The 56,747-nt window shown below is 66.3% G+C and carries 48 protein-coding genes and 1 other RNA gene (1 of these 49 running past the window's edge); 21 read left to right on the top strand and 28 right to left on the bottom strand.

The features are described 5' to 3' along the window. Positions 1–129 carry the final stretch of a hypothetical protein gene (locus EBS11_RS06940; protein ID WP_290601560.1) on the top strand. 291 nt of this gene lie to the left of the window's left edge, so the window shows 129 of its 420 coding nt (coding positions 292–420); its start codon lies off the left edge, out of view; it ends in the stop codon at positions 127–129. A gap of 62 nt (positions 130–191) precedes the next feature. Here the strand turns inward: EBS11_RS06940 and EBS11_RS06935 are convergent, their stop codons facing one another. Together EBS11_RS06935 and EBS11_RS06930 are read right to left on the bottom strand one after the other, a co-directional pair. Then, the gene (locus EBS11_RS06935) at positions 192–1,694 is read right to left on the bottom strand and encodes a hypothetical protein (protein WP_290601559.1); all 1,503 of its coding nucleotides are present in this window, start codon (positions 1,692–1,694) and stop codon (positions 192–194) included. Beyond that, positions 1,691–2,566, bottom strand: a complete 876-nt coding sequence (locus tag EBS11_RS06930) for a hypothetical protein (protein WP_290601557.1) — start codon at positions 2,564–2,566, stop codon at positions 1,691–1,693. Before EBS11_RS06930 ends, EBS11_RS06935 begins: the two co-directional genes overlap by 4 nt. Before the next feature lie 167 nt (positions 2,567–2,733). Here EBS11_RS06930 and EBS11_RS06925 point away from each other — a divergent pair, with 167 nt between their 5' ends. Then, complete coding sequence (locus EBS11_RS06925) at positions 2,734–3,690, top strand: hypothetical protein (protein WP_290601556.1); 957 nt, start codon at positions 2,734–2,736, stop codon at positions 3,688–3,690. Positions 3,691–3,757: 67 nt separating this feature from the next. On the opposite strand, the gene acpA is transcribed toward EBS11_RS06925, so the two are convergent. Then, positions 3,758–5,884: an acid phosphatase gene (gene acpA, locus EBS11_RS06920; RefSeq protein WP_290601554.1), complete on the bottom strand. Its 2,127-nt coding sequence runs from the start codon at positions 5,882–5,884 to the stop codon at positions 3,758–3,760. Positions 5,885–6,091: 207 nt separating this feature from the next. Here acpA and EBS11_RS06915 point away from each other — a divergent pair, with 207 nt between their 5' ends. Together EBS11_RS06915 and EBS11_RS06910 are read left to right on the top strand one after the other, a co-directional pair. Further along, positions 6,092–7,375 (top strand): cytochrome c peroxidase, encoded by a 1,284-nt coding sequence (locus EBS11_RS06915; RefSeq protein ID WP_290601553.1) that lies wholly within the window; start codon positions 6,092–6,094, stop codon positions 7,373–7,375. 139 nt (positions 7,376–7,514) lie between these two features. Then, positions 7,515–7,844, top strand: coding sequence for a hypothetical protein (locus EBS11_RS06910; protein WP_290601552.1), 330 nt, complete (start codon positions 7,515–7,517; stop codon positions 7,842–7,844). Between the two features lie 45 nt (positions 7,845–7,889). On the opposite strand, the gene EBS11_RS06905 is transcribed toward EBS11_RS06910, so the two are convergent. From EBS11_RS06905 to EBS11_RS06890, 4 genes are all read right to left on the bottom strand, one after another. Then, positions 7,890–9,953, bottom strand: coding sequence for a GGDEF domain-containing protein (locus tag EBS11_RS06905; protein WP_365954966.1), 2,064 nt, complete (start codon positions 9,951–9,953; stop codon positions 7,890–7,892). A gap of 175 nt (positions 9,954–10,128) precedes the next feature. Then, positions 10,129–11,937 carry an ABC transporter transmembrane domain-containing protein gene (locus tag EBS11_RS06900; RefSeq protein ID WP_290601551.1) on the bottom strand — a complete coding sequence of 603 codons (1,809 nt, stop codon included), beginning with the start codon at positions 11,935–11,937 and terminating at the stop codon, positions 10,129–10,131. Then, positions 11,927–13,678, bottom strand: a complete 1,752-nt coding sequence (locus EBS11_RS06895; RefSeq protein WP_290601550.1) for an ABC transporter transmembrane domain-containing protein — start codon at positions 13,676–13,678, stop codon at positions 11,927–11,929. The genes EBS11_RS06900 and EBS11_RS06895 overlap by 11 nt, the downstream gene beginning before the upstream one ends. 166 nt (positions 13,679–13,844) lie before the next feature. Continuing rightward, positions 13,845–14,717 carry a phasin family protein gene (locus EBS11_RS06890; protein WP_290601548.1) on the bottom strand — a complete coding sequence of 291 codons (873 nt, stop codon included), beginning with the start codon at positions 14,715–14,717 and terminating at the stop codon, positions 13,845–13,847. 384 nt (positions 14,718–15,101) lie between these two features. Between EBS11_RS06890 and EBS11_RS06885 the strand changes: the two genes are divergently transcribed. The 6 genes from EBS11_RS06885 to EBS11_RS06860 all read left to right on the top strand — a co-directional run bounded on the left by EBS11_RS06885 (position 15,102) and on the right by EBS11_RS06860 (position 22,953). Beyond that, positions 15,102–16,376, top strand: coding sequence for an amidohydrolase family protein (locus EBS11_RS06885; RefSeq protein WP_290601546.1), 1,275 nt, complete (start codon positions 15,102–15,104; stop codon positions 16,374–16,376). Between the two features lie 86 nt (positions 16,377–16,462). Then, a complete protein-coding gene (locus EBS11_RS06880; protein WP_290601544.1) occupies positions 16,463–16,981 on the top strand; it encodes an N-acetyltransferase in 519 nt (172 codons plus the stop codon). Next, a complete protein-coding gene (locus EBS11_RS06875) occupies positions 16,978–17,511 on the top strand; it encodes a GNAT family N-acetyltransferase (protein ID WP_290601543.1) in 534 nt (177 codons plus the stop codon). The genes EBS11_RS06880 and EBS11_RS06875 overlap by 4 nt, the downstream gene beginning before the upstream one ends. Positions 17,512–17,645: 134 nt before the next feature. Then, positions 17,646–19,121 carry a xylulokinase gene (gene xylB / locus EBS11_RS06870; protein ID WP_290601541.1) on the top strand — a complete coding sequence of 492 codons (1,476 nt, stop codon included), beginning with the start codon at positions 17,646–17,648 and terminating at the stop codon, positions 19,119–19,121. Between the two features lie 226 nt (positions 19,122–19,347). Next, complete coding sequence (locus tag EBS11_RS06865; protein ID WP_290601539.1) at positions 19,348–20,976, top strand: methyl-accepting chemotaxis protein; 1,629 nt, start codon at positions 19,348–19,350, stop codon at positions 20,974–20,976. A gap of 168 nt (positions 20,977–21,144) precedes the next feature. Further along, positions 21,145–22,953 carry an EAL domain-containing protein gene (locus tag EBS11_RS06860; protein WP_290601537.1) on the top strand — a complete coding sequence of 603 codons (1,809 nt, stop codon included), beginning with the start codon at positions 21,145–21,147 and terminating at the stop codon, positions 22,951–22,953. On the opposite strand, the gene EBS11_RS06855 is transcribed toward EBS11_RS06860, so the two are convergent. From EBS11_RS06855 to EBS11_RS06820, 8 genes are all read right to left on the bottom strand, one after another. After that, positions 22,940–23,308, bottom strand: coding sequence for a DUF3325 domain-containing protein (locus EBS11_RS06855; RefSeq protein WP_290601683.1), 369 nt, complete (start codon positions 23,306–23,308; stop codon positions 22,940–22,942). The genes EBS11_RS06860 and EBS11_RS06855 overlap by 14 nt on opposite strands. Continuing rightward, positions 23,308–24,936: a PepSY-associated TM helix domain-containing protein gene (locus EBS11_RS06850; RefSeq protein ID WP_290601536.1), complete on the bottom strand. Its 1,629-nt coding sequence runs from the start codon at positions 24,934–24,936 to the stop codon at positions 23,308–23,310. Before EBS11_RS06850 ends, EBS11_RS06855 begins: the two co-directional genes overlap by 1 nt. Beyond that, positions 24,933–25,280 (bottom strand): DUF3649 domain-containing protein, encoded by a 348-nt coding sequence (locus EBS11_RS06845; RefSeq protein ID WP_290601534.1) that lies wholly within the window; start codon positions 25,278–25,280, stop codon positions 24,933–24,935. The genes EBS11_RS06850 and EBS11_RS06845 overlap by 4 nt, the downstream gene beginning before the upstream one ends. Positions 25,281–25,282: 2 nt before the next feature. Next, a complete protein-coding gene (locus tag EBS11_RS06840) occupies positions 25,283–26,029 on the bottom strand; it encodes a DUF4198 domain-containing protein (RefSeq protein ID WP_290601533.1) in 747 nt (248 codons plus the stop codon). Between the two features lie 76 nt (positions 26,030–26,105). Next, a complete protein-coding gene (locus tag EBS11_RS06835; RefSeq protein WP_290601532.1) occupies positions 26,106–28,364 on the bottom strand; it encodes a TonB-dependent siderophore receptor in 2,259 nt (752 codons plus the stop codon). Positions 28,365–28,658: 294 nt separating this feature from the next. Then, the gene (locus EBS11_RS06830) at positions 28,659–31,082 is read right to left on the bottom strand and encodes a TonB-dependent receptor (protein WP_290601530.1); all 2,424 of its coding nucleotides are present in this window, start codon (positions 31,080–31,082) and stop codon (positions 28,659–28,661) included. Between the two features lie 85 nt (positions 31,083–31,167). Then, a complete protein-coding gene (locus EBS11_RS06825) occupies positions 31,168–32,265 on the bottom strand; it encodes a FecR domain-containing protein (RefSeq protein ID WP_290601528.1) in 1,098 nt (365 codons plus the stop codon). A gap of 8 nt (positions 32,266–32,273) precedes the next feature. Beyond that, positions 32,274–32,783 carry a sigma-70 family RNA polymerase sigma factor gene (locus tag EBS11_RS06820; protein ID WP_290601526.1) on the bottom strand — a complete coding sequence of 170 codons (510 nt, stop codon included), beginning with the start codon at positions 32,781–32,783 and terminating at the stop codon, positions 32,274–32,276. Between the two features lie 182 nt (positions 32,784–32,965). On the opposite strand from EBS11_RS06820, the gene EBS11_RS06815 reads away from it, so the two are divergent. Next, complete coding sequence (locus EBS11_RS06815; RefSeq protein ID WP_290601524.1) at positions 32,966–34,597, top strand: alpha-D-glucose phosphate-specific phosphoglucomutase; 1,632 nt, start codon at positions 32,966–32,968, stop codon at positions 34,595–34,597. 53 nt (positions 34,598–34,650) lie between these two features. On the opposite strand, the gene EBS11_RS06810 is transcribed toward EBS11_RS06815, so the two are convergent. Further along, a complete protein-coding gene (locus EBS11_RS06810) occupies positions 34,651–36,183 on the bottom strand; it encodes an oligopeptide:H+ symporter (protein ID WP_290601522.1) in 1,533 nt (510 codons plus the stop codon). Between the two features lie 117 nt (positions 36,184–36,300). After that, on the bottom strand, positions 36,301–36,858 hold the full coding sequence (locus EBS11_RS06805) for a GNAT family N-acetyltransferase (RefSeq protein ID WP_290601520.1): 558 nt from the start codon (positions 36,856–36,858) through the stop codon (positions 36,301–36,303). A 100-nt stretch (positions 36,859–36,958) separates the two neighbouring features. Here EBS11_RS06805 and EBS11_RS06800 point away from each other — a divergent pair, with 100 nt between their 5' ends. After that, positions 36,959–37,489 (top strand): PadR family transcriptional regulator, encoded by a 531-nt coding sequence (locus tag EBS11_RS06800; RefSeq protein WP_290601518.1) that lies wholly within the window; start codon positions 36,959–36,961, stop codon positions 37,487–37,489. Further along, entirely contained in the window at positions 37,486–38,730 is a 1,245-nt protein-coding gene (locus EBS11_RS06795) for an MFS transporter (protein ID WP_290601515.1), read from the top strand. Before EBS11_RS06800 ends, EBS11_RS06795 begins: the two co-directional genes overlap by 4 nt. Before the next feature lie 5 nt (positions 38,731–38,735). Here EBS11_RS06795 and EBS11_RS06790 read toward each other — a convergent pair whose 3' ends face one another. The 3 genes from EBS11_RS06790 to groES form a co-directional block, all read right to left on the bottom strand. After that, positions 38,736–39,251 carry a hypothetical protein gene (locus EBS11_RS06790; protein WP_290601513.1) on the bottom strand — a complete coding sequence of 172 codons (516 nt, stop codon included), beginning with the start codon at positions 39,249–39,251 and terminating at the stop codon, positions 38,736–38,738. A 185-nt stretch (positions 39,252–39,436) separates the two neighbouring features. After that, positions 39,437–41,086, bottom strand: a complete 1,650-nt coding sequence (gene groL, locus EBS11_RS06785; protein WP_290601511.1) for a chaperonin GroEL — start codon at positions 41,084–41,086, stop codon at positions 39,437–39,439. A gap of 50 nt (positions 41,087–41,136) precedes the next feature. Further along, the gene (gene groES / locus EBS11_RS06780) at positions 41,137–41,427 is read right to left on the bottom strand and encodes a co-chaperone GroES (RefSeq protein ID WP_010400979.1); all 291 of its coding nucleotides are present in this window, start codon (positions 41,425–41,427) and stop codon (positions 41,137–41,139) included. Between the two features lie 526 nt (positions 41,428–41,953). Here groES and EBS11_RS06775 point away from each other — a divergent pair. The 5 genes from EBS11_RS06775 to EBS11_RS06755 all read left to right on the top strand — a co-directional run bounded on the left by EBS11_RS06775 (position 41,954) and on the right by EBS11_RS06755 (position 44,362). After that, positions 41,954–42,700 carry a hypothetical protein gene (locus EBS11_RS06775; protein ID WP_290601499.1) on the top strand — a complete coding sequence of 249 codons (747 nt, stop codon included), beginning with the start codon at positions 41,954–41,956 and terminating at the stop codon, positions 42,698–42,700. Between the two features lie 156 nt (positions 42,701–42,856). Beyond that, positions 42,857–43,120 carry a DUF904 domain-containing protein gene (locus tag EBS11_RS06770; RefSeq protein ID WP_290601682.1) on the top strand — a complete coding sequence of 88 codons (264 nt, stop codon included), beginning with the start codon at positions 42,857–42,859 and terminating at the stop codon, positions 43,118–43,120. Continuing rightward, the gene (locus EBS11_RS06765; RefSeq protein ID WP_071322260.1) at positions 43,120–43,431 is read left to right on the top strand and encodes a cell division protein ZapA; all 312 of its coding nucleotides are present in this window, start codon (positions 43,120–43,122) and stop codon (positions 43,429–43,431) included. The genes EBS11_RS06770 and EBS11_RS06765 overlap by 1 nt, the downstream gene beginning before the upstream one ends. 201 nt (positions 43,432–43,632) lie before the next feature. Continuing rightward, a non-coding RNA gene (gene ssrS / locus EBS11_RS06760) (6S RNA) lies at positions 43,633–43,810 on the top strand. Between the two features lie 87 nt (positions 43,811–43,897). Continuing rightward, entirely contained in the window at positions 43,898–44,362 is a 465-nt protein-coding gene (locus EBS11_RS06755; protein WP_290601496.1) for an EVE domain-containing protein, read from the top strand. A gap of 7 nt (positions 44,363–44,369) precedes the next feature. Here the strand turns inward: EBS11_RS06755 and lgt are convergent, their stop codons facing one another. Together lgt and EBS11_RS06745 are read right to left on the bottom strand one after the other, a co-directional pair. Further along, entirely contained in the window at positions 44,370–45,194 is an 825-nt protein-coding gene (lgt, locus tag EBS11_RS06750; RefSeq protein WP_290601494.1) for a prolipoprotein diacylglyceryl transferase, read from the bottom strand. Between the two features lie 79 nt (positions 45,195–45,273). After that, on the bottom strand, positions 45,274–46,185 hold the full coding sequence (locus EBS11_RS06745; RefSeq protein WP_290601492.1) for a LysR family transcriptional regulator: 912 nt from the start codon (positions 46,183–46,185) through the stop codon (positions 45,274–45,276). A 174-nt stretch (positions 46,186–46,359) separates the two neighbouring features. Between EBS11_RS06745 and ilvD the strand changes: the two genes are divergently transcribed. Both ilvD and EBS11_RS06735 read left to right on the top strand, forming a co-directional pair. Further along, on the top strand, positions 46,360–48,225 hold the full coding sequence (gene ilvD, locus EBS11_RS06740) for a dihydroxy-acid dehydratase (RefSeq protein WP_290601491.1): 1,866 nt from the start codon (positions 46,360–46,362) through the stop codon (positions 48,223–48,225). 223 nt (positions 48,226–48,448) lie between these two features. Then, positions 48,449–48,760, top strand: a complete 312-nt coding sequence (locus tag EBS11_RS06735; protein WP_290601489.1) for a c-type cytochrome — start codon at positions 48,449–48,451, stop codon at positions 48,758–48,760. A gap of 29 nt (positions 48,761–48,789) precedes the next feature. Here EBS11_RS06735 and EBS11_RS06730 read toward each other — a convergent pair whose 3' ends face one another. Continuing rightward, a complete protein-coding gene (locus EBS11_RS06730; RefSeq protein WP_290601488.1) occupies positions 48,790–49,824 on the bottom strand; it encodes an NAD-dependent epimerase/dehydratase family protein in 1,035 nt (344 codons plus the stop codon). 88 nt (positions 49,825–49,912) lie between these two features. On the opposite strand from EBS11_RS06730, the gene EBS11_RS06725 reads away from it, so the two are divergent. After that, positions 49,913–50,815 (top strand): LysR family transcriptional regulator, encoded by a 903-nt coding sequence (locus EBS11_RS06725; protein WP_290601487.1) that lies wholly within the window; start codon positions 49,913–49,915, stop codon positions 50,813–50,815. Here EBS11_RS06725 and EBS11_RS06720 read toward each other — a convergent pair. From EBS11_RS06720 to folD, 5 genes are all read right to left on the bottom strand, one after another. Then, entirely contained in the window at positions 50,808–51,950 is a 1,143-nt protein-coding gene (locus EBS11_RS06720) for a branched-chain amino acid ABC transporter substrate-binding protein (RefSeq protein WP_290601486.1), read from the bottom strand. The two genes, EBS11_RS06725 and EBS11_RS06720, sit on opposite strands and share 8 nt — an antisense overlap. A 330-nt stretch (positions 51,951–52,280) precedes the next feature. Beyond that, positions 52,281–52,661, bottom strand: coding sequence for a hypothetical protein (locus EBS11_RS06715; RefSeq protein WP_290601484.1), 381 nt, complete (start codon positions 52,659–52,661; stop codon positions 52,281–52,283). Next, positions 52,658–53,095: a DNA polymerase III subunit chi gene (locus tag EBS11_RS06710; RefSeq protein WP_290601483.1), complete on the bottom strand. Its 438-nt coding sequence runs from the start codon at positions 53,093–53,095 to the stop codon at positions 52,658–52,660. The genes EBS11_RS06715 and EBS11_RS06710 overlap by 4 nt, the downstream gene beginning before the upstream one ends. An 8-nt stretch (positions 53,096–53,103) precedes the next feature. Continuing rightward, complete coding sequence (locus EBS11_RS06705; protein ID WP_290601680.1) at positions 53,104–55,173, bottom strand: M3 family metallopeptidase; 2,070 nt, start codon at positions 55,171–55,173, stop codon at positions 53,104–53,106. Positions 55,174–55,308: 135 nt separating this feature from the next. Next, positions 55,309–56,154, bottom strand: coding sequence for a bifunctional methylenetetrahydrofolate dehydrogenase/methenyltetrahydrofolate cyclohydrolase FolD (gene folD, locus EBS11_RS06700; RefSeq protein ID WP_290601482.1), 846 nt, complete (start codon positions 56,152–56,154; stop codon positions 55,309–55,311). Positions 56,155–56,747 lie beyond the last annotated feature (593 nt).

Genomic DNA, 56,747 nt, shown 5'->3' with positions numbered 1-56,747 from the left:
GGCATCACCATCCGCCGCATGGAAAGCCTGCAGCGCTGGCTCGCGTATTCGGACGCCATGGCGACGTGCCCGGAAACGGACATCATCCCGCGCACGGTCATGGCGAAACCCGACAGCGTCAAAGTCTAAAGCGGCCGGCATAGCCTCCGGGGCGTCGTTGCCTGCCCCGCGCCCGCGCCAGCTCCCCTGCCTTACACGACGATGATGTTCGCCTGCGCCTTGAGCGGGCAGGGCAGGGTATCGTCGAAGGTGATCTCGATGGCGCTGGCGACGAACATGCCGCCGATATGCTGGGCGGCGATTTCCGGCGGCGTGCCCGGCTTGGTCAGGTTGACGTCCTGCGCGAAGACGAACACGCGCCAGGTGCCATAGACTTCTTGGTCGAATTGCAGCAGGGTGCGGTACGCCAGTTTCAAGTCCAGGCTGGCAGCGTAGACGCCGTCGTTGGCGCCGGGATCGAAGCCGAGGCCATCGTCCGTCAGCTGTTCCACGAAGAACAGGCCCTGCGGCGCCTGGAACAGCACGAAGGCATACAGCTCCGTGCCGCGGAAGACGTCGCCATTGTCGCGCTTGAAACTGGCGCGCAGCCACAGGGGTTCGAACGCCTGCACCACGGGCGGGCTGTCCGTTTCCACGGGACCGGCCACGTGGACATTGACCTGCGTCTCGCTCACGGCGTGCTGGTAGCTGGCGCCCGTGGTAAAGCGCTCATACTGCCAGCTGATGTCGGCCGTGTAGGGCAGGCCCGCATTCGGCGCTTCGGGCAAGACCCACTTCGCCACCACGCGCTCGGCCAGGGTCAGCTCGCCGGCGGCCGGCGGTGTGGCTTCCTGGCCACGCCAGAACGGATCGGCTATATCGGAGCAGGCGGCGACGATGGCGCCCGAGGCGATGGCCGACGCCACGCCCGCCACCGTGAATTCCGGCTTGCCCGAGGCGGCGCCCTTGGGCGTGCAGCAGTGCACGCTGGGGTCCGTTTCCTCGAAGGTGCCGCCGACGCTGAAGCTGGCCTTGCCTGCGCCGAGCGCGGCGGCAATGATGGCTACCAGCGCGGCGACGATGGCGATGATAATGGCGAGTATCTTCCACCACGGGTCGGAAAACGGCAGCTCGCCATGCGGCCCCGCATAGGCCGGATTCGGCGTCCAGACGAGGGTCATGCCGGTGGGCACGACGGGCCCGAAATCGGGCGGGCAGCGGCATTCCTTTCCGTCGCCGCCCGTGCTGCCCCAGCGCTTGCCGGGCAGGTGGCCCTGCGGCTTGGACAGCTCCAGCGTGCCTTCCTCGACCGTGCAGGTATAGGTATTGGTCGTGTTGTCAAAGCGCGTCTGCGAGACGAAGATCTGCTGGATCGAGCGGCGCGGCGTGTAGCCGTCGGCCTTGGCGACGAAGCTGACCAGGCGCTTGCCGGGCGTGGCGTGCTGGAAGTCGGCATCCCACATGACCAGCATGGCCGCGCCGGCCGGCACGCTGGCAAAGAAAAAGGTGCGCGCCACGGGCGCGATGCCCGGGTCGCCCACGCTTTCCAGGTACACCGTGACGTTCGTCAGCGGGCTGCTGGACATGTTCGTGACGTGGGCGGCGATGCGCAAGCCATAGATGGCATTGTCGAAGATGCCGTCCGGCAGCATGATATTGGTGACGGGCTCGATCGCGAATGGCCGCGTCAGCACCTGCATGGGCGTGTCGCTCATGATGCTTGCTCCTCTTGGCTGTCCTGACCGGCATGGCGCTGTCCGCCCTGCTCGACGACCAGGTAAGTGATGCCGCCCGTGACCTTGCCGTCCTGCGTTTCCAGCACGCGCAGCAGCGCGTATTCGCCTTCGGGCAGCACCGCGGGGCGCAGGTTCAGGTACACGGGCACGGCCTGGCCGCGCGGCACGTCCAGTTCCAGTTTCTGCGCGTCCGGCGCCTCGCCGTTGCAATGGGGCGTCAGCGCCAGGCCCGCCTTCACCAGTCCCGCCTTGGCCGGGCGCAGCTTGCCCAGGCCCAGGGTGGCCAGCAGGCGTGCCGGCACGTCGCCGCCATATTCGAGGTGCAGCGCCACCTTCCTGGCCTGGCGCGGCAGGGCAGCCACCCGGATGGCCAGCAGCTGCGCGCGGCGCGCGGCCAGCACCACGGTGACATTGCGCTGGGCGATCTGGTCGTGCTGCGTGGGCTGGAACAGGAAGCCGTTCGGCAAGGGATCGGGCAGCGGGTTGATGTCGCCGGCGCCGTGCGCCACGGCCAGCAGGCATTCGTGGCCGCCGTTGACGATGACGGGCACCCAGGGAACCAGGCACAGCACTTCCTGCGTGGCGCCTGGCGGCAGGTCGGCAAACGCGGAGCCGATCTGCGTGGCGGCGCCGACGGCGATCTGGCCGGAAGGATCGGCCCAGTAGAAATCCACGCGCACGCCGTTCGACGCGCTGTTGCCCGTGTTGTGCACGCGGCCCCACAGGTAATTGCTGGTGCCGGCGATGGGCGCACCGGGCGCGCCATTCGGATCATTGCCCGGCACGACCCAGATATCGGCACTGTCCCACCACCAGGGATTGCCGTCTTCGATGATCAGGTGGGCTGGCATGGCGATCTCCTTGTGGTGGCCTGTGCTTGTAGCTTAGGCCGTGGCGGCGCCGGCCTCTTGATCAGCATCAAGTCCACGGATGACTGTGCGGGCGCGCCGTGGCGGTGCTTGCGTGGGGTAATATTGCGGCAGAACGCAGCAGGGTAAATCCAGGAAAAGGTTGGAACGTGTCTGAAAAAGTGAATGAAGTTTGCATCCGTGCCGCTTGCGGCCGGAGCTTGCCGCTGCGCGTGGTGCATTGCCCGTTTTGCGGCACGCGCCAGGCGGGGGCGGCGCCTGTTTTGACGAAGGTGGCGGTGCCGGCCCCGGTGATGCCGGACCCCGTGCCGCCGCCGCCGCGCATGCCGCCGCCGCTGCCCGTCCATGTTCCCGCGCCCGCGCCGCAGGCCGCAGCGGCTGCCGTGCCGCCTCCCGTGCCGGCGCCGTCCGTGCCGCCGGCCGCCCCGGCGGCCGCGCCAGCCAAGGCGCCGCCCGCGAAGCCGGCGGCCAGGGGTTCGGTGCCGCCGCCGCGCCCGCCCGTGCGCCTGCGCACGTGGATCGCGGCGGCCGTGGCGCTGGCGGGCATCTGGTTTGTCAACAAGCCGTCCGACAAGCCGGCCAGCGTGGCCGAGCAGGTGGCGGCGGCCACGGCCCTGGCGGCCCAGTGCGACCTGGACGGGGCGCGCAGCGCGCTGGCCGTGCTGAAAAGCGCCAAGGCGCCGGCGGCGCAGCTGAAACGCTTGCAAGCGAGCATCACGACTGCCGCCACCACGTGCGAGAAGAAACAGCGGCGCGAGGAGGCGTGGACGACGGCGCAGGCAGCCGTCCGGCAGGCGCTCGATGCGGGCAAGCCGGACGTCGCTGCCACGCGCCTGGCCGCCCATGTGAAGCGCTGGGGCGAGGATGCGGACAGCCTGGAACTCGATGCCACGGTGAAAGTGGCGCTGGCCAGCGCCCAGCTCGACGCGGCCGACGCCTGCCTGGCGAAAGGCGACCGGGTCTGCCTGGAAAACAGCCTGATCGCCGCGGAGCGCTACAAGCGCCCGGAACTGGCGGCGCGCACGCAGGCGCTGCGCACGGCCTTGTCGCAACTGCTCGAACGCTCGCTGCTGGACGCGGCCCCGGGACCGGGGCCGGGCCAGTAACGGCCGCATGCAAAACGCCCGCCGCGGCCAGGCCGGGCGGGCGTCGTGACGCCGTCGGAAGCGGCGCTTACTCTTGCGGTACCAGGGCGAGAGCGGCGCTGAAGTCGCCCATCGGCTTGCCGCCGTTGGCCACCAGCGCCTTGTCGCGCGTGGTCAGGCCGTCGAGCACGGGCAGCGAGAAGCGGTGCGTGATGGCGCGCAGGATCGAGGCCGAATCGTATTGCGTATGATCAACCAAGCCCTTTTTCACGTACGGCGAGACGAGGATGGCCGGCACGCGCGTGCCCGGACCCCAGCGGTCGCCCTTCGGCGGCGCGGCGTGGTCGTAGAAGCCGCCGTTTTCATCGTAGGTGACGATGACCAGCATGTTCTTCCACTGCGGGCTCTTTTTCAGCTGGGCGATGACGCTGGCGATGTGCGCGTCGCCATCGGCCACGCTGGCATAGCCGGCGTGCTGGTTCAAATTACCCTGCGGCTTGTAGAAGGCCACGGGCGGCAGCTTGCCGGCGCTGGCGTCGGCCAGGAACTGGCTGTCGAAGTCGCGCAGGTGGGCGGCGCGGTAGGCGGGCGCCTTCACCGGGTCCATGTTGGCAAAGTAATTGAATGGCTGGTGGTGGAACTGGAAGTTCGGCGGGCTGGGGAAGCTGCTGCCGCGCGCGCTGGCCGTGGCCAGGGCCGTCGTGTCCTTCCAGGCGCCCGCATACCAGGCCCAGTCGATGTTCTTGCCTGACAGCAAGTCGCCGATGTTCGTCTGCGTCTGCTGCGGCAGGGTGGTAGCCTTGCTCGTGTCCGCATACAGCTTGCTGCTGTCGCCCGAGGCCGGGGCGTTGCTGCTCGGCTGGAACGGCGGCTGCATGGTGTTCACGGCGTAGAACATGCCCGTGCTGTCGGCCGGCGTCAGCGCGCCGTCGTTGGCGTAGCCGGGCGCGCCGTTCAGCACCGTGGCTGGCGCCGTGGCGGATGGCGTCAGGCGCACGAAGTTGCCCTTGGCATCGACGTCGATCTTGGCGATGGAACCCTTGGCCACCGAGGTGTCGGCGTTCGGGTAGGTGGGCGCGCAGGCGCAGATCAGGTACTGGTGCGTGAGGAAGGAGCCGCCGAAGGCGCCGATGAACAGGTTGTCGGCCAGCGCGTACTGCTTGGCGATGTCCCACAGCTGCATCTTGCTGCCGTCGTAATAGCCCATGGTCAGGCCGCCCGCGTCGGAATACGCCGCGAACTTGTCGTTGGCGCCGCCGTTGATCTGCATCTGGTTGTTGTAGAAGCGGTGCACCAGGTCGCGCGTGATGACCGATTGCGGCATGTACAGGGGGCTGTTGACGTCGTCGATCTGGAACGGCTTGTTCGGCAGGTTGGCCGACTGCGCCTGCGTGATGACGGTGCTCTGGCCGGCTGCCGCCATGCCGCCCCAGGTGGGCGGCAGCACGGGCAGGGTGCTGCCGTCGATATCCTTCTGCGCCACGTAGGAGGCGGTCGAGGTGGGATTGACGCCCGGCACGCCGTTCGCGCCGGGGAACAGGCCGTACAGGTTGTCGAAACCGCGGTTTTCCGCGTAGATGACGACGATGGTCTGGATGTTGTTCAGCGCCAGGGAGCTGTTCAGGGCGGCCAGGGCATCGGCCGGTGCCGCCTGGGCGCTGGCGCTGGCGATCAGCGCCGTCACGCTGGCGTTTTCCGCCTTCAGTTTCGCCAGCTCGTCGCCGCTGGCCTTGTTGAAGTCCGATGCCAGGCCCGCTTCGGACACGCCCAGGCGCGCGGCCAGCTTGCTGCTGGCGGCGGCAAAGTCGCCGCCATTGCCTTCCATGACCTGCACCAGTTCCGTCGACAGGGCGCTGACGAATGCGCCATGTCCGGCGGGGGCGCGCAGCAGCAGTTTTTGCGTGACCTTGGTGCCCGCGTCGCCGATGGCTTCATGGCGGATGGCGTCCGTGCCGACGGTGACGAGCACCGGGCCCTGGCCTTCCAGGCTGTAGCTGCCGTCGGCGGCCGTGCGCACGGTGGCGAAGGCGCTGTCGCAGGTCAGCTTGGCGCTGCTGCTTTCCACGCAGACCTGGGCGTTTTCATAGTAGCTGCCGATCACCTGCCCGTTGATGTGCGGCGTGACGGCGTAGTCGCTGCCGCAGGCGGCCAGGCCCAGCGACAGCAGCAAGGGGAGGGGACGCAAGGCGGGACGCAATGCGATTGTGGCGTGCAAGTTCATGTTCATGCCTTCTGGGTGGAAAACGTCGCATGCTAGGCACCGAATATGTCCGCTGCGTGACATGTCAGCCCCTGTTACATGACGTAATGTACGGTTTTGATACATGATTTTTCGCAGGGTTTTGTCATGCAGCGGTCACATGCCGCTGCTACGCTGCCCGACCATGTTCCCTCGCCGCGCCCCTTTCCCATGATGAAACCGATGCCTTTCCTGCTGCTGGCGGCGTGCGCCGGCCTGCTGGCCGCCTGCCAGCCCGCGCCGCAGCAGGAGGCCCGCGCAGCCTCCGCGCCCGCCTATCTGTCCGGCGCGTATGCGCCCACCCTGCAGCGCCAGCCATCCGTGGCGCAGATGACGGCCATGGGACGGGCCATGTTCTTCGAACCCAGCCTGTCCGTCTCGGGCAAGCTGGCGTGCGCCAGCTGCCACAGTCCCGATCACGCCTACGGCCCGCCGAACGGCCTGGCGGTGCAGCTGGGCGGCCCCGAATTGAAGGATGCGGGCACGCGCGCGGCGCCCTCGCTGCGCTACCTCCAGAATGCGCCCGCCTTCACCGAGCACTATCACGACGATGACGGCGACGACAGCGTCGACGCGGGACCGACGGGCGGGCGCAACTGGGATGGCCGCGCGCAGTCGGGCCATGAACAGGCGCTGGCGCCCCTGCTGTCGCCGCGCGAGATGGGCAACCGCGACGCGGCGGCCGTGGTGGCCAAGCTGAAGGCCGGTCCGCTGGCGGCGCAGTTCCGCCAGACCTATGGCGCGGATATCTTCGAGCAGCCGGGCCAGGCGCTGCGCTGGGCGCTCATGTCGCTGGAGGTGTTCCAGGAAAGCCCCGCCGATTTCTATCCCTACACGAGCAAGTACGACGCCTTCCTGCGCAAGCAGGCCAGCTTGAGCCCGCAGGAAGCGCGCGGCCTGGCCCTGTTCAACGATGAAAACAAGGGCAATTGCGCCTCCTGCCATATCAGCCGGATCACGCCGGGCGGCGCCTTCCCGCAGTTTACGGACTACGGCTTGATCAATATCGGCGTGCCGCGCAATGGCAAGCTGCCGGCCAATGCGGACCCCGCGTACTTCGACATGGGACTGTGCGGCCCGGACCGCACCGATTTGACGGCGCACAAGGAGTATTGCGGCAGCTTCAAGACGCCATCCCTGCGCAACGTGGCGCTGCGCAAGGTGTTTTTCCATAACGGCAGCTTCACCAGCCTGGAGCAGGTGCTGCGTTTTTACGTGCAGCGCGATACGGCGCCACAAAAATGGTATCCGAAGGACAAGAACGGCAAGGTGCGCAAATATGACGACCTGCCGCCGGGACTGGAAGCGAACGTGAACGTGGAAGCGCCATTCGACCGCCAGCCGGGCCAGGCGCCGGCGCTGAACGAGCGGGAAATCGCCGACGTGATTGTTTTCCTGCGCACCCTGACGGATGGCTACCAGGCGCCAGGGACCGTGCAGGGCAAGGCGCAGGGCAAGACTGGCTAAAAAGATATCAAGATACCATTGCTTACAAATACGCTACAAAAGCCCGATTTTATGTGCGTTAGCGAACGCTCGAAAATTTTATCCAGGTGTATATTGCGAACTGATCTGTGTCTTTTGATAACAATGAAAGGGAATAATCATGAAAGTAAGCAAAAATTGGATGACCGTGTGCGCCGCCGGGATGATCGTCGTGGCCCTGGCCGCCTGCCAGAAGAAGGAAGACGTTGCTGCCGGTCCAGCCGAGCAAGCGGGCCAGCAAATCGATGCCGCCGCCGCCAAGGCGCAGGCCGACATCAAGGCCGCTGCTGAAAAAGCCGATGCCGCCGTGAGCAGCGCCGCTGCCGATACGGGCGCCAAGATGGACCAGGTCGCTGCTGATGCAGACAAGAAAATGACCGAAGCGGCCGATGCCGTGGGCAAGAAAGTGGAAAAAGCGGGCGAAAAGATCCAGGACGCCGCACACAAGTAAGCAGGTGACTGGCCGGCCCCGCCGGCCTGTCCCGGACGGCCGCCGTCACGTGACGGCCGCCGCTCCATAGCCACCGCTGTTCCCCGCCTGGCGGCCCTGCGCCACCGTTCCCGCGCCGCCCGTGCCGTCCGTTGCTCCCAATACCACGCTCAAGTCGACGTAGCCGTCGCGCCACGCCCGTTCCAGGTCCTGTTCCACCGCTTCGAGCGTCGTGCGTTCCACGTGCTGGAAGCCGCGCAAGCCATAGGCCCGGTTGCGTCCGTGCGACTTGGCCAGGTACAGCGCCATGTCGATCAGGTTGACGCTGCGCTCCCAGCTGAGCGGCTGGCCCAGCGGCGCCAGCGGGTAGGGCGCGAATCCTACGGACACGTGCACGCGTATGGCCTGGCCCTGGTACTCGATCACTTGCGCGCCCACGCCGTCCAGGATGCGCCGCGCGATATCGTCGAGGCCGTCGCGCGCCACCGCAGGCAGGAAGGCGAGGAATTCCTCGCCGCCCCAGCGCACGATCATGTCCGTTTCGCGCAGCACGTCGTGCAGCGTTTCGGCGATGGTGGTGAGCACCAGGTCGCCTGCCGCATGGCCGTGGCGGTCGTTGATGTGCTTGAAATGGTCGACGTCGAGCAGGAACAGGGCGCTGACCACGTCGCTGCCCGCATAGGCTTGCTGGGGCTTGCCCGCCTGGCTGCGCATGAATTCCTGGAAATGGCGGCGGTTGTACAGGGCCGTCAGCGGATCGCGCGAGCTCTGGCGCTTGAGTTCCTGGTTCTTCACCTTCAGCTGCACGTTGGCGTGGCGCACCTTGCGGTACAGCAAGCCGACGATGGCGGAACCCATGGCCAGTACCAGGGCCAGCAGCCACCAGACGCGCTGCTGCAGGCGCCGGTTGTCGATTTCCGTGCTCTTCAGCTGGTTCTCGCGGCTGAGCAGTTCGATCTGGCGCTGTTTCTTTTCCGCCTCATATTTTTCTTGTAATTCGTACACGGCTTTTTGCCGCTGCTTCTCGAACAGCTGGTTGGAAATGCCCCGTTCGCGGTGGTACGCCGTCACGGCGCCGCGCATGTCGCCCGCCTTTTCCAGGGCCATGCCGTATTCCAGCAGCACGGCCTGCATGTCCGGCTGGTTGGCCGTGCGTTCGTAGTAGGCCAGGCCCGTGGCCACGCTTTGCTTGCCTTCCTGCAGGCGGCCCTGGCCGATCAGGGCCTGGCCGATGTTCAGGCGCGCCGTCGCCTCCACCTGCTCGTTGCTGAGCAGGCGCGCGGCCGTGATGGCTTCATTGGCGTAGCGCAAGGTCCGCGCGTAATCGCCTTCCTTCAGGTAGCTGTCCGACAGGTTGACGAGGGTGGTCGCCACCATGCCCTTCGCGCCCAGCTGGCGTTCCAGCGCCAGGGCCGCCAGCAGGGCGCGCTGGCCCCGCTGCGGCTGCTGCGCGTCGAGCGCCAGCCCGTATTCCGTGTTCTTCGCCTGCGCCATGCGTCCCGGCGAGTCCAGGGTGGCGGAGACGGCCAGCAACTCATCGAGGACCTGGAAACCCTTGTCGTATTCGCGCATTTGCGTGTACAGCAGGGTGAGGGCGTTCAGGGCGGGGGCCAGGCTGGCGGGGGAATTGCTCTGGCGCGCCAGGTCGACGGCTGCCTGCAGCTTGGCCAGCGCAAACGGGAAGTTGCCTTCCTCGGCCCACGACTGCCCCGCGCTGATGGTGGCCTGCACGCGCACGGGCAGGTCGTCCGTGCGGTTGGCGATGCGCTCCGCTTCAAAGGCCAGCAGGTGCGAGGCGCGGCGCTCGTTCATGGCAAAGGTGATGTAGGCCTTGCTGAGCATGCCCTTGGCCAGCGCCACGTCGTTATGGTTCTGGCGGGCGTAAGCGATCACTTCCTCGGCCAGCTGCATGGCGATGTCGTTCTGCCCCAGGCGCATGCGGGCATTGCTGAGTTGGGTCAGGAATTCCGTGCGCACGGGCAGGGGCGCGCTGCGCGCCTGCGCTTCCACCTCCTGCAGGCGCAGCAGGGCGCGTTCCGGCACGAAGCGGCCATCCTCGCGCACGGCATCGATCTGTTGCAGCAGAGACAGCTCCCCGGCGCCGGCAACAGGCGGCAGCAGGCACGCCAATGCCAGCAGCCAGTGTGCCTTCCGCCATGATGCCCGTTTCTCTCTGCCTGCCAACTTCCCGCTCCCGCAATGACCCTGCTTGTCTGCAAAGATTATATTCTGTTGCAATCAAGAAATATCATGCGCACTGCAGAAATCTCCGAAAGTGCACACTACGGGCATTGACAAAACGGCATTACTGCGCCAGCTGCTGCAGCAGGTACAGGCGCTGGTACAGGCCGCCGTCGATCTGCATCAGGTCCTCGTGCGGTCCCGCTTCCGTGATGCGGCCATGGTTGAGCACGATGATCGTGTCCGCGTCGCGGATGGTCGACAGGCGGTGCGCGATGGCGATGATGGTCACCTTGCCGCGCAATTCATTGAGCGCCGTCTGCACGATCTGCTCCGTCTGGCTATCGATGCGCGACGTCGCTTCGTCGAGCAGCAGGATGCGCGGCTGGCCGGCCAGCGCGCGGGCAATGGCGATCAGCTGCTTCTGCCCCGACGACAGGCGCGAGCCGCCTTCGCCCAGCGGCGTGTCGTAGCCGTGTTCCAGCGCGGCGATGAAGTCGTGCGCATGCGCGGCGCGCGCCGCCGTCTCGATCTGCGCCTGCGTGTAGCCGCGGCCCATGTCGATGTTGTCGCGCGCCGAGGCGGCCAGCAGGAAGGGGTCTTGCGGCACCAGGCCCACGTCGGCGCGGAAATGCTCGTTGTCGATGCTGTCGAGCGCGACGCCATTGATGGCGATGCGGCCCTGCGTGACGGGATAAAAGCGCAGCAGCAGGGAGAGCAGGGTCGACTTGCCGCTGCCCGTGTGGCCGACGATGCCGAAGAAGGCGCCCTGGGGAATGGTCAGCGACAGGTCGTGCAGCACGGGCTGGTTTTCCACGTAGGCGAAGGTCAGGTGAGAAATATCCACGGCAGGCACGTCGATGCCCGCCTGTGCCTGCCGCAGGGCCGGTGTTTCCCTGCCCTGCGCATGTTCCAGCGCCTGCGCTTCGTCCAGCAGGGCCGAGACGCGGGCCGTCGCCACCACCGACTGCTGCAGCTGGCTGAACTGCATGGTGATCTGGATCAATGGTTCGATCACGCGCGCGATGTAGCTGATGAACGCATACAGCACGCCCACTTCCACGGCGCCCATCTCGCGCCGGCCGAAGCTGAAGATGACGACGGCCAGCAGCACGATGTTGAGCATGTCGAGCGCGGGGCGCAGCAGCCAGGCGTTGGCGCGCAATTCCTGCATGCGCGCCGTGTAGTGGTCCTGGTTGATGCCCGTGAAACGGGCGCCGAAGCGCTTTTCCGCGTTGTTCGCCTGCAGCACGCTCATGCCGCCGATCGATTCGGCGATCTGCCCGTTGATTTCGCTGCGCAGGGCGCGCGCGCGCGTGACGGCCGGCGCGCTCCAGCGCTGGTACAGGAAGACGATGACCAGCACGGCCGGCAGCAGGGCCAGCACGATCAGCATCAGCCGCCAGTCGAGGAAGGCCATGGCGGCCATGGTGCCGACGAGGACGATGGAGCTGTCGAGGATGACGAACAGCACCTGCACGTACAGCGATTTGACGGCTTCCGTGTCGTTCGTGACGCGGCTGACCAGCTGGCCCGTGATGGCGCGGTCGAAGAAGGCCATGGGCAGGCGCAGCACGTGCTGGTAGACGGTTTCGCGCAGGCGCTGCACCGAGCGCATGGCCAGGCCGGACAGGCGCACCAGCTGCAGGTAGCGCAGGCCGGACGCGACCCAGCCCGTCAGCAGGCAGCCGCCCAGCAGCAATGACATGCGCGTCCAGTCCAGGTGGCGCGGCAGCAGGTGCTGGTCGATCAGGGCCTTGCCCAGGATCGGCCCCGTCACTTCCAGGCCGGCGGCGATGATCAGCCAGAACGTGGCCCAGTACAGGTGGCGCAGGTCGGGCGCGGCGGCGCGGCGCAGCAGGCCGATGGCTTGCACGGCCTGGCGGCGCACGGATTGCGTGGCGGTGGCGGCTTGGTCGTTCTTAGATGGCATCGAGGCTGGCCTCCAGTTGTTGATAGCGCCACTGGCTGGCGTACCAGCCGTCGCGCTGCATCAGGGTCTCGTGGTCGCCCGTTTCCGTCACGTGGCCATCGCGCAGCACCAGGATCAGGTCGGCATTCACGACGGCGCTCAGGCGGTGGCTGGCGATGATGGCGCTGCGCTCGGGGCGGCGCGCGCGCAGTTCTTCCAGGTGCTGCAGGATGCGCGTTTCCGTGCCCGTGTCGACGGCCGACAGCGCGTCGTCGAGCAGCAGCAGGCCGTTGTCGGCCAGCAGGGCCCGGGCGATGGCCACGCGCTGGCGCTGGCCGCCGGACAGGGTGATGCCCTTTTCGCCCACGTGCGTCTGGTAGCCGTCGGGGAATTGCAGGATGTCCGCATGGATGTCGGCCAGCTGCGCCGCCCGTTCCACTTCCTCGCGCGTGGCGCCGGGGCGGGCCAGGGCGATATTGTCGGCGATGGTGGCGGAAAACAGGAACGATTCCTGCGGCACCCAGCTGATGGCCGCGCGCAGCGCATGCAGGGTGTAGGCGTCGAGCGGCTGGCCGTTCCACGTGGCCGTGCCCGATTGCGGCGTCACCTGGCGCAGCAGCACGCGCAGCAGGGTCGACTTGCCGCTGCCCGTCGGCCCCACCAGGCCCAGGGTCTGGCCCGGCAGCAGGCGCAGCGAGATGCCGGACAGCGCGGGCGCCGTCTGGCCCGCATACGCAAAGCCGATGTCCGTCAGCTGCAGGGGGCCGGGCGTCAGCGTGGCGATGGTGCCGTGGTCGTCGATGGCCAGGGGCGCGTCGAGCATGGGCTGCAGGCGCTGCCAGGCGGCGCGGCCCCGCTCGATCAGCGAGAGTACCCAGCCGGCGGCGAACATGGGCCAGATCAGCTGGCCCAGGTACATGGAAAAGCTCGTCAGCGCGCCGATGGTCAGCTGGTCCTGCCACACGAGGTAGCCGCCCAGTCCCAGGGTCAGCGCCGTGGCGGCCGTCAGGGTCAGGCCGACGGCCGGTTCGTACGCCGCTTCCCAGCGCTGCGCCGTCAGGCTGGCGTTGGCCGCGTGGCCGGCCAGGGTGGAAAACTGCTTGCTGCTGCGCTCTTCCAGGCCCAGCGCGCGCAGGGTGCGCACGCCCGACAGCGATTCCTGCACATGGTCGTTCAGCGCCGCAAAGCGTTTTAAGGAGTCCGTCGACGCCGTGTGGATATGGCTGGAGATGCGCCAGAAGGCCAGTCCCATCAGGGGGAAGGGCAAGAGGGCGATGCAGGCCAGGCGCCAGTCCACGCCCAGCAGCATGATGCCCAGCACCATCAGCAAGGTCAATGTGCCGTCGAAGCCGGCCAGCATGGCTTCGCCGGCGGCCATTTCGATGGCGTCGATGTCGTTCGTCGCCAGCGCCATCAGGTCGCCCGTGCGCTGGTTCTGGTAGAACGACGCGCCCTGCTGCGACATGCGCGTGTAGAAGCGCGTGCGCAGCATCACGCCCAGCTGGTAGGCGGCCTTGAACAGGGTGATGCGCCAGCCCACGCGCAGGAAGTAGATGACGACGCCGACGGCGAGCAGGGTCAGCAGCTCCAGCCACAGTTCGGAGGCCGTCATGCGGTGCGCGGCAAGCGCGTCGATGATGGCGCCCACGCGGCGCGGGATCCAGACGGTCAATGTTGCCACGCCCGTCAGCATGACGGCGGCGGCGGCATACGCCGGCCAATGCTGACGCACGAAGCCGGCGATGAGCCTCGATAAACTCATGGTTACCTTTTTGTTTTTTGTAATGGGGTGTCGCGGGGCGGAAGGAGGGGCACGCGCACGGAAAGTACGCGTAGGATACAACAAGGCAGGAAAGCGCGCTGCGGACGGGCACGCAAAAAACGGGCCGTAGCCCGTTGTTTTGCTGCCTGGACGTGCGGCGCGGCGCTTACTTGCGGCCGCTGCCCTTGCCGCCGCCCAGCATGTCGAGCTGTTTCGATGGCGTGCCCTTGGCTGCCGGCTTGGCTGCCGGCGCGGCGGCTGGCTTGACTGCGGCCTTGGCCACGGACTTGCTGGCGGTGCTGGCCGGTTTGGCCACCGTCTTGCTCGCGGGGAAAGACTTGGCGGCGGGCTTGGCGGGTGCCGCTGCCGGTGCGGCGGCTTTCGCCGGCGCTGGCGCGGGCTTGGCTGCTTCCGCTTTCGCCGCCGGCTTGCTTTCCACCGCTTTCGCGGCGGGCTTGTCGGCGGCCCGGGCGGGAGCTGCTGGAGCAGGCGCAGGGGCAGGCGCGGCCTTGGCGGCAGGCTTGGCCGCCTCCTCGGCCTTGGCTGGCGCAGGCTTGACGGCGGCAGGGGCCGAGGCGGCGATCGGCAGCGTGGCGGCCAGCGGCAGCGGTGCCGCCGGCGCGGCAGCCGGCTGGGCCACTGGCGCGACGATGGACAGCGCAGGCTTGGCGACGGCCGGGGTAGCGGCAGGGGCGGCGGGAGCGGCCGCCTCCAGGCGGGCCTTGGCCGAGGCCAGCAATTCAGCCTGGGTGCTCGAGGCGATGCCGAACAGCTGGCGGCTGTAGGCCAGCACGCTCTCGATATTGGGCTGGGCCTGGCTGGTGCTGTAGCTGAGGAAGTCGCGCGGGTCCTGCGTCGCCAGCAGTTGCTGCGCCGTTTCCGCCGTGTGCGACAGGGCGGCCTTGCCGGCATTCAGGTTCAGGGCGATGATTTTTTCGGCGCTTTCAAAGACCTTGCTGGTCAGGCTACTGAAAATCTGCAGCTGGTTTTCCAGTTGCGATTTCGCGGCGCTGGAAAATTGTTCAGGAATTGGAAACATATTTACTCCTTTATACGGATTAAAATGCTGGCAAAACGCTCTGCAAAATCCCGAAAACCAGAGTTGGCCGCGTTTTGTAAAGTAGGTAGCGCGCTGAATAGCCGATGATAGCCTGATTATGATGCAACGCAATATGAATATTCTAGCGGTGATTCGAGTTGGTTGAAAGTTATTTTTCTCGAGGGCGTGCCCCCTGTGGCTGCTGTATTCATCAGCCTGCCGCTGTCTGCACGATGTTTGCGCGCGCGCAAGGCATGGATGGCGATTCTATGGCTATGCAATTGCCAGTCGCTATATTCTTGCACTGCAGCAAAGGCGCGGCACGGGGAAATCGCCGCTGGAACCTGTCCGTTCGGTCACCATTCACCACTTAGGAGTGTTTTCATGGACCTGGTCATCCGCAATGCCAGCCTGCCCGACGGCCGCCGCGCCATCGATATCGCCATCGCCGGCGGGCGCATCGCTGCCGTCGGCCCCGCCTTGCCCGTGACGGGCGCGCAGGAGATCGATGCGGACGGCGACCTCGTCACGCCGCCGTTCGTCGACGCGCACTTCCACATGGATGCCACGCTCAGCTACGGCTTGCCGCGCGTGAATGCCTCCGGTACCTTGCTCGAAGGCATCGCCCTGTGGGGCGAGCTGAAGCCGCAGCTGACGCAGCAGGCGCTGATCGAGCGCGCCCTGCAGTATTGCGACTGGGCCGTGGCGCGCGGCTTGCTGGCCATCCGCTCGCACGTGGATATCTGCGACCCGCGCCTGCTGGCCGTCGAAGCGCTGCTCGACGTGAAACGCCAGGTGGCGCCCTACCTCGACCTGCAACTGGTGGCCTTTCCCCAGGACGGCATCCTGCGCAGTCCCGGCGCCTTCGACAATCTGCAGCGCGCGATCGTCATGGGCGTCGACGTGGTGGGCGGCATCCCGCACTTCGAGCGCACCATGGCCGATGGCGCGGAATCCGTGCGCCTGCTGTGCGAATTCGCCTGCGAGCGGGGCCTGATGGTGGACATGCATTGCGACGAATCGGACGACCCGCTGTCGCGCCACATCGAAACCCTGGCGTTTCACGCGCAGCGCCTCGGCATGCAGGGCAGGGTGACGGGATCGCACCTGACCTCCATGCATTCGATGGACAATTATTATGTGAGCAAGCTGCTGCCCCTGATCCGCGAGGCGGGCGTGGCGGCCATTGCCAATCCGCTCATCAACATCACCCTGCAGGGGCGCCACGACACGTATCCGAAGCGGCGCGGCATGACGCGCGTGCCCGAGATGCTGGCCGCCGGCATCCCCGTCGCCTTTGGCCACGACTGCGTGATGGACCCGTGGTACAGCCTGGGTTCGGGCGACATGCTGGAAGTGGCGCACATGGGACTGCACGTGGCGCAGATGACGGGCCAGCAAGCCATGCACGACTGCTTCCTGGCCGTCACCGAGACGCCGGCGCGCATCCTGGGCCTGGACGGCTACGGCATCGCGCCCGGCTGCCATGCGGACCTGCTGCTCCTCGATTGCGGCAGCACCGTGGAAGCGCTGCGCCTGCGCGCGGCGCGGCGCCTGGTGCTGCGGCGCGGGAAGATCGTCAGCGAGGCGCCGCGCGCGCAATCGCGCCTGCACCTGCCGGGCCGCCCCGGCAGCGTGGATTTCCGCCTGGGGCGTTGACGCCGCCGCGCCGGCGCGCGTGCGCGGCTGGACGGCCCTGTCCAAATCACTGACAATCAGCGTAACTTGTTTGCCGGAGCTTTACCTTGAAAGAAATTGACATCCGCCCCGCGCGGGAATCCGACTTTGACGCCATGTGGCCGATCTTCCATACGCTGGTCGCCGCCGGCGACACCTACACCTTCCCTGCCGACGCCACGCGCGAAGACTGCCGCGCCTACTGGTTCGGCCCCGGCGTGCAGAGCTTTGTCGCCACGATGGGCGCGGAGCGCCTGCTGGGCATGTACAAGCTGGTGGCGAACCAGCCTGGCCATGGATCGCACGTGGCCAATGCCTCGTTCATGGTCGATCCCGCCGCGCAGGGCGTGGGCGTGGGCCGCATGCTGGGCGTGCACTGCATGGAGGAGGCGCGCCGTGCGGGCTTCCTGGCGATGCAGTTCAACTTCGTCGTCAGCACCAACCTGGCCGCCGTCACCCTGTGGAAGAAGCTCGGTTTCAGCGTGGTCGCTACCCTGCCGCTGGCCTACCGCCACGCGCAGCTGGGCTATGTGGACGCCTACGTGATGTACCAGCTGCTCAGCGATCCGATGCAGTGGCCCGCATGAGCGCCGCCGTCACCATCTGCGAGACGCCGCGCCTGCGCCTGCGCACCGTCACGCCCGACGACGCGGCCTTCTACCTGGAACTGGTCAACGACCCGTCGTGGATCGTCAACATCGGCCAGCGCAATCTGCACACCGTGGAGGCGGCCCGCGCGGCGCTGGAAACGGGCCCCATGGCGCAGTTCCGCGAGCATGGCTATTCCCTGTACATCATCGAGCGCCGCAGCGACGGCGCGCCCGTGGGCATGGGCGGCCTGGTGCGCCGCGACAGCCTGCCCGGCCCCGATATCGGCTATGCCCTGCGTCCCGCCCACTGGGGCCAGGGCTATGCCTACGAGGCGGCCGCCGCCATCGTGCAGCATGCGCAGCACGGGCTGCGCCTGCGCACCCTGTACGGCATCACCTCGCAGCAGAACCAGGCCTCGATCAAGCTGCTCAACAAGCTGGGCCTGCGCTTCGAGCGCTTCACGCGCCGGCTGCCGGACGGCAAGGAGACAAATGTCTACCGGCGCGACTTCCGCCAGCATGGCTGAAGGCGCTGGCTGGCGCGTATCGTGAAAACCGGGAAAAGTATGGAGAAATGCGCGCCCGGCCCGGCGCGCGCCGATTACCATGCAGGCTGTCCGCCGCGCCAGCCTGTGCGGCCACCTTTTTGCGGGGAAGCAGCGTGACTTATCTCGGTATCGATATCGGCACGTCGGAAGTCAAGGCCATCCTGACGGACGACGCGCAAACCATCCTCGCCAGCAGCGGCGTGAGCCTGCGCGTGGCCAGCCCCCATGCCGGCTGGTCGGAGCAGGACCCCGAAGACTGGTGGCGGGCCACCCTGGCAGTCATCGCGGCGCTGCGCAGCGCCCAGCCGCAGGCGTTTTCCGGCTTGCGCGGCATCGCGTTGTCGGGCCAGATGCATGGCGCCACCCTGCTCGACGCGCAGCAGCGCGTGCTGCGCCCGGCCATCCTGTGGAACGATACGCGCGCGGCGGCCGAATGCGCGGAACTCGAGGCGCTGGAACCCGCGTCGCGCGCCATCACGGGCAACCAGGCCATGCCGGGCTTCACGGCGCCCAAGCTGCTGTGGCTGAAAAAACATGAACCGTCGCTGTTCCGCGCCACGGCCAAGGTGCTGCTGCCCAAGGATTACGTGGCCCTGCGCCTGACGGGCGAGCATGTCTCCGACATGTCCGACGCTTCCGGCACCCTGTGGCTGGACGTGGCCAGGCGCGACTGGTCCGAACGCATGCTGGCGGCCACCGGCCTCACGCGCGAGCACATGCCGCGCCTGGTGGAGGGCAGCGCCGCCGCCGCGCAGGTACGCCCGGCCCTGTGCCGGGAATGGGGCATCGCGCACGCGGTGCTGCTGGCCGGCGGCGCGGGCGACAACGCGGCCGCCGCCGTGGGTCTGGGCGTGGTGGAGCCGGGCGCCGGCCTGCTGTCGCTGGGCACGTCCGGCGTGCTGTTCGCGGGCAGCGACGGCTTTGCGCCCAATCCGGGCCAGGGCGTGCACGCGTTCTGCCATTGCCTGCCCGGGCGCTGGCACCAGATGAGCGTGATCCTCAGCGCCGCGTCCAGCCTCGCCTGGGTGGCGCAGCTGACGCAGTCGCCCGACATCGGCGCCCTCGTGGCGCTGGCCGAAGGCGTCGAGGCGCGCACGGCGCCCATCTTTTTGCCGTATTTGAGCGGCGAGCGCACGCCGCACAACGACGCCACGGCGCGCGGCGTGTTCTTCGGCCTTTCGACGGAGCACGGGCGCGCGGAGCTGGCCTACAGCGTGATGGAGGGCGTCGCCTTTGCCATGGCCGACGGCAATGCGGCCCTGCGCAGCGCCGGCACGCGGCTGCAGGAAGCGTCGTTCGTCGGCGGCGGCTCGCGCAGCCGCTTCTGGGCGCAGCTGTGCGCGGATGCCTCGGGCTTGCACGTGCTGCGCCACGACCACGGCGTGGCCGGCGGCACCCTGGGCGCGGCGCGCCTGGCGCAGATGGCGGTGACGGGCCTGCCGCCCGCGCAGGTGTGCACGCGTCCGGCCGTGCAGGAAACCGTCGCGCCACGGGCCGGCACCGTGCTGGACGAGCGCCTGGCACGCTACCGGCGCCTGTATCCGCTGCTGCGCGAGGAATTTGCCGGCGCGGCTGGGGCGGCGCGCTAGCGCTGCCGGCAAGATTGCCGGCCCGACCATGCTGCCCGTGCGGCAATATGGCCAGACAGTTAAGTTTTCCGTGTAATTTGTTGTTTCTATGCTGAAAGTGTTTCTCTAAGATAAGTGCCGCTTGGTTTTTCACGGGGCGCGCCCCATGATTCCGCCATTGGGTGAGAATTGGATAGTTTTGGCGCCACCTTTGTTGCCATCCTGTTCTTGCCGCCGGGAGAAACACATGCAACTCGCGAATCTGAAAATCTCCGTCCGCCTGGGTCTGTTGGGCGCCTTCTTCTTCCTTGCGCTGGTCTTCGTCGGCGTGCGCGGCTGGAGCGCGCTCGACGCCGCCAGCGCGCGCAGCGCCGATGCCATGCAGCGCTCCGTGGCCCTGACGGAAGCCGTCGACGCGGCGCGCAGCGCGCAGGTGGAATTCAAGATCCAGGTGCAGGAGTGGAAAAACATCCTGCTGCGCGGCGGCGATGCGGCTGCCTTCCAGCGCTACCGCGAAGCGTTCGTCGCCAGCGGCGCGCAGACGCGCAAGGAATTGACAAGCCTGCAGGCGATGATGGCCGCGCTGGGCCTGGACACGGCGCCCGTGGCGCAGGCCGTGCAGGCGCACGATGCGCTGGGCGTGAGCTACCTGGCGGCGCTGCAAAAGTATGATGGCGCGCGCGCCGACAGCGCCCAGGCCGTCGATGCGCTGGTCAAGGGCATGGACCGCGAACCGACGCGCCAGATCGACGCCATCGTCGCCACCATCGGCAAGCAGTCGCACGCCCTGATGGCGCAGATGAAGGAGCAGGACGCGGCAGCGCACCGCAGCGCCAGCATCGCCATGCTGGCCACCGTGCTGGTGACGCTGGTGGTGGGCTCGGTCACCGTCTGGTGGCTGGTCCGCAGTATCACCGTGCCGCTGGGCGCGGCCGTCGGCATCGCCCAGCAGGTGGCGGCGGGCGACCTGCGCGCCGTGGTGGCCGACGGCAGCCGCGACGAGATCGGCGACCTGCTGCGCGCCCTGAAAGCCATGAGCGGCAACCTGGCCGCCATCGTGGGGCGCGTGCGCGCCGGCACGGATGCCATCGCCACGGCGTCCGGGGAAATCGCCAGCGGCAACATGGACCTGTCCTCGCGCACGGAGGAGCAGGCCAGTTCGCTGGAAGAGACGGCCGCCTCGATGATCGAGCTGACCTCCACCGTGCGGCAGAATAACGACAACGCGGACCAGGCGCGCCAGCTGGCCGGCGGCGCGTCCGAGGTGGCGCAGCGCGGTGGCGAAGCCGTGGCGCAGGTGGTGCAGACCATGAGCCATATCAATGCCTCGTCGAAGCGCATCGTCGACATCATCGCCGTCATCGACGGCATCGCCTTCCAGACGAATATCCTGGCCCTGAACGCGGCCGTGGAAGCGGCGCGCGCGGGCGAGCAGGGACGCGGCTTCGCCGTCGTCGCCAGCGAGGTGCGCAACCTGGCGCACCGCTCCAGCGCAGCGGCCATGGAAATCAAGCAGCTGATCGGCGAATCCGTGCGCACGGTGGAAGAGGGCAGCGTGCTGGCCGGCCAGGCGGGGCGCACGATGGAGGAAGTGGTGGGCAGCGTGCAGCGCGTGAATGCCATCATCGGCGAGATCGCCGTGGCCAGCGTGGAACAGCGCGACGGCATTGAGCAGATCAGCATCGCCATCAGCCAGATGGATGGCGTGACGCAGCAGAACGCGGCCCTGGTGGAGCAGGCCGCCGCTGCCGCCGACGCCCTGCAGCAGCAGGCGGCCAGCCTGGCCGACGCCGTCAGCATCTTCAAGCTGCATGGCACGCCCGGCACGGGGGCGCCGGCCGGCGCCGTCCTGGCCCGGACCCTGTCTCTGACCTGACGCGGACCTGCCCCGCGCCGCTTGATGCCAGTCAAGCGGCGTCCGATCAGGCAAAAAAACGGCCCGAATTCTTATACTATTTCCTTTCCGCATGGATCTGCGCCCGGCCGCATGGCGCGCGTTGCAAAGGAAAACCATGTACCGTATCCTCCGCCTGCCGGGTGACGCATGACGGCGCTGCTGCTGGCGCTGTGCCTGTGCCTGTCCGTGGTGCTCAGCGTGCTGCTGGCGTGCCAGTGGCAGGCGGCGCGCGCGTGGCGCATGCGCCATGCGACGGGCGTGGTGCGGCAGGCGGCGCAGGCGCAGGTCATGGCCGATACGCTGGCGCTGCTGCACGCGCTGCCGGCGGCCGTCATCGGCACCGACCGGGATGGCGTGGTGGAATACCTCAATCCCCGCGCCAGCGCCATGGGCGGCCTGCTGGCCGACGACGGCCTGGGCCAGCCCGTGACGCAGCTGCTGCCCCTGTTCCACGACGGCACGCCCATCGATGCGGCGCGCCAGGTGCGCGACTGCGTGGCGCAGCAGGAAGTGCTGGAAGTGGCGCGCGGCGCCGTGCTGCTGCGCCACCTCGACGGCAAGCGCATCGACGTGCAGTACAGCTGCGCGCCGCTGGCGCAGGGCGGCGCGGTGCTGCTGCTGCACGACGTGTCGGCCCGTCGGCGCGCCGAGCAGCAGCTGGAATTCATCGCCCACCACGACGGCTTGACGGGCTTGCCCAACCGGCTGCATTTCCAGATCCGCTTCGAGCACGGCATCGCGTATGCGCGCCGCCACCAGGGCTTGCTGGCGGTGCTGTTCGTCGACATCGACCGCTTCAAGTCCATCAACGACAGCCTGGGACACGACGTGGGCGACCAGGTGCTGACGGAGTTCGCGCGCCGGGTGCAGCAGTGCGTGCGCAAGGTCGACACGGTGGCGCGCCAGGGCGGCGACGAATTCATCATCCTGCTGACGGAACTGCGCACGGCGCAGGATGCCGAGCGGGTGGCCGAGAAGATCGTCTGCGCCATCGCCGCCCCCTTCGTCATCGGCGAATACAGCCTGGCGGTGGCGGCCAGCGTGGGCGTGGCCCTGTATCCGGACGACGACGACGACGTCAATGCGCTGATCGAAAAGGCCGACCTGGCCATGTATGCAGCCAAGCGCCATGCCCCCGGCACCTGCCAGCGCTACGCGCCGCGCATGCAGACGCAGTCGTACTCGCGCACCATCCTCGAGACGGCCCTGCGCCATGCGCTCGAGCGCAACGAGTTCGTGCTGTACTACCAGCCGCGTGTGGACCTGCGGACGCGCAGCATCACGGGCGTGAAGGCGCTGCTGCGCTGGAAGCATCCGGAACTGGGCCTGATGATGCCGCTCGACTTTTTACCGGTACTGGAGGAAAGCGCCCTGATCCTGCCGGTGGGCGCCTGGGTGCTGGCCACGGCCGTGGAGCAGGCGCGCAGCTGGATCGCGCAGGGCCAGCCGCTGACCGTCTCCGTCAGCCTGTCGGCGCGCCAGTTCTACCAGCGCGACATCGTGCGCAATTTTGCCGCCGCGCTGGAGGCGGCCGGCGTGCCCGGCCGCTGCATCGAACTGGAAATCGCCGCCGCCATCCTCATCGACCGCAACCAGAACTGCGAACTGATCATGCGCCAGTTCCGCCAGCTGGGCATCGCCATCGCCATCAGCGATTTCGGCACGGGCGACGCGTCGCTGAACTATCTGAAGCGCTTTCCCACGGATGCGGTGAAGATCGAGAAATGCTTCGTCGATGACCTGGGCAAGCCGGGCGGCGACGGCGCCATGGTGCGCGCCATCGTGGCCATGGCGCACACGCTGGGACTGCGTACCGTCGCCGGCGGCGTGGAAAACGGCGAGCAGCTGGAACTGCTGGCCGAGATGGGCTGCGACGAGGCGTTCGGCTATTTCCTGGGCCGCGCCATGGCGCCCGAGGGCGTCGAGGCGCTGCTCAAGTCGGCTAGCCCGGCCTGAGCGACAGCACGGCCAGCACGACGGCGGCCAGCACGGCCGCGCCGCCGGTGACGCGCGCCAGGCGCATGGCCTGGTGCGGCGCATAGGGCAGCAGCCAGATGAGCAGCAAGCCGCAGCCCGTCAGGCTGCCGACCCAGTAGACGAGGCCATAGCCGCCGCCGGCGAGGTGCATGGCCCAGGCCAGGGCCGCCGCCAGCGCCAGCGACCCCGTCCACTGCAGGCGGCGACGCAGGGGCGCGGGCGGTTCGGCGCCGCGTCCGTGCAGGTCGGCGTAGTGGCGGTCCATGGCCAGGCACAGCGCGGACAGGCCCGCATAGCACAGGGCGAAGACGAGGAAATTCGACAGCAGCTCCATCACGCGGCCTCCATCGTCGCCGGCGCCGGCTTGGCGGCGGGTGCGGCCTTGGCCGCTTTCACGGGCAGCGGTTTCAATTTGAACGCCGCATACGCGAGGCCCAGGCCCAGCACCAGCACCACCAGGTCGAAGGCGGCCACCGCCACTGGGCCGCGGCCCAGGAACAGGGTCACGCCCAGGTGCGATGCGGTGGTGAAGACGTTCAGCACGGGCAGGGACGCCAGCATGAACGCGCCGACGCCCAGCTGCATGCGCCACATGGCGCGCGACGGGCGCAGCTGGGCGATGATGGCGGCCAGCGCCCAGGCGCCGAAGAAGCAGGCGATTTCCTCCTTCGGCCGGTCTTCCATCGTCACAGACAGCAGGCGGTTGGCCCAGAAATAGGCGCCGAAGGCGATCGGGATGCCGGCGATGGCGCCGATGTTGAGCGCTTCCACCAGGCGCAGGCCGAAGCTGGGACGCTTGCCGGCGGCCAGCGCCTTGGCTTGCTTCTGGCGCGTCTTGACGGCCCACAGCAGGGCGCCCGTGGCCACCATGGCGCAGCCGGCCAGGCCGGACAGGAAGAACAGGGCGCGCAGCAGCGGCCCGCCGAAGCGGGCGATGTGCAGGCCGTACATCACGCCATGCGTGGCGGCTGCGCCGGGCAGCGCTTCGCCATCGGTGGCCAGCAGCTTGCCCGTGACGCCATCGAATTCCATCGACGGCTGCTTCGACGAGATGTCGCGCCCGGCCGCGCGCGACAGGGTCACGCTGGCGTTGGCGTCGCCCGGATGACTCACGGAGATGCGCTCGACCTTGCCGTCGCCCCAGTGCTGCTCCGCCTGGCGCACGAGGGGGGCGAGGGGCGTCAGGGGCGCGGCCACGCCGGCCGCCTTGCGCTCGTCCGAGCGGCCCGGGAAGGCTTCGGCGAAGAAGGCATCCTGGTCGCCCTTGTAGGCGGCCGTGGCGCCGGACGGCATGTACAGGAACATCAGCGTGACGAGGCCCGTGTAGGTGATCATCATGTGGTAGGGCAGGGCCAGCACGGCCGTCACGTTGTGCGCGTCCAGCCACGAGCGCTGGCCCTTCTTCGGCCGGAAGGTGAACAGGTCCTTGAAGATGCGCTTGTGCGTGACGATGCCGCTGATGATGGAGACGAACATGAACATGGCGCAGAAGCCCACGATCCAGCGACCCCAGATGGCGGACATGTAGTGCAGGTCGAAATGCAGGCGATAGAGGAATTCGCCGCCCCGCGTGTCGCGCGGCTTGGACAGCACTTCGCCCGTGGCGGGGTCGGCCGCCTCGCTATGGAAATTGCCGCGGCGCCCGCGCTTCTTTTCGCCCGGCTGCGCGGGCTTGCTCCAGCCGAGCTGCAGCGAGGGATTGCGCTCGCCGGGCAGACTGATGAACCAGCGCGTGGCGCCCTCGGCACGTGCTTCCATGGCCGTTTGCGCGACCGTGGCCGCAGCCTCCGTCGTCACCTGGCTGGCGGCGGCGCCATGCAGTTCGGGCTGCATCCACAGGGTGATTTCATTGCGGTAGTAGCTGGCCGTGCCGGCGCAAAACACCAGCAGCAGGATCCAGCAGACGAGCAGCCCGGACCAGGTGTGCAGCCATGCCATGGACTGGCGAAAACCTTCTTTCATGCGAGACTCCAGGATAGTGCGTCCATCCAGTGCAGGATGGCGGCGATGACGGCGGCGGGGATCGCGAGACCCAGCCAGGCGCGCAGGGCGCTGCCGGTGGCGAAGACCCACATCACCACGCAGGTGTAGATGGCAAACGACAGCAGGGTGGCCGTCATGACGGCTTCGGAACGGGCCATGGGCAGGCTCACCGACAGCAACATGGTGACGAGTGCGGCCAGCACGTAGCCGCCGACGATGGCGGCCACGCTGCGCGAGGCCACGCCGAGGCGGTACACGGCATTGGCGGACAGGCGCAGGCGCGGCGCTTTTTCAGCGGTATCAGGATGGGCAGGCGCTGGCATGGTCAGTCGTGGTCCTTGCTTGGCGGCAGGGCCGGGCCGGCCGGCAGCGGCGCCACGCCCTGCGGCTGCACCAGGCTCACGGTGGTCACGTACATGGCCTTGTCATAGTGTTCGGCGCCGCGCTGGCCGGCCGTCCTGTCCGTGTGCTGCACTTCCAGCACATACGTGCCTTGCCACGGCAGCGGGAAGCTGACCAGGCCTTGCGCATCGCTCCACGCTTCCTTGCCCCAGCCCGACTGCACCACGGCGTTGACCTTGGCATCGGCCAGCGGCTTGCCACGGTAGCTGACCTGGAACTGGCCCGGTTTACCCGTCGGCACCAGGTCCAGCGCCAGCGCGGGCGTTTGCGCCGTGGCGTCGGCGATCAGGCGCGCGGCGGGGATCCACACGGTGCGCGTGGCCTTGCCATCCTTGTTCTCTTCCCACGACGGGTAGGCGTTTTCCTCGACGACGATGCTTTCGCCGGGCGCCACCTTGCCGTTCAGGACAAAGGCGCCGGCCGTCTTGCGCGCCTGCAGGGGCTTGCTGCCGGACGGCGCAAGCCACGTCGCGCTCTGGATGCGGAACTTGTCCAGCAGGCCGGGCGACGCTTCGCGCAGGTTGTCGCCGAATTCGCCGAAGTACACGCTGGCCGCCTGGCCGTCCTGCTGCAGCCAGATCTGGTGCGCGCCGGCGGTGCCGCACACGGTAGCCGCGCCCAGCAGGGCGGCGGCGAGGGCGCCGAGGCGCGCGATGGAAGTGAGGTGCATGGTGTATCCCTTGTGTTTTTTTGTGTCAAACAGTCAAAACGGCCGCGCTGCCGAAGAAGGCGGCCGGCACGGTGCATCAGTGCTGGTAACGCAGGTTCAGCGCCACGCTGCGCGGTTCGCCGTAGTAGCCGCCGTTATAGAAACCCACGCGGCGGAAATACGTCTTGTCGAACAGGTTGTTGACATTCAGGCTGGCCGACAGTTTCGGGCTGATCTGGTAGCGCGCCATCAGGTTGGCCAGCGCGTAGCTGCCCTGGCTGACCCGCGTCTTCGTCTTGTTCGGCAGGGTGGCCGTCGTCCAGATCTCGTTCTGCCAGTTCACGCCGCCGCCGACGGTGAGGTCTTGCAGCGCCCCCGGCAGACGGTAGGTGGTCGAGACGCGCAGCATGTTGCTCGGCTGGATGGTGTTGGTCAGCACGCCCTTGCCCGTTTTCGAGGTGCTGTGGGTAAAGCCGCCGAACAGCTGCCAGCCCGCCAGCGGGCTGCCCGACACTTCCGCTTCGTAGCCGCGGCTTTTCGTGCCCTTGCCCGTCGAGACATACGGGCGGCTGCCGTCGGGCAGCAAGAAGGTCAGCGGCACGGAGGGATCTTCCTCGCCCAGGTTGTCCTGTCTGGCTTCATATGCGGCGAACGAGGCGTTGACGGCGCCATCGAGGAATTCGCTCTTCACGCCCGCTTCCACGTTGCTGCCCGTGATCGGGTCGAGGAAGGCGTTGTTCTTGTCCTTCAGGTTCTGCGGCTTGAACAGGTCCGTGTAGCTGGCGTATAGCGAGGTGCTTTTGCTCAGGTCCAGCACCACGCCCGCATACGGCGTGACCACATCGTCCGTCTTGTAGGCCGAGCTGCGCTTCACGAAGGCGCCTTTAGTGTCGTAGCGGTCGTTATACGTTTCCCACTGCGAGACGCGCGCGCCGGCCAGCACCTTCAGCTTGTCCGTGACGTTGATGCGTGTGGCGATGAAGGCGCCCGACTGCTTGGTGGTGGCGACGTCGCGCGCGCCCGTGCGCAGCATGGCCGGCTCGGGCACGTCGCCCGTCCAGTGGCGGAAGTCGGGAATGGTGGTGGCGAAGGGCAGCGGGTCCTCGAACTGCGTTTCATTTGTCGTGCCCGTGCGCTTCCAGCCGTTGGCGCCCAGCACCAGGTCGTGCTGGCGGCCGAACAGGGGGAAGGTGCCGTTGGCCGACAGGTCGAAGTTGTCCTGCTTTTCATCGTAGGGGAAGGCGCTGCTCCACACGGCCAGGCCCGAGCCGTCGCGGTTCGGATAGCCGCTGCCGCCGTAGAACAGCTTGCCGTTCGAGGAGCTGTCCAGGCGGCCATACGCGGCCTTGACCTTCCAGTCGTTGGCGAAGCGGTGTTCGAGGTAGACGTATTTGTTCTCGAACGCGCGTTCCCAGCTGCTCCACCTGGCCGCCATGTTGAACGAGCGGGGCATGTGGGCCAGGGTGCCGTCCGAGAAGAACAGGGGCGTCGTGCCCCAGCTCGTGCCTTTCGGCGTGTTCTTCTGGTAGTCGATGCCGGCCGTCAGCAGGGTATCCGGCGTCAGGTCCGCTTCGACGATGACGGCGCCCACCAGCTTGCGCTCCTGGTACAGGTCGAGGTGGGAATGGCGGTTCTGGCCCACCACGACGACGCGCCCGCGGATGCTGCCGTCCGCATTCAGCGGCGCGCTGACGTCGCCTTCGAGGCGGACCTTGCTCCAGGAGCCGACGGTCAGGCCGGCCGCGGCGGAAAATTCCTTGCCCGGGCGCTTGTGCAGCATGTTGATGGTGGCCGACGGGTCGCCATTGCCGCTGACCAGGCCCGTGGCGCCGCGCACGATTTCGATGCGGTCATAGATGGCCGTGTCGAACAGCGCATTGCTGCCCGAATTGACGGCCACGCCGTCGATCTGGTAATTGCCGATGGAAAAACCGCGCGCGGAGAAATTGGTGCGTTCGCTGTCGTTTTCCTGCACCGTCACGCCCGTCGACTGCACCAGCACTTCGGCCAGGCTGTTCAAGCCCATGTCGTCCATGCGCTGGCGCGTCACCACGGAAATCGATTGCGGCGTCTCGCGCATCGACAGGCCCATGCGCGTGGCCGTGGCCATTTCCCTGGTGGTGTAGGAACCCGTGTTTTCCGTCGATGCCTTGTCTTGCTGGCCCAGCACCTTGATCTCGCTCAAGGTGGCGACCTCGGGATTGGCCGGGGCGTCGGCGGCCAGGGCAGCGCCGGCGCCCAGCGCCGTCGCCAGCAGGGCCGAGCGGACGGCGGCGGCCAGCGGCCGCACGCGCCATGCGGGGAAGGCGGGGGAAAGCGTGGCGGCAGTGCCGGCCAGCGAACGTGTTCGTGCCATGAAGCATCCTTCTTCTCGTGTGCCCGCCGTCGTGCGACAGGCTTTCTATGGGTGTGGGGAGCTTGCTTGGCGTGCTTGCCTGGCTGGCGCAGCGTGTCATTCAGCCGCGCACGGGCCGGGACGGCGTGCAGACTTGGGAAGGTCTAAATGTGAATGAGAACTATTCTTATTATAGTGCGAGGTTGTGAGACATGCAAGAGTGCTGTGCCGGGCAGGGATGCGCTGCGGCTGTAAGCGGGCACGGCCGCCGCAAGCATGCGGCGGCCGTGGCGCGGGCAGCTGCCGGGAAGGCGCTTACAGGGACGGCGTGTAGCGCAGGGAGAGGATGATGTTGCGCGGCTCGCCGAAGTAATTGCCGCGACGCAGCTCGCCCGTGGCGGCCCAGTAGGTCTTGTCCGTCAGGTTGGCGATGCTGAGGCTGGCGCTCCAGTTGCGGTTGAAGATGTACGCGGCGCGCGCATCCCACACGGTGCGTCCGCCGTTGCGGAAGCTCACGTCCGGGTTGTCGTCCGCCTGGTACAGATAGCCGCTTTGCGCCGAGACGCCGCCGCCGATGGTCCAGTGGTTCCACGCGCCGGGCAGGCGGTAGCTGGTCGACACGCGCAGCATGTGCCTGGGCGTGACGGTGGGCGGGGTCTCGCCCGCTTCGCCGCGCGCGATGTTGTAGGTGTAGCCGGACGACAGCTGCCAGCCCGGCAACACTTCGCCGCTGGCGTCCGCGTCGATGCCCGTGCTGCGCAGCGGGCGGCCATTGCGGTAGCAGCTGCCCGTCACGTCCCACTTCAGGCAGTCGTCGTTGCTGGCCTCGTCGTAGATGGCCGTGTCGCGCTTGTTGATGCGGAAGGCGGCCAGCGCCACGTTCAGGCGGCCGTCGTACAGCTCGCCCTTCACGCCCGCTTCATAGGTGTCGCCCACGACGGGTTTCAAGGGCTGTCCGCCCACGGTGTAGTACAGGCTCTGCGGCTGGAAGATGCTGGCGTAGCTGCCGTACACGGACCACTGTCGGCCCAGGTCCTGCACCAGGCCCGCATACGGCGTGAATTCGCCGCTTTCCTTGTAGCGGCTGACGGGGTCGGTGGGCAGCCTGCCCGTGGTCTGCTTGTCGAACCAGCTCAGGCGGCCGCCCAGCAGCAGGTGCAGCGCCGGATGGAGTTCCCAGCGCGTGCTGGCGTAGGCGCCGTAACGCTGTTCGTTCAGCTGCGGCAGCGTATCCCAGGCCGGATGCGCGGGACGGGGGAGCAGGGCATTGTCGGGCCGGAAGACGTCGAAGGGCAGGCCGGGCGAGGTCGAGGCCGCGTGGTCGTCCGTGAGGGCGCGCGAGGCATTCAGTCCCAGCAGCACTTCATGCCTGCCGCCCCAGGCGCCGAAGCTGCCGCCTACGCTGGCGTCGATGCCCGTGGTGACGATGTCCTGCTTGCGGTAGTTGACCGTGTACAGGCGCGCGCCCTGCTGCGTGGCTGGATTGATGCTGCCGCGCACGATGGCCGCCTGCTGGTCGAAATTGCCATAGGTGCGGTTGAGGGCGACCCTGGCCTTCCAGTCGTCCCCGAAGCGGTGTTCGAGATCGGCGAACAGCTCGCCGATGGTGGCGTCGTGGCGGTTCCAGTCCTGCGCCAGCGACGTCGAGCGGCGGATCGGCAAGGTGGCGCCATTGCTGTAGCGGGGCAGGCCGAACAGCCAGTAGCCATCCGTCACCGTATGCTGGCGCCGCGCGCCCGCGCGCACGGTGGTGGCGGCGTCCAGGTCCGCCTCGACGATGCCGTAGAACAGGGGCATGCGGCTGTGCGCGGCATCATAAAAGTAGCCGCGGTCTTCGTAGGCCACGAGGGCGCGGCCGCGCACGCTGCCGGCTGCATTCAGGGGCGTGCCCGCGTCGAGCTCCACGCGGCGCTGGCTCCAGCTGCCCACGGTGGCGGTGACATCAGCATGGGCTTCCGCGCGGGGGCGCTTGCGCACCAGGTTGGCCACGCCGCCCGGCGTGCCGGCGCCGACGATCAGGCCGGCCGAGCCGCGCAGGATTTCCACGCGGTCATACACGGCCATGTCGGGGATCAGCCAGCCCGTGGCGTTGTCGGAGATGCCGGGCATGCCGTCGATCAGGTAGGACAGGGCGTTGCCGCGCGCGAGGAATTCGTGCGAGCCGAAGCTGCGGTTCATGCGCGTCAGGCCCGTGCTCTGTTCCAGCACCTGGTCCAGGGTGAACAAATTCTTGTCATCCATCTGCTGGCGCGTGACGACGGACACGGATTGCGGCGTGTCGCGCAGTGAACGTTCCACACCCGCCAGTGTCACGGCGGGCGTCGTGTAGGCGCCCGTGCCATCGCTGGTGGCCGTGCGCTCGCCACTGGCCGTCACGGTGATTTCCGACAGGGTCGCCGTGTCGCCCGTGGCCCTGGGCGCCGGCTTGATGATCACGGCATTGCCATCGATGGATGCCTGCAGGCCGCTGCCGGCCAGCAGGCGCTCCAGGCCGTCGCGCACGCTCAGGGTGCCGCTGACGGCGGGCGCCGTCTTGCCGGCCACGAGGTCGGGAGCGAACAGCAGTTGCAGATTGGCTTGCCGCGCCAGTTCATTCAGGGCCTGGCCCAGCGGCTGGGCGGCGATGGCCAGTTTGATCGGGGGCAAGACTTGTGCCTGCGCCACGGTGGCCGTGCCCAGGGCCAGCATGGCGGCCAGGACGAGAGGGGCGGGTGTCAGCTTGAAGCGGGGGGACCACATGGTGCGTTTCTCCAGGTTAATTTGTTGTCGATTAACGTGGTAGACGCGCCCAGGGATCAAACCCTCACCTGCGCATGCGATATTTTTATTTATTTTGTTGCAGTTGCATGGCCGGCCCCTGCGCGGGGGCCTTGGACGCCATGCGGATGGTGCTGACGGCACCATCGCGCACGACGTGCACGGGCAGCAGCTGCGGCAGGGCGGCGGCGAAGCGGTCCAGCTGGGCCAGGCTGAAGCTGCCGCCGATGCGCAGGCGCGCCACGGCCGGATCGCGCACGACGAGGCCTGTGTCGCCATAGCGCTCGAATTCGGCCAGCGCCGCGCCCAGGGGCACGTTGTCGAAGGTGACCCGGCCTGCGCGCCAGGGCGCCACGCTGCCCGGGGCCAGGCTGGCGACGGGGGACAGGCGGCCGCCGGCGTCGCTGCTGACGCCCTGGCCGGCCTGCAGGTCGACCCGGTCCTGCGCCGCGCCCGCCACGCGCACGTGGCCATGCTGCACGGCCACGCGCAGCTGGCCGTCGTACGCCAGGGTGTTGCGCACGGAAAATTGCGTGCCCACCACCGTCACCGTCAGGGGGCCGCTCCGCACGTCGAAGGGCTGGCCCTGCTGCGATTGCACCTGGAACAGCGCCTCGCCGTGCGCCAGGCGCACTTCGCGGCGCTGGCGGTACAGGGTGACGTGCAATTGCGTGGATGTGTCGAGCTGCACCGTGCTGCCGTCGGGCAGCGACACGGCCAGGCGCTGGCCCCGCTGCGTCGCATACGCCTGGCTGAACACGGGTTGCTGCCACCACTGGTAGCCGCCCGCGCCCACGCCGAGCAGCAGCATGGCGGCCGCCGCATATGGCAGCAGGGAGCGCAGAAACGGGCGGCGGGGCGCTTGTGCTGGCGCTGGCGCCGCCTGCGGCACGGCCCAGCGCGCGGCGACGTGCGGGGGAATCCGGCGCGCCACGCGGTGCGCGTCCTGCAGTTGCGCATACGCGCGCGCGTGCGCCGCATCGGCCGCCATCCAGGCGGCAAAATCGGCTTGCTGCCCCGCATCGAGGTTGTCGCGCCGGCTGAACCAGGTGGCGGCCGCCAGCGCCACGGCATCTTGCGCGTCGGCAAAGGCGGTGTGTTCGCGCAAGTCCGCCTTTTCCTGGGCGGAGGGGCCGAAATCGTGGCGGGGCGGGCGGCTGTTCATGGGCGCCATTATGTGGCTTCCCGCAGGGAATGCAACTGCGCCTGGCAACTGAGCATGCCGCGCGCGATATGCTTTTCCACCATGCTCACGGAAATGCCCATGCGCGCGGCGATCTGCGCGTGCGGCAATTCTTCGAACACGTGCAGCACGAAGGCGTCGCGGCAGCGGGGCGGCAGGGCGTCGATGGCGGCCACGCAGGCTTGCCAGTCCTGGCTGTTTTCCAGTGCCTGTTCCGGCTCCAGGTGCTGCGGCGCGGCCGGATGCGCGGCTTCGGGCAGGGCGTCGAGCGCGTCGTGCTGGCGCAGGGCGGCGCGGCGGTGTTTGTCGATCATCAGGTTGCGCGCCGTGTGGTACAGCAGCGCGCGCGGCTCGCGCACGGCCTGTTCGCCCGGTGCCGAACGGGCCTGCACGCCGAGCACGCGCGCGTAGCTTTCCTGCACCAGGTCCAGGGCAGTCTCGCGGTTGCGCAAGCCGCGCCAGCAGAAATTGAGCAGTTCTTGGTAGTAACGTGCAACCACGGCGTCCGATGTCTTGAGGTAGGTGTCGCCAGCTCGGCCACATATGAGAATGATTCTCATTATATGATATGACGGGCCGCTGTGGGCCGGCACCTTAAGCGGTTTACCGCACCGTGGCAGGGGGACAACGCTTTGTCCCCCCGGCGGCATGCGTTACCATGAGGGGTTAATGTGGAGGCAACATGGCTATTCAAATAATCAACACGGCGCCGATTGCCGGCCAGCAGCCTGGTACTTCCGGTCTGCGCAAGAAGGTGGGCGTGTTCAGCGAACCGCAGTACCTGGAAAATTTCGTGCAGAGCGTCTTTGACACCGTGGGCGACTGCCGCGGCCAGACCCTGGTGCTGGGCGGCGATGGGCGCTATTACAACCGCGCGGCGATCCAGACGGTGCTGCGCATGGCGGCCGCGCACGGCTACGCGCGCGTGCTGCTGGGGCAGGGCGGCATCCTGTCGACGCCGGCCGTCAGCTGCGTGATCCGCAAGCATGGCGCCAGCGGCGGCATCATCCTGTCGGCCAGCCATAACCCGGGCGGACCCGATGGCGATTTCGGCATCAAGTACAACATCGCCAATGGCGGCCCGGCGCCGGAAAAGGTCACCGAGGCCATGTTTGCGCGCACGCAAGCCATCAGCGAATACCGCATCAGCGACGCGGCCGACATCGACTTGGACACCCTGGGAGCCGTGCGCATCGAGCAGATGACGGTCGAAGTCATCGACTCCGTGGCCGACTATGCGGAACTGATGCAGCAGCTGTTCGATTTCGACGCCATCCGCGCCCTGTTCGCGGGCGGCCTGCGCCTCTGCTTCGACGGCATGCACGCCGTCTCCGGCCCGTACGCGACGGCCATCCTGGAAGGCATGCTGGGCGCCCCGAAGGGCAGCGTCATCAACGGCGTGCCCCTGGAAGACTTCGGCGGCGGCCATCCCGACCCGAACCCCGTCAATGCGCAGGAATTGATCGCCATCATGGCTGCCGATGATGCGCCGGACTTCGGCGCCGCCTCGGACGGCGACGGCGACCGCAACATGATCGTCGGGCGCCGCTTCGACGTCACGCCATCGGACAGCCTGGCCATCCTGGCCGCCAACGCCGGCGTGGCGCCCGGCTACCGTGGGGGCCTGAAGGGCATCGCCCGTTCCATGCCCACCTCGGGCGCGGCCGACCGGGTCGCCAGCGCGCTGGGCATCCCGTGCTACGAGACACCGACGGGCTGGAAATTCTTCGGCACCCTGCTCGACGCGGACATGGCTACGCTGTGCGGCGAAGAGAGCTACGGCACGGGTTCGAACCACGTGCGCGAAAAGGATGGCGTATGGGCCGTGCTGTTCTGGCTCAACCTGCTGGCGGCGAAAAAACAATCGGTGGAAGACATCGTGCGCGCCCACTGGGCCACGTACGGGCGCAACTACTATTCGCGCCACGATTACGAGGACATCGACAGCGCCGCCGCGGCGCAGCTGATGGCGGACGTGCGGGGCCAGCTGGCCGGCCTGCCGGGCCGGCAGTTCGACGGCTACACGGTGGCGCTGGCCGACGATTTCAGCTACACGGACCCCGTCGACGGTTCCGTGGCGACGCAGCAGGGCATCCGCATCATCATGACGGACGGCGCGCGCATCGTGCTGCGCCTGTCCGGCACGGGCACGCAGGGCGCCACCCTGCGCCTGTACCTGGAGCGCTACGAAGCCGACCCGGCCCGGCACGCCATCCCGACCCAGGAAGCGCTGGCGGGACTGATCGGCGTGGCGGAAACGGTGGCGCAGATACGCGAGCGCACGGGGCGCGACGCGCCGAGCGTGACGACGTAAAAAAAGGGCGCCCTCGGGCGCCCTTTTTGCGTCAGATCAAACCGGCATCACGCTTATGCCGGCACGGCCGTCTTGCGGTAGTTGTCGACCATCTTGTAGCGCTTCGCATACAGGCCGAAGGCCAGCATGGCGACGGCGGCGAAGGCGGCGAAGAAGAACATCTGGAAGGCCGTCACGCTGATGCCGCTCTCGGCGATCTTGCCGATCACGCCTTCGTTCATGACGCTGCGGTTGACGATCAGCACCCACAGGTTGCCCACCGTGGTCGACAGGTTCCAGAAGCTCATGATGGCGCCCTTCATCGAGACGGGCGCCTGGCTGTACGCAAACTCCAGGCCCGTGGCCGAGACCAGCACTTCGCCGAAGGTCAGCAGGGCGTACGGCAGGATCTGCCACATGATGGAGACGGCATTGCCGCTGTCGAGCGCCAGCTGCAGCAGGCCGATGACGATCCACGCCAGCGAGGAAAAGCCGATGCCGGCCGTCATGCGGCGCAGGGCCGTCGCTTCCAGGCCGAAGCGGTTCAGCATCGGGTACAGCACCAGGTTGTTGAACGGGATCAGCAGCATCACCAGCATCGGGTTCAGCGCCTGCATCTGCGCCGGCAGGAACCAGCTCGGTTTTTCCATGGTGTTGGCCTGCACGATCCACGTCGAGGCCTTCTGGTCGAACAGCGAGAAGAAGGGCGTGACGAGGGCGAAGATGACGAGGATGCGCAGCACGGCGCGCACGCCTTCGACGGCTTCGTCCGGGTGGATGCCGCGCGCGCGTTCCAGCTGCATGGCCGTGCCGATGCTGCCGAAGGCCAGCAGCAGGACCAGCGCCGTACACGCGGAAATCACGAAGCCCCATTCGGGAATGCTGTAGAACGCATACAGAGCGCCGATCACGCCGACATAGGCCACGTACAGGCCGGGACGCGAGCCGCCGTCGACACGGGCCAGCAGGGCCGTGCGGGCCACGCGGGTGAACGAATCGGGATTCGGCGGCGCCGGCGGCACGTGCACGTATTTCTTGGCGCCCATCCAGAAGACGATGGTGGCGGCCAGCATCATGACGCCGGGGATGCCGAAGGCGATGGATGGGCCGTAGTCGCGCAGGAACATCGGCATCAGCAGCGAAGCGAAGAAGGAGCCGAAGTTGATGATCCAGTAGAACAGGTCGAAGACCAGCTTGGCCTTGTGCTTGTTGGTCTGGTCGAACTGGTCGCCGACGAAGGAGGCCACCAAGGGCTTGATGCCGCCGGAGCCGAAGGCGATCAGGAACAGGCCGAAATAGAAGCCGTTGACGCTGTTTTCAAAGATGGCCAGGCAGGCATGGCCGGCGCAATACACGAGGCTGAGCCAGAAGATGGTGTTGTACTTGCCAAAGAAGCGGTCGGCCAGCCAGCCGCCCAGCAGCGGGAAGAAATACACGCCGATGACGAAGGTGTGGAACACGTGCTTGGCTTCGCCCGTGCGCTGGTCGATCGGGATCATCAGCAGCAGGGTGCTGATGAGGAAAGGCGTCAGGATATTGCGCATGCCATAAAAGCTGAAGCGTTCGCAGCCTTCGTTGGCGATGATGTACGGTATTTGCCGGGGCATTTTACCCGTGGCGGTGTGTGTCTCGGCCGATGACATTGGCTCTCCCCAAGTATTTTTTGTAAGCCGCGATGCTAAGGCCTGTTGCGCTTGCTTGCAACAGAAAAAACGGTCCCCTGGCTATTTCGCAAGGACTTGTAAGGTATTGATTTTCATAAAGACATCATTTCGTGGTCCTGCGATGGCAGGGCGCGGCAAGGTCAGTTGCAGTTGCAGCAGGCCGCCGGACGCGGCCTCGCCGGCCAGCACGAAACCGCAGCCCAGGTACAGGGACAGCGCGGCATGGTTGTCCGGCGCCACGGCGAGCCGCACGCGGGCCAGCTCGGGGATGGCGCAGGCGTGCGCGATGGCCGCCTGCACCAGTTGCCGCCCCGTGCCATGGCCGCGCGCGGACGGCGCCACGTACACGCCCCACAGGCTGGCCTTGTCGTGCACGACGGCGATCGCTTCGCGGCGCAGGCCGGCGATGCCGGTCAGTCGCGCTCCATCGAAAGTGCCAAATATTATTTGGTGCGGACCGGCCCGCAGGCGCTGGGCCATCTGTGTCAGGGGCACGGCGCTTTCCGCCGCATGCGTGGTGCAGAATGCCGCCGGCAGTTCGGCGATGCCGGCCAGGCGCAGGGCGCGGTAGGCGGCAGCGTCGTCGGGGGCGAGGGGGCGGATGGTCGTGGCGGGCATGCTGGCGAGTATCGGGCTTCGATGCCGGAAAGTAAACCTTGCATTGGGCCGGTTTCAATCATAAGATATATCTTATTGCGATATATCTTAAGGAGTCATCATGCTTTCCCTCCTGCACGGCGCGCGCCCGGTGCGCGCGGCAGCCCACGCCCAGGGCGATACGCCTGGCTCGCCCGGCACCCGCGGACCCAAAATGTTCGACGCGGGCACCTTGCGCTACCTGGTGCTGCAACTGATCGCCGACAAGCCGCGCCATGGCTATGACATCATCAAGTCCATCGGCCAGCGCGCCGGCGGCGCGTACGCGCCCAGTCCCGGCGCCATCTATCCGCTGATGCACGGCCTCGTGGGGCAGGGCTACGTGGCCGTCAGCCTCGACGGCACGAAGAAGCTGCACAGCATCACGCCCGAGGGCCTGGCCTTCCTAGACGCGAACCGCGCCTACGTCGATGCCATCGCCGCCAGGGTGGGCACGCCGGGGGAGGCGAGCGACGACCTGCGCCAGCTCATGCACGAGCTGAAGGCCGTGGTGATCGCGCGCGGGCGCGCGGGCGAGCCGGACGCCGTCCGCCTGGACGCCATCCGCGCCATCCTGCGCCAGGCGCGCGCCGACATCGAGGCGCTGGCATGACGCCCCTGCCAGCAGCGGCGCCCATGCTGACGCCGGCGCGCGAAAGGGCGATGCTGTGGCTGCTTGCGCTTACGCAATTTACCGTCATCATGGATTTCATGGTGATGATGCCGCTGGCGCCGCAGCTGATGCAGGCGTTCGGCATCGGCCCGGCCGCCGTTTCCGGCGCCGTTTCCGCGTATGCGTGGTGCGCGGGCCTGTCCGGCCTGCTGGCGGCCACGTATGTCGACCGCTTCGACCGCAAGAAGCTGCTGCTGACCATGTTCTGCCTGTTCACCCTGTCGAACCTGGCGTGCGCGCTGGCGCCGAACTTCCACGTGCTGCTGTGGTCGCGCGCCTTTGCCGGGCTGACGGGCGGGGTGCTGGGCGCCATCGTCATGGCCATCATCGGCGACGTGATTCCCGCCGAGCGGCGCGGCGCGGCCACCGGCGTCGTCATGACCTCGTTTGCCATGGCGGCCGTGGGCGGCGTGCCCATCGGCGTGGTGATGGCCGCGCATTTCGGCTGGGCCTCGCCGTTCTACCTGCTGGTGCTGCTGTCCTTCCTGATCTGGTTCGGCGCGGCGCGCGTGCTGCCCTCGCTGACGGCGCATATGGGCGCCGCTGCCACGCCGCTGCGCCAGGCGCTGCCGAACCTGCTGGCCCTGTTCCGGGAGCGGCGTCACCTGGATGCCTTCATCTTGTCGGTGGTGAACATGACGGCGGGCATGCTGCTGATCCCCTTCATTTCACCCGTGCTGGTGGGCAATATGGGCCTGGCGCCGGCCGACGTGACCTGGGTCTACCTGGCGGGCGGCTGCGCCACCCTGTTTACGGCCAGGCGCATCGGTCGCTGGGCGGACCGCGCCGGCAAGCGGCAGGTGTATCGCTGGGTGGCCCTCGCGTCCATCGTGCCCATGCTGCTGGTCACGCACCTGCCCCAGCTGCCGCTGTGGGCGCTGATGCTGGCGTTTTCCCTGTTCATGGTGCTCGTGTCGGGCCGCACCATCCCGCTGCAGGCGCTGCTGACGACGATACCGGAGCCGCGCAAGCGGGGCGCTTTCCTCAGCGCCAATTCGGCCCTGCAAAGCCTGGGCAATGGCCTGGGCGCGTGGCTCGGCGGACTGACCCTGCAGACGGACGCGGCTGGCCATATCAGCGGCTTCGGCATGAATGGCTGGCTGGCGGCGGGCTTGTCCCTGCTGACGGTGTGGTGGGTGGCGCGCGTGCGCGGCGCGGCGCCGCAGGGGGCGCCGGCGTAGGGGAGTTACTGCGTGGCGATGCGCTGCATGGGGGCGCTGTCCTGGCGCCAGCGCTCCAGGCTCAGCAGTTCGCCGCTGACGACGTCGTCGACGAGGATGCGCTTGCCGTCGGGCGAGACGATGAAGCTTTCCCAGCGGTGGGCCGCGTCCGGCGTGCTTTCAAAAAAGCTCAGCTGATAGTAGGCGGCGCCATCGACGAGGCGCGTCTCCGGCGTCGTTTCCATCACGGCGCCATGCGCCCGTCCGCCCGAGGCTTTTTCGATGTGCGCCGACCAGGCCTTGATCTCCGGCAAAGCCATCAGTGCATCGACGGCGCGCGCGCTGGCTGCCTCGGCGGCCGTGCTGCTGCTCGCCGCCGGGGCGCTGCCGCCGTGCCGCGCGGGCTGCTGATACAGGTAGAAGGCGCCGAGCCCGGCGGCCAGCAAGCCGGCCAGGATGCCGGCGACGATGGCGGTTTTGGAGGAAGAGGCGCGTGGCGGCATGGTATGGGGTGTTTCGGAAGGGTGGACGATGGCGGCCATGCTAAAGCAAAACGGGCAGGCGGGCAATCGTTGGAATTGCTGAAAAGAAAGACGAAAAAAAGCCACCTTCCGTGGAAGGTGGCTTTCGGGGCCGCCGGGGAGGCGCTGGCAGCTTTTGGCCTGCCAGCCCTGTCCCGGCGTATGCGGCCAGGTGCGCCGTCGCCTGCGCGACCGGCCGCAGGACATTACATCATGCCGTCCATGCCGCCCATGCCGCCCATACCACCCATGCCGCCGCCCATGCCGCCGGCTGCCTTGTCGTCAGCGATTTCGCAGACCATGCAGTCGGTCGTCAGCATCAGCGAAGCGATCGAAGCGGCGTTTTGCAGCGCCGAACGGGTCACTTTGGCTGGGTCCAGAACGCCCATTTCCACCATGTCGCCATAGGTGCCGTTGGCAGCGTTGTAGCCGTAGTTGCCCGTGCCAGCCAGGACGGCTGCCACGACGACCGACGCTTCTTCGCCGGCGTTTTGCACGATCATGCGCAGTGGCTCTTCCATGGCGCGCAGGACGATCTTGATACCGGCGTCCTGGTCAGGGTTGTCGCCCTTGATCGCGATGTTGGCGCGTGCGCGCAGCAGGGCTACGCCGCCGCCTGGCACGATGCCTTCTTCCACGGCAGCGCGGGTAGCGTGCAGTGCATCTTCAACGCGGGCTTTTTTCTCTTTCATTTCGACTTCGGTGGCTGCGCCAACCTTGATCACGGCAACGCCGCCAGCCAGTTTGGCCACGCGCTCTTGCAGTTTTTCACGGTCGTAGTCCGAGGTCGCTTCTTCGATCTGTACGCGCACTTGTTTCACGCGTGCTTCGATCGAGGCAGCTTCGCCAGCGCCATCGATGACGATGGTGTTTTCCTTGCCCACTTCGATGCGTTTTGCCTGGCCCAGTTCGGCCAGGGTCACTTTTTCCAGGGTCAGGCCGACTTCTTCAGCGATCACCTGGCCGCCCGTCAGGACAGCGATGTCTTCCAGCATGGCTTTGCGGCGGTCGCCGAAGCCTGGTGCTTTCACTGCGCAGGTTTTCAGGATGCCGCGGATGTTGTTCACCACCAGGGTCGCCAGCGCTTCGCCTTCGATGTCTTCGGCGATGATCAGCAGTGGACGGCCAGCTTTCGCGACTTGTTCCAGTACCGGCAGCAGGTCACGGATGTTCGAGATTTTCTTGTCGCACAGCAGCACGAATGGGCTGTCCAGAACGGCAACTTGCTTCTCTTGGTTGTTGATGAAGTAAGGCGACAGGTAGCCGCGGTCGAACTGCATGCCTTCCACGATGTCCAGCTCGTCGTTCAGCGACTTGCCGTCTTCCACGGTGATCACGCCTTCTTTGCCGACTTTTTCCATCGCTTCAGCGATGCGCTCGCCGATCGAGTAGTCCGAGTTCGCCGAGATCGCGCCAACCTGGGCGATTTCCTTGGTGGTGGTGCAAGGGCGGGCGATTTTCGCCAGTTCTTCCACGGTGGCGGCAACGGCCTTGTCGATACCGCGCTTCAGGTCCATCGGGTTCATGCCGGCGGCAACGAACTTCATGCCTTCGCGCACGATGGCTTGTGCCAGCACGGTCGCGGTGGTGGTGCCGTCGCCGGCGTTGTCGCTGGTGCGGGAAGCAACTTCCTTGACCATTTGCGCGCCCATGTTCATGAGCTTGTCTTTGAGTTCAACTTCTTTCGCTACCGATACACCATCCTTGGTGACGGTAGGGGCGCCGAACGAGCGCTCCAGCACCACGTTGCGGCCTTTCGGGCCCAGGGTGACTTTGACTGCGTTGGCGAGGATATTGACGCCTTCGACCATCTTGGCGCGCGCTGCGTCGCCGAATACTACTTCTTTAGCTGCCATGTTCAATTCTCCAGAAATTTCGGAATGAGTTATCTAAAACGTGGAAACAATTACTTGACGACGATCGCCATGATGTCTTCTTCGCGCATGACCAGCAGCTCATCGCCGTCAACTTTGACGGTTTGGCCGGCGTACTTGCCGAACAGGACGCGGTCGCCCACTTTGACATCCAGAGGACGGACTTTGCCGTCGTCGAGAATCTTGCCATTGCCTACGGCAAGGACTTCGCCTTGATCCGGTTTTTCAGCAGCTGCATCAGGAATGATGAGGCCGGACGCAGTTTTGGTTTCCTGGTCGAGGCGTTTGACGATGACGCGATCGTTCAATGGGCGCAGATTCATACAAAACTCCTTAAAGTTCAATGGATAAGTGTTGCTGAATGAAGACATGCCTGGCACAGCGCCACGCGTGCTTTCAATGGCCGCCGTTGAAAACGGCCCGCAACGGTCAAGCAAACCCCCGGTCATCGTGCGCCCGCTGGCGCCAGGCAGTGGTGCATCGCGGCGTCGCCCGCCGCGTAGCGTTCCCTGCTGTTGCCTGACAAGCACCATCATTTCCTGAGGATTGCTACGAAAGAGTTTGTTAGCACTCTCTACTAACGAGTGCTAATTATAGGGACGGTAGGGGGCAACTTCAAGGGCTTATTCGAAGGGAACATAAGCTTGGAAGAACTGTGCAGCCTGCATTCGCACAAGGTTTGCGCTGGGACAAGCCTTATCCCCGGGCGTCAGCAGTAAACCTGACTCTAGCATGCTTGCCGGGCGGGGGCTGTTCCTGTACGCGCAGGAAACAGAGTTTCGCTATGGAATTTGATAAGATGATTGCAATTGCATATCAAACATCGCCTTATCCGTCAGAAAGAACGCCATGCCTTCCCTGTTCCAAGTTCCCGCGCCACGCCTGCTGGCCGCCTGTGCCCTCGGCTTCGCCCTGCTGGGCAATGCCGCCGCGCAAAGCCCCACCATCGCCGACGCGATCACGGTCGCGGCCCTGACGCCGCTGGAAAAGGACATGCTGCTGAACGAGCTGTTTAACGACCTCAACAAGGACGATGACGACCAGGAAGCGCACGTGTGGGACAACGGCGGCGACAGCGGCGTGCTGGTGAAGGTCACGTATAACTTCAGCAATTCCGGCATGACGGAGCACAGCCTGAAGGCGCACGTGTGCCGCGACCTGAAATTCGTCGTCACGGCGGCCGGTAAAACGCAGGACCTGAGCCGGCGCACCTGCTCGCAGAGCAGCGGCAAATGGGATGTGCAGGGCAAGGACCCGGCGCCCGTCGCGTATCCGCCCTTCCTGTCCGACGTCACCATCGCCAGGCTCAATGCCAAGGAAAAACAAGCCTTGCTGACGGCGGCCGTGCGCACCCTGAAGGATGAAGAGGACGGCAAGAGCCGCCAGTGGAGCAACAAGGGACTGGGCAATGCGGTGCCGCTGGCAGTGCGCCTGACGCCCTCGGGGACGGACGCCAAGCCTGGCAGCTACCGCCAGACTTGCCGCGACTTGACGATGGTGCTTGAAGGCAAGGGCGGACAGCAGACGCTGACGCGCCGTTCTTGCGAAAACCGCTATGGCGGACTGGATATCGAACCCGATTACGTCGACGAGTAAAACGCTGCCATCGCGGCGCTGGCAGATGCGCGCACTTGGCGAAAAGCGCCGGAAAAAGTGTGTATTGTCCGCCAACTGCCCTGCATTGATGTAAATATGTGTGACAGCGGCGTGATTCGATTGACGCCCATGGAGCGTCCGCCCTATAGTGGCGGGATGATTTCCGAATTCAACGAATTATCCGACAAAATAGGCCTGCTGGCCGAAATGACCCATGCGCTGCGTCGTGAAAACGCGCAATTGCGCAAGGACAATGCCGCGCTGTCCGCCGACAATGCGCAGTACGTGCAGCGCATGCGCGAGGCGCAGGAGCGGGTGGAAGCCTTGCTGGAAAAAATCCCGGAACTGGTGCAGGCTGGCCTGGAGCAAGCCGCCTCGGAAGCCGGTGCCTACAGTGCCGAGAACGGGAAGGAAGCGTAATGCCGCGTGTCGATGTCAATATCATGGGCCAGGCCTACAGCATGGTGTGCCGCGATGGCGAAGAGCGCGCGCTGCGCGAAGCGGCGATCTATCTCGACAGCAAGATGAAAGCCATCCGCGACGCGGGCAAGGTCAAGGGCAATGACCGCATCGCCGTGCTGGCCGCCCTGGGCGTGGCGGCAGAGTTTCTCTCCGTGAAGTCGCCGCAAGGGCCGCTGTCGGAATTGACCATCCTGGAAGTGAAGCAGAAAATCTCGGCCATGCACACTGTCCTGGACAGCGCATTGACGCCCCAGGAAAACCTTTTTTAAACACCGAATCAAACCTGCTGCGCGTCGCGCATTGCGGCCTGCGATGCTCGCTGCCTCGGCGGCCCCGTGCTAGCACAGCTGCGCTTCTTAGCCACAATTCATCGCCGCTCGCTACGGTTTTATTCGGTGTTATTAATTGGATTTTAAGCGGGCACGGTACGATTTGTCTTTGCGATGCGCGGACTAAGGAGTAAACTTGCGTCTACCCTGCGGTGTTCGCGATTGCCATATATTCCTTGAACCATTTATGCGCATCGGTTGCGAATTTTGTTTGATGGGAGTGAGCGTCGCTCGTTCGACGAACCCGAAATTGAACTAACGTGACCACCTTGAACCGTTTGGTTCGGGATGCCGGCATAGCGGCACAGGCGGGGCCCAATTTGCAGTACAAAAAACGGTTGCAGCATCAGCATGCGCAGCCGTTTTTTTACGCCTGTCGCTTTGACTATCTGACCTGGGGAATGCAATGACACAGTACTGGCTGATGAAATCGGAACCCGATGAAGTGAGCATCGACGACCTGATGGCGGCGCCACGGCACACCCTGCCGTGGTTTGGCGTGCGCAACTACCAGGCGCGCAACTTCATGCGCGATGGCATGCAGGTGGGCGACGGCGTGCTGTTCTACCACTCCAGCTGCCCGCAGCCGGGCGTGGCGGGCGTGGCCGAAGTGGCCAGCACGGCCTATCCCGATCACAGCCAGTTTGAAGAGGGGGGAAAGTATTTCGACCCGAAGGCCACGCCGGAGCAGCCGCGCTGGATCAGCGTCGACGTGCGTGGCGTGAAGAAGACGGCGCTGCTGCCCCTGTCCGAGATGCGCCAGATGCCGGAACTGGAAGACATGCTGCTGCTCAAGAAGGGCAGCCGCCTGTCCATCACGCCGGTGACTCCGGCGCAATGGAAAGTGATTACAAGCAAACTGCTCGGTTGATCGCCTTTCAGGCCGCGCGTGCCTTGGTGGGCGGCGTGCCCATCACCTGGCTCCTGTACGCCCACACGAGCAGCACGATGGCGCCCACGATCATCGGCAGGGACAGCATCTGGCCCGACGTGATCGGCACGCCCAGCCACACGACTTCCCAGTCCGGCGTGCGGAAGTATTCCGTGAAGAAGCGCGCGCAGCCGTACAACAGGGTGAACATGGCGCCCACGGCCATGCGGGGGCGCTGCTTGCGCGCATACAGCCACAGGATGATGAATACCAAAATGCCGTCGACCAGCATCTGGTAGATGGGCGACGGGTGCACGGGATACGGGATGCCCGGCCATTGCATGGCCCACGGCAGGGTGTCCGGGGCGATGCGGCCCGGCAGTTCGGCATTGATGAAGTTGCCCAGGCGGCCGGCCGCGTAGCCGAGCGGCACCAGCGGCGCGATGAAGTCGAGCACGTCGAACAGGTTGCGGCCCGCCTTGCGGCTCCACAGATACATGGCGAGGATGACGCCCAGGAAACCGCCATGGAAGGACATGCCGCCATGCCAGACCATGAAGATTTCCAGCGGATTGTGCATGAAATACTCGGGGCGGTAGAACAGCACTTCGCCCAGGCGTCCGCCGATCACCACGCCCAGCATGCCGTAGAACAGCATGTCGTCGAGATCCTCCTTCTGCCAGCCCAGCCGGGCGATATGCGGCTGCTTGATGCGCACCCGGCCCAGGATAATGAACAGGGCGAAGGCCAGCACGTACATCAGGCCGTACCAGTGCACGGCGAGCGGGCCGATCTGGATGGCTATCGGATTGGGCATCGGGTGTATCAGCATGGAGTTTCTTTCTTTATTTAAAGCCAAGGTTGCGTAGTATGGGGGCGCCAGCGCTTTTTTGCCTTAGCGGCCACTTAATTTATTGACCGGCATCGCTTATCTGCTGGCGCAGCAGCGCCAGAAAGCCTTGCAGCACGGCCGACGGATTGTCGCGGCGCCAGGCCAGGCCCGTTTCCACCAGCGGCGTGGCGTCCTGCAGCGGCCTGTATTCTACGCCGGGACGCATCAGGTTCGATACCGATTGTGGCACAAGCGCGATGCCCATGCCAGCCGAGACGAGGCTGACGATGGTCTGCATCTGGATGGCTTCCTGGCCGATCTGCGGCGTGATGCCGGCCGCGCGGAAGACGCCGAGGATGGCGTCGTGCAGGGCGGGCGAGATGGCGCGCGGGAAGAGGATCAGGGGCAGGGGCGGCACGTCGCGCAGGCGCACGGGTCCCGGCGCCGTCAATATGTCCAGGCCGGACGGCGCGGCCAGCACCAGCGGTTCGGCCAGCACGGGCAGGTAATCGAGGTCGCCCTTCGCCTTCTCGGGCAGGGGCGGGATCAGCAGGCCCGCGTCCGTGCGCCCGGCCAGCAGTTCGTCCAGCTGCAGGTCGGACGTGGCTTCCTGCAGCACGATCTGCACCTGCGGATAGGCGGCGCGGTAGGCGCGCAGCAGGGGCGGCAGCACGCTGTAGTCGGCCGACGAGACAAAGGCCAGGCTCAGACGCCCGGCGGCGCCCTGGGCGGCCCGCTGCACCAGGGCCGGCAGCTCCTGCGCCTGGGCCAGCAGCCGGCGCGCCTCGGGCAGCAGGGCGCTGCCGGCCGGCGTCAGCTGCACTTCGCGCCGCGTGCGCAGGAACAGGGGCGCGCCCAGCAGCTCTTCCAGGGCCATGATGGTCTGCGACAGGGGCGGCTGCGTCATGTGCAGGCGCGCGGCGGCGCGGCCGAAGTGCAGTTCCTCGGCCACGGTGACGAAATAGCGCAGCTGGCGCAATTCAAGATGCATAGGCGTTTCCATGTTGATCGACTGCTGTGATATGAAAAATGAATCACAGGCACGTGCATCATATATTTGACAGTGGCGCGCGCGCAAGGCAATCTGGCGTACCCCCACTGCATGCAGGGTTTTACTGCCGCCCCGCGCAGCCAGGCATCATTCATTTCTCGGAAGGTCCCCATCATGCCGCAATACCGCTCCCGCACCACCACCCACGGCCGCAACATGGCTGGCGCCCGCGCCCTGTGGCGCGCCACCGGCATGAAGGATGGCGACTTCGACAAGCCGATCATCGCGGTCGTCAACTCGTTCACCCAGTTCGTGCCCGGCCACGTGCACCTGAAGGACCTGGGGCAGATGGTGGCGCGCGAAATCGAAAAGGCGGGCGGCGTGGCCAAGGAATTCAACACCATCGCCGTCGATGACGGCATCGCCATGGGCCACGGCGGCATGCTGTATTCGCTGCCTTCGCGCGACCTGATCGCCGACTCCGTCGAATACATGGTCAACGCCCACTGTGCCGACGCCATGGTGTGCATCTCGAACTGCGACAAGATCACGCCGGGCATGCTGATGGCCGCCATGCGCATCAATATCCCCGTCGTCTTCATCTCCGGCGGGCCGATGGAAGCGGGCAAGGTCGTCAAGGTGGTCAACGGCGCGCAGAAGATCATCAAGCTGGACCTGGTCGACGCCATGATCAAGGCGGGCGACAGCACCGTCTCCGACGCCGACGTGGCGGAAATCGAACGCTCGGCCTGTCCGACCTGCGGTTCCTGCTCCGGCATGTTCACGGCCAACTCGATGAACTGCCTGACCGAGGCGCTGGGCCTGGCCCTGCCCGGCAACGGCACGATCCTGGCCACGCACTCGGACCGCCAGCAGCTGTTCCTGCGCGCGGGCCGCCTGATCGTGGAACTGGCCAAGCGCCACTACGAGCAGGACGATTACTCCGTGCTGCCCCGTTCCATCGCCACCAAGGCGGCGTTCGAGAACGCCATGGCGCTCGACGTCTCCATGGGCGGCTCGACGAATACCGTGCTGCACCTGCTGGCCGCCGCCCACGAGGCGGAAGTGGAATTCACCATGGCCGACATCGACCGCATCTCGCGCAAGGTGCCCTGCCTGTGCAAGGTGGCGCCGATGACGGACAAATACCATATCGAGGACGTGCACCGTGCCGGCGGCATCGTGGGGATTTTGGGCGAACTGGCGCGCGCCGGCCTGCTCAACACCACCCTGCCGACCATCCACGCGCCGACCCTGGCCGACGCCATCGCGCAAAACGACATCAAGTGCACGGACGATCCGGCCGTGCATGAACTGTTCCGCGCCGCGCCGGGCGGCGTGCCGACGCAGACGGCGTTCTCGCAGTCCGAGCGCTTCGCTGCCGTCGACACGGACCGCAGCACGGGCTGCATCCGCGACAAGGCCCACGCCTATTCGCAGGATGGCGGCCTGGCCGTCCTGTACGGCAACCTGGCGGAAAAGGGCTGCATCGTCAAGACGGCGGGCGTCGATGAAAGCATTTTGAAATTCTCGGGCAAGGCGCGCGTGTTCGAAAGCCAGGACGCGGCCGTCGCGGCCATCCTGGAAGACACCGTGCATGAGGGGGACGTCGTCATTATCCGCTACGAAGGCCCGAAAGGCGGCCCCGGCATGCAGGAAATGCTGTATCCGACCTCGTACATCAAGTCGAAGGGCCTGGGCAAGGCGTGCGCGCTGTTCACGGACGGCCGCTTCTCGGGCGGTTCCTCGGGCCTGGTGATCGGCCACGCCTCGCCGGAAGCGGCCGAAGGCGGCGCCATCGGCCTGGTGGAAGAGGGCGACTTCATCGACATCGACATCCCCGAGCGCACCATCAACCTGCGTGTCACGGATGCGCAGCTGGCCGCGCGCCGCGCCGGCATGGAAGCGAAGGGCGACGCGGCCTGGCTGCCCGTCAACCGCGACCGCTACGTGTCGCAGGCGCTGCAGGCGTATGCGGCGCTGACGACGTCGGCCGACCGCGGTGCCGTGCGCGACCTGTCGCAGCTGAAGAAGCGCTGATTTGTTGTGTAAGTACGACGGCCGGCCCCGTTTGACTGCGCGGGGTCGCCTGACGTTACATCGCCTTACAAACAACATGGTCATGCGCGCGCAGATGGGGCAGAATATGAATGCCTAATCGTCACGACATTGCGTTACTACATTGAAACGCTTGATCTGGGCTCGTGGTGCATCTGCGGAAACACAGTAAAATGCCGCAGGAAGTAACTTTGGAGAAAAGACAATGAAACGTTTTATGTTGGTGAGTGTATTGGCCGTGTCGGCTCTGGCCTCGCAAGCGGCGTTGGCCAATCCGGACCTGGCAAAAGCCAAGAATTGCATGGCTTGCCACGCAGTGAGCACGAAACTGGTGGGCCCGGCGTTCAAGGACGTGGCTGCCAAGTACGCCGGTCAGAAAGACGCGGAAGCCAAGTTGGCGGCGAAAGTCATGAAGGGCGGTTCCGGCACCTGGGGCGCGATCCCGATGCCAGCGAACCCGCAGGTGAGCGAGGCGGAAGCCCATACCCTGGTCAAATGGGTGCTGGCACAGAAATAATCTGTGCCGACAGACCCGCAGTACCGCAATCAGCGCGCCGGCAATCCCGGCGCGTTTTTTTTGCCTGCCGCCGTGTGCAGATTGCCCATGCCCGCCAAGGTCGCCCGTACCGCTTCGTCGAGCGGTGTGTGCGGTTCCTGGCCCAGCACGGCCAGCAGTTGCGTATTGTCCATGCACAAGGGTGTTTGCCACAGGTAGCGCATCTCGCGCATTTCGCGCAGGGTCGTCACGAACGGCGACGCCAGGGCCACCAGCCACCACGGGAAATACTTGAGTACGGGCCGGGCGCCCGTCGCCTGCTCCACCACGCGGACGATGGCGCCCGTCATCTGGCGGCCGTCGTGATCCCAGTGGCCGGCCATGTGAAAGCGCGCAAACGGCGGCAAGGTAGCGCGCACGGCCAGCAATCGCAGCATGGTGCGCGCCACGTCGGGCAGGTAGGACCACTGGTGGCCGATGCCGGGCGCGCCCGGATACAGCACGCTGCGCACGGGCTGTCCCGGTTTCACGAGGCCTTGCGAGAACCAGTTATTGCCGGCGCGGGGGCCGAAGAAGTCGCCCGCGCGCACGATGATGACGCGCGCGCCCTGCGTGCTGGCCCGCTCCAGCCGCGCTTCCAGTTCCACGCGGATGGCGCCCTTGCGCGTCAGCGGGCGCTGCGGCGCATCTTCCGCAAGCAAGTCTCCCGATGCGGGGAAGGCGTCGGGGCCATAGTTGTACACGGTGCCCGGCAGCACGATGGTGGCGCCCTCGGCGATGGCCGCGGCGATGGTGTTGTCCAGCATGGGCAGCACCAGTTGGCCCCAGTTCCGGTAGCCGGGCGGGTTGACGGCGTGCACGATGACGGCGCAGCCCTTGGCGGCCGCCAGCACGTCCGCGCGCGACAGCGCATCGCCGCGCAGCCAGCGGATGCCATCCCCTTGGCCGTCGCCGCGCGCCGGCGGCGTGTCGCCCCGCCTCATGGCGCGCACCTGCCAGCCCGCCGCCAGGAGCTGGCGCGCCATCTCGCCGCCGATGCCGCCCGTGGCGCCCAGTACCAATACCGATTTCGTGTTGTCCATCATGTCCTCCCTGTGGTTGATGACGGCAGTATCTGCCGCGCAAGGCTAGTTGGGAATTGACGAACATCGATCACAGGCTATACATTTATGTATGACTACCGCTATCGCCTGGGAATACTACCGCTCGCTGCTGGCCGTGCTGCAGCACGGCTCGCTGTCCGGCGCCGCCCGCGCGCTGGCCATCACGCAACCCACTGTCGGCCGGCACGTCGCCGCGCTGGAGCAGGCGCTGGGCGTGACCCTGTTCACGCGTTCACAGCTGGGCTTGCTGCCCACGGAAGTGGCCCTGGCGCTGCGTCCCCATGCGGAAGCGATGGAGCATACGGCGGCCCTGATGGAGCGCGCAGCCAGCGGCCAGGGGCAGGGCGTCGTCGGCGTGGTGCGCATTTCGGCCAGCGAGGCGGTGGGCGTGGAGGTGCTGCCGGCGATCCTGGCCCGCCTGCGCGCGCGCCACCCGGGACTGGTCGTGGAATTGGTGTTGAGCAACAAGGTGCAGGATTTGCTGCGCCGCGAGGCGGACATCGCCGTGCGCATGCTGCGGCCCCGCCAGGAGCAGCTGGTGGCGCGCAAGGTGGGCGATATCGAACTGGGCCTGCACGCGCACGCGGATTACCTGGCGCGCCATGGCACGCCGCTGGACCTGGACGGCATGGCGCACCACGCCGTCATCGGCTACGACGAGGCGAGCCCCTTCGTGCGCAATGCGGGGAAGGCTTTCCAGGGATTTACGCGGGAAAATTTTGCCTGGCGCTGCAATAGCGACCTGGCGCAGATGGCCCTGATCCGCGCGGGCGCCGGCATCGGCGTGTGCCAGTCTGGCCTGGCGGCGCGCGATCCGGCCCTGCGGCGCGTGCTGCCGCAGGCCTTTTCGCTGCCGATGGAGACGTGGGTCACCATGCATGAGGATTTGCGCGGCAGCCTGCGCTGCCGCGCCACCTTCGACGCGCTGGTCGAAGGATTACGCGATTACGTTGCCAGCCAGCCGCTTATTTGACGACTTCCATCTTGGTCTTCTTGCCGCCCCGATAGGTGAACAGGGTCAGCGCGCCATCCTTGATGTCGCCGTTGGCATCGAACGAGATCGGCCCCGTCACGCCCTGGTAGTGCACCTTGGCCAGATAGGGCAGGTAGACGGACGGTTTCGACGATTTGGCGTCGGCCATGGCGGTGGCCATGGTCATCACGGCATCGTAGACGTAGGGCGCGTACAGCTGTACTTCCATATTGTATTTCTGCTTGTAGCGGGCGCGGAAATCATCCATGCCTTTCTGCTGCGCGCCCGTCACGCCGCCCGCTTCCGCGCAGGTGACCATGTCTTCGCCCACGGCGTCGCCGGCCAGCTGGCCCAGCGGTTCCGTGCACAGGCCGTCGCCGCCCATGAACTTGGCCTTGATGCCCAGCGCCTTCATCTGGCGCAACATGGGGCCGCCCACGGAATCCATGCCACCAAAGAAGATCAGGTCGGGATTTTTCGACTTGATGCTGGTCAAAATGGCATTGAAGTCGGTCGCGTTGGCATTGGTAAATTCCTTGCCGACGATTTGCACGGATGGCGAGGCTTTCTTCGCGCCTTTGACGAACTGTTCCGCTACGCCCTGGCCATAGGCCGTGCGGTCATCGATGACGGCGATTTTCTTCGCCTGCAGCTTGCCGACGGCATACGCGCCCAACGTTCCCCCCAGCTTGTTGTCATTGGCCACCACGCGGAAGGCCGTGTTGAACTTTTGCTGGGTGTAGGTCGGATTGGTGGCGGCCGGCGAAATCTGCGGAATGCCGGCATTGAAGTAGATGCGCGAGGCGGGGATCGTCGTGCCCGAATTCAGGTGGCCCACCACGCCGTTGACCTTGGCATCGACGAGCTTTTGCGCCACGGCCGTGCCCTGCTTGGGGTCGGCCGCGTCATCTTCCGGCACCAGCACGAATTTCACGGGCTTGCCGTCGATCTTGAAGCCCTTGGCGTTCAAGTCCTCGATGGCCATCTTGGCCGCGTTCTCATTATCCTTGCCCAGGTGGGAGCTGGCGCCAGAGACCGGGGCGACATGGCCTATCTTGATGATTTCCTGCGCGCCCGCATGGCCGGCAAAGGCGAGGGCGACGGCGAGAGGAAGGATTTTGGTCTTGAGCAGCATAAACATTCTCCAATGGATAAAGATACGGCGGCGTCTCGTGAAAAACCGCTTCGAGGGGCGGTACGTGTGAGGAAAGGTACAACAAAAAACAGGCGGCGCAAAGCCGCATTTCGGGCTTTTTGCATTTTGTCGCAACAATCACCAAAGTGAGGCGCGATGCACCGATTTCGCAGGCGCGAGCGCACCAAAGAATGGCGTTGCAACGGGGAAGGGTGTAAGAAAATCTGCGTTCTTCAACCCCAAAACGACATCTGGGGTCAGACCCTGAGGGTCTGACCCCAGCCGTTCGCTGTTTGGGGGTAAAAGAGTGAGGGGATTACAGCGAGTGGATTACGGCGTCGGCGGGTGCAAATGCCCCAGCTCATGGCTCACCGCATGCGCCACGATCTGTTCCAGCGACTGCTGCAAGTCTTCGCGCAGGGCGCCGCGCATGCCGATCAGGGCATTTTGCAGGGCCGTCTGCAGCACGTGGGCGATGCGCTCTTCCAGCAGGTGGTCGATCTTGCCCTGCACCTGGTGCAGGATGCGCTGGGTCAGGCGTGCTTCGATGGCGTCCCAGTCCGGTTGCACCACGCCCGGCGGCAACGCTGGTGCTTCCTCGACGGCAGCCGGAGCGGCAACGGGCGCGACGGGCGGCGCTTCCAGCACATCCGGCCCCAGCAGCACTTCCGTCAGCAGGGGGATGCCCTGGTCGAACGGCTGCTGGCTCATGGTTTGCCCGCTGAATTGCCTGCCACGAAGTGCGTTGGCTGCACGTTCTGCTGGCGGTAGTGCAGGAAGCGCTGGCGGCCCGCCTGCGCATCCTGTTCGTCCATGGAGACGATCTCGAAGACACGCTGGAATTGCGCGTAATTGGCGGGCGGCAGCTGCGACAGGTTGACGAGGATGTCATGGTGCGGCAGCTCGGCCGCCGCGTCGTCCGTCAGGATGATGGGCGTTTGCGCCGCCAGCGGGTCGCCGGCCAGCACGTGCGGCAGGAAATCCGTGGCGGAAATGGTCCACATGGCGCGGTTCAAGGCGTCGAGCTGGGTGCCGTCGGCCGCCAGCACGACGACCTTGTTGCCGGCCATGTAGGCCTTGCGCGCCAGGCGGCAGGCGTAGGCCAGCTTGTCCGGCACATTGCTGTGAAAATCGACGCGGCTCATGGCAAGCCTCAGGCTGCCATGCCGCTGTGGCGCAGCAGGGCGTCAATGGACGGTTCGCGGCCGCGGAAGGCCGTGAACGATTCCAGCGCGGGGCGCGAGCCGCCGACGGACAGGATCTCTTCCAGATAGCGCTTGCCTGCCGCCGTGGTGGCGGCCGGACCCAGCGCGCGGGCTTCCTCGAAGGCCGCATAGGCGTCGGCGGACAGCACCTCGGCCCATTTGTAGCTGTAGTAGCCCGCCGCGTAGCCGCCCGCAAAGATATGCCCGAAGGCATTCTGGAAGCGGTTGAAGGCGGGCGGGATGAGCAGCGCGAACTTGGCGCGCACGCCGTCGATCAGCTGCTGCACGCTCTGGCCCGTGGCCGCGTCGTAGTCGTAGTGCAGATGCATGTCGAGCAGGGAGAATTCCACCTGGCGCAGGGTTTGCAGGCCGGACTGGAAATTCTTGGCCGCCAGCATCTTGTCGTACAGCGCGCGCGGCAGCGGCGCGCCCGTGACGGCGTGCGCCGTCATGTGCTCCAGCACGTCCCATTCCCAGCAGAAGTTTTCCATGAATTGCGACGGCAGCTCCACGGCATCCCATTCCACGCCGGAAATGCCCGACACGCCCAGTTCGTCGACCACCGTCAGCATGTGGTGCAAGCCATGGCCGAATTCGTGGAACAGGGTGATCACTTCATCGTGCGTAAACAGCGCCGGCTGGGCCTGGCCATCGACGACGGCCGGTTGCGTGAAGTTGCAGGTCAGATAAGCGATCGGCGTCTGCACGTGGCTGGCGTCGGCGCGGCGGCCGCGCGCGTCGTCCATCCAGGCGCCGCCGCTCTTGCCGGCGCGCGCATACAGGTCCAGGTAGAACTGGCCCACCAGCTTGCCGTCGCGCTCGATGCGGTAGAAGCGCACGTCCGGGTGCCAGACGGGCGCCGTATCGGGCTCGATCCCGACGTTGAACAGGTTCTGGATCTGGCGGAACAGGCCGTCGATCACCTTGTGCTCAGGGAAATATTGCTTCACTTCCTGTGCCGAGAACGCGTAGCGGCGTTCCTGCAGCTTTTCGGACGCATATGGCACGTCCCACGCCTGCAGCTCGTCCAGGCCCAGTTCTTCGCGGGCGAATTGTTTCAGTTCTGCCAAGTCCTTCTCGGCGAACGGGCGCGCGCGTCTGGCCAGGTCTTCCAGGAAGGCGATGACTTGCGCGGGCGAGGTGGCCATTTTCGACACCAGCGACACTTCGGCGAAATTGCCGTAACCGAGCAGCTTTGCCTCTTCGTCGCGCAGGCGCAACAGGGTGACGATGTTCTGCGTATTGTCCCAGTCCGCTTTCTTGCTGAAGACGTCGCCCTGGTCCGACGCCTTGGTGGCGTTGGCGCGGTAGATGGTTTCGCGCAGGGCGCGGTTGTCGGCAAACTGCAGGATCGGGTAATACGAGGGGAAGTGCAGCGAGAATTCATAGCCTGGCTTGCCCGCTTTCTCGGCGGCGGCGCGCGCGGCGGCCTTCACGTCGTCGGGCAGGCCGGCCAGCTCAGCTTCATCCTCGACCAGCAACTTGTAGTCATTCGTGGCGTCGAGCACGTTTTCGGAGAAACGCGTCGAGACGGCCGCGTGTTCTTCCTGGATGGCGCCAAAGCGCTCTTTCTTGTCTTCCGGCAACTCGGCACCGCCCAGGCGGAAGTCGCGCACGGCATTGTCGACGATGCGCCGGCGCGCGGGCGACAGGCTGGCGAAATCGGCGCGCGCCTGCAATTGTTTGTATTTGCCGAAGAGGATTTCGTTCTGGCCCAGCTCGGTCCAGAATTCCGTCACTTTCGGCTGGTTCGCATTGTAGGCGGCGCGCAGCTCGGGCGTGTCGATCACGCTGTTCAGATGGTTGACGATGCTCCAGGCGCGGCCCAGGGTTTCGGCGATCTGGTCCTGCGGTGCGACGAAATTGTCCCAGCTCACTTCTTCCATGGGCGCTTCGAGGCGCGCCACCGTGGCGCGCGCCTGCTCCAGCAGGGTATCGATGGCAGGCGTGACATGCTCGTGCGTGATCGCGTCGAAGCGTGGCAGGCCGGAAAAATCAAGCAGGGGATTGGTATTCATCGTCGGTTCGTCCATTCTGTCTTCATATATGGAGCGCCTGAAAAACGTTCAGGGCAAGGCGCGGTGCCGACGGCAGTACGAATAGTACGGCGAGGCACTGCAACGCAGCCATGGACGTTTTCTCAGGTGCTCCTCTTAAATGCGCTCTGCGGCCTCGACGGTATTCATCAGCAACATGGTGATCGTCATCGGTCCCACGCCACCCGGCACCGGGGTAATGTGCGACGCGACTTCTTTCACGCCGGCAAAATCTACGTCACCGCACAGTTTGCCTTCATCGTCGCGGTTCATGCCCACGTCGATGACGACGGCGCCCGGCTTGACCATGTCGGCCGTCAGCGTGTTACGGCGGCCGACGGCGGCCACGACCACGTCCGCCTGGCGCGTGTACAGGCCCAGGTTCGGGGTCGCACTATGGCAGATGGTGACGGTAGCGTTCGCTTGCAAGAGCAGCAGGGCCATTGGCTTGCCGACGGTGTTGCTGCGGCCGATGACGACGGCGTGCTTGCCGCGCAGGTCCACGCCCGTGCTTTCGATCAGCTTCATGCAGCCGTATGGCGTGCAGGGGCGGAAGCCGGGCAGGCCCGTCATCAGTTCGCCGGCGCTCAGCACGGAATAGCCGTCCACGTCTTTCGTCGTGGCGATGGCTTCGATGACCTTGTGCGGGTTGATGTGCTTGGGCAAGGGCATCTGCACGAGGATGCCGTGGATGGCGGGATCGGCGTTCAGGCTGGCGATGCGTGCCAGCAAGTCCGCTTCGGACAGGTCCGCTTCATATTTTTCCAGCACGGAGTGGAAACCCACGTCGCCGCAAGCCTTGACCTTGTTGCGGACATACACCTGGCTGGCCGGGTCTTCGCCGACGAGGATCACGGCCAGGCCGGGCTGGGTGCCCTTGGCGGTGAGGGCGGCGGCGCGCGTGGCGATCTCGCTGCGCAGTTTTTGGGAGAGGGCGATTCCGTCGATCAGTTGTGCTGGCATGGTAGGGGCTGAGAGCTGTGGGAGGGAAAAGACAGATTATAAAGCCGGGCGGGGTAAAGAGGCGGTTTTGGCTATTTAAAGGCGTGACAACAGCGGGCCGGAGACGCGGGCCCGAGAAAATGCCGATGGCGGCGTTGCAGCTCCTTGCCGTACTGGCGTGCTGTCTGTGTCGCCGCGCCTTGCCCTCGACATTTTGCAGGCCCGCTTGGCCCAAACAACAGCGGGCCGGAGACGCGAGCCCGAGAAAATGCCGATGGCGGCGTTGCAGCTCCTTGCCGTACTGGCGTACTGCCTGCGTCGCTGCGCCTTGCCCTCGACATTTTTCATGCCCGCTTGGCCCGAACAACAGCGGGCCGGAGACGCGAGCCTGAGAAAATGCCGATGGCGGCGTTGCAGCCCCTTGCCGTATTGGCGTGCTGTCTGTGTCGCCGCGCCTTGCCCTCGACATTTTGCAGGCCCGCTTGGCCCGAACAACAGCGGGCCGGAGACGCGAACCTGAGAAAATGCCGATGGCGGCGTTGCAGCTCCTTGCCGTACTGGCGTACTGTCTGCGTCGCTGCGCCTTGCCCTCGACATTTTTCAGGCCCGCTTGG

Origin of the sequence: Janthinobacterium sp., from assembly GCF_009923995.1 — a bacterium.
Taxonomy (GTDB): Bacteria; Pseudomonadota; Gammaproteobacteria; order Burkholderiales; family Burkholderiaceae_D; genus Janthinobacterium.
The sequence above is the reverse complement of the archived record's forward strand: the minus strand, read 5'-3'. Positions and strand labels throughout refer to the sequence as shown.

Excerpts from the sequence above, each read along its gene's own strand:
- EBS11_RS06815 (WP_290601524.1), top strand. The coding sequence starts at position 32,966 with ATGGCTATTCAAATAATCAACACGGCGCCGATTGCCGGCCAGCAGCCT.
- EBS11_RS06850 (WP_290601536.1), bottom strand. The coding sequence starts at position 24,936 with ATGAAAGAAGGTTTTCGCCAGTCCATGGCATGGCTGCACACCTGGTCC.
- EBS11_RS06720 (WP_290601486.1), bottom strand. The coding sequence starts at position 51,950 with ATGCTGCTCAAGACCAAAATCCTTCCTCTCGCCGTCGCCCTCGCCTTT.
- EBS11_RS06800 (WP_290601518.1), top strand. The coding sequence starts at position 36,959 with ATGCTTTCCCTCCTGCACGGCGCGCGCCCGGTGCGCGCGGCAGCCCAC.
- EBS11_RS06795 (WP_290601515.1), top strand. The coding sequence starts at position 37,486 with ATGACGCCCCTGCCAGCAGCGGCGCCCATGCTGACGCCGGCGCGCGAA.
- EBS11_RS06705 (WP_290601680.1), bottom strand. The coding sequence starts at position 55,173 with ATGAATACCAATCCCCTGCTTGATTTTTCCGGCCTGCCACGCTTCGAC.
- EBS11_RS06735 (WP_290601489.1), top strand. The coding sequence starts at position 48,449 with ATGAAACGTTTTATGTTGGTGAGTGTATTGGCCGTGTCGGCTCTGGCC.
- EBS11_RS06770 (WP_290601682.1), top strand. The coding sequence starts at position 42,857 with ATGATTTCCGAATTCAACGAATTATCCGACAAAATAGGCCTGCTGGCC.
- groES (WP_010400979.1), bottom strand. The coding sequence starts at position 41,427 with ATGAATCTGCGCCCATTGAACGATCGCGTCATCGTCAAACGCCTCGAC.
- EBS11_RS06865 (WP_290601539.1), top strand. The coding sequence starts at position 19,348 with ATGCAACTCGCGAATCTGAAAATCTCCGTCCGCCTGGGTCTGTTGGGC.
- EBS11_RS06715 (WP_290601484.1), bottom strand. The coding sequence starts at position 52,661 with ATGAGCCAGCAGCCGTTCGACCAGGGCATCCCCCTGCTGACGGAAGTG.
- groL (WP_290601511.1), bottom strand. The coding sequence starts at position 41,086 with ATGGCAGCTAAAGAAGTAGTATTCGGCGACGCAGCGCGCGCCAAGATG.
- EBS11_RS06845 (WP_290601534.1), bottom strand. The coding sequence starts at position 25,280 with ATGCCAGCGCCTGCCCATCCTGATACCGCTGAAAAAGCGCCGCGCCTG.
- EBS11_RS06825 (WP_290601528.1), bottom strand. The coding sequence starts at position 32,265 with ATGAACAGCCGCCCGCCCCGCCACGATTTCGGCCCCTCCGCCCAGGAA.
- EBS11_RS06745 (WP_290601492.1), bottom strand. The coding sequence starts at position 46,185 with ATGCATCTTGAATTGCGCCAGCTGCGCTATTTCGTCACCGTGGCCGAG.
- EBS11_RS06835 (WP_290601532.1), bottom strand. The coding sequence starts at position 28,364 with ATGGCACGAACACGTTCGCTGGCCGGCACTGCCGCCACGCTTTCCCCC.
- EBS11_RS06895 (WP_290601550.1), bottom strand. The coding sequence starts at position 13,678 with ATGAGTTTATCGAGGCTCATCGCCGGCTTCGTGCGTCAGCATTGGCCG.
- EBS11_RS06910 (WP_290601552.1), top strand. The coding sequence starts at position 7,515 with ATGAAAGTAAGCAAAAATTGGATGACCGTGTGCGCCGCCGGGATGATC.
- EBS11_RS06855 (WP_290601683.1), bottom strand. The coding sequence starts at position 23,308 with ATGGAGCTGCTGTCGAATTTCCTCGTCTTCGCCCTGTGCTATGCGGGC.
- EBS11_RS06915 (WP_290601553.1), top strand. The coding sequence starts at position 6,092 with ATGCCTTTCCTGCTGCTGGCGGCGTGCGCCGGCCTGCTGGCCGCCTGC.
- ilvD (WP_290601491.1), top strand. The coding sequence starts at position 46,360 with ATGCCGCAATACCGCTCCCGCACCACCACCCACGGCCGCAACATGGCT.
- EBS11_RS06730 (WP_290601488.1), bottom strand. The coding sequence starts at position 49,824 with ATGATGGACAACACGAAATCGGTATTGGTACTGGGCGCCACGGGCGGC.
- EBS11_RS06930 (WP_290601557.1), bottom strand. The coding sequence starts at position 2,566 with ATGCCAGCCCACCTGATCATCGAAGACGGCAATCCCTGGTGGTGGGAC.
- EBS11_RS06810 (WP_290601522.1), bottom strand. The coding sequence starts at position 36,183 with ATGCCCCGGCAAATACCGTACATCATCGCCAACGAAGGCTGCGAACGC.
- EBS11_RS06860 (WP_290601537.1), top strand. The coding sequence starts at position 21,145 with ATGACGGCGCTGCTGCTGGCGCTGTGCCTGTGCCTGTCCGTGGTGCTC.
- EBS11_RS06830 (WP_290601530.1), bottom strand. The coding sequence starts at position 31,082 with ATGTGGTCCCCCCGCTTCAAGCTGACACCCGCCCCTCTCGTCCTGGCC.
- folD (WP_290601482.1), bottom strand. The coding sequence starts at position 56,154 with ATGCCAGCACAACTGATCGACGGAATCGCCCTCTCCCAAAAACTGCGC.
- EBS11_RS06885 (WP_290601546.1), top strand. The coding sequence starts at position 15,102 with ATGGACCTGGTCATCCGCAATGCCAGCCTGCCCGACGGCCGCCGCGCC.
- EBS11_RS06890 (WP_290601548.1), bottom strand. The coding sequence starts at position 14,717 with ATGTTTCCAATTCCTGAACAATTTTCCAGCGCCGCGAAATCGCAACTG.
- EBS11_RS06790 (WP_290601513.1), bottom strand. The coding sequence starts at position 39,251 with ATGGCCGCCATCGTCCACCCTTCCGAAACACCCCATACCATGCCGCCA.
- lgt (WP_290601494.1), bottom strand. The coding sequence starts at position 45,194 with ATGCTGATACACCCGATGCCCAATCCGATAGCCATCCAGATCGGCCCG.
- EBS11_RS06775 (WP_290601499.1), top strand. The coding sequence starts at position 41,954 with ATGCCTTCCCTGTTCCAAGTTCCCGCGCCACGCCTGCTGGCCGCCTGT.
- EBS11_RS06755 (WP_290601496.1), top strand. The coding sequence starts at position 43,898 with ATGACACAGTACTGGCTGATGAAATCGGAACCCGATGAAGTGAGCATC.
- EBS11_RS06765 (WP_071322260.1), top strand. The coding sequence starts at position 43,120 with ATGCCGCGTGTCGATGTCAATATCATGGGCCAGGCCTACAGCATGGTG.
- EBS11_RS06900 (WP_290601551.1), bottom strand. The coding sequence starts at position 11,937 with ATGCCATCTAAGAACGACCAAGCCGCCACCGCCACGCAATCCGTGCGC.
- EBS11_RS06725 (WP_290601487.1), top strand. The coding sequence starts at position 49,913 with ATGACTACCGCTATCGCCTGGGAATACTACCGCTCGCTGCTGGCCGTG.
- EBS11_RS06710 (WP_290601483.1), bottom strand. The coding sequence starts at position 53,095 with ATGAGCCGCGTCGATTTTCACAGCAATGTGCCGGACAAGCTGGCCTAC.
- EBS11_RS06935 (WP_290601559.1), bottom strand. The coding sequence starts at position 1,694 with ATGAGCGACACGCCCATGCAGGTGCTGACGCGGCCATTCGCGATCGAG.
- EBS11_RS06875 (WP_290601543.1), top strand. The coding sequence starts at position 16,978 with ATGAGCGCCGCCGTCACCATCTGCGAGACGCCGCGCCTGCGCCTGCGC.
- EBS11_RS06805 (WP_290601520.1), bottom strand. The coding sequence starts at position 36,858 with ATGCCCGCCACGACCATCCGCCCCCTCGCCCCCGACGACGCTGCCGCC.
- EBS11_RS06840 (WP_290601533.1), bottom strand. The coding sequence starts at position 26,029 with ATGCACCTCACTTCCATCGCGCGCCTCGGCGCCCTCGCCGCCGCCCTG.